Origin of the sequence: Streptomyces sp. NPDC050448 (assembly GCF_040655295.1) — a bacterium.
Taxonomy (GTDB): domain Bacteria; phylum Actinomycetota; class Actinomycetes; order Streptomycetales; family Streptomycetaceae; genus Streptomyces.
The window spans coordinates 226328-282476 of the sequence record NZ_JBFAJR010000004.1 but is presented as its reverse complement, the minus strand read 5'-3'; the positions used below and the strand labels follow the sequence as shown (position 1 = coordinate 282476).

Genomic DNA, 56149 nt, shown 5'->3' with positions numbered 1-56149 from the left:
GCTGGTGAAGCAGGCCGTCGGCGGCGGCTGACGGCCTGCTCCGCCGCTCGGCCGGATTACCGGTCGAGCAGCCGGTCCCGCAGCCGGCCGAGGGTCTCGGGCGTGAGCCCGAGGCCCTCGGCCAGGTACCGCTCGACACCGCCCCAGTGCTCGTCGATGGCGTCGAAGGCCGCCGTCAGGTACTCGGCGCGGGCGTCGAAGAGCGGGGCGAGCAGCTCCATCACCTCGGGGGAGTGGGCCTCGGGGGCGTCGCTGCCGCGGCGCACCCGGTACCGGCGGTGCGGGGCGTTGGACTCCAGGTAGTCCGCCACGATCGCCTCGCGCTCGACACCCAGCGCGAGCAGGGTGACGGCGATCGACAGGCCGGCCCGGTCCTTGCCGGCCGCGCAGTGCATGAGCGCCGGAAGGCTGTCCTCGGCGAGGGCGTGCACGACCCGGCTGTGTTCGGTGGTGCGGTGCCTGACCATCGAGCGGTACGAGTGGGCCATCCGGGCGGCGCCCTTTCCGTCGCCCAGGATTCCGCGGAGCTGCTCGAGGCCGCCGTTGCGGACCATCGTCCAGAATTCCTTGCCGTCGGCCGGATCCGACAGCGGGATGTTGACGTTCCGGACGCCGGGGAGCTCGACGTCGAGTCCCTCCACGGCATGGTCGGCGCCGTTGCGGAAGTCGAAAATCGTGTGGAGGCCGAGCGATGCGAGGAATTCTGCATCGGTTTCGGTGGCATGTGCCAGATGTCCGCTACGGAACAGTCGTCCCGGCTTGACCCTCCGCCCGTCGGTGGCGGGGAGGCCGCCCACGTCGCGGAAGTTGCGCACTCCGGCCAGCTCCGGCTCGGGCATGGGCTCCGTCCGCGGGGGCTGGGGTATCTGCTGGGTCACGGGAACTCCTCCGCATCGTCGTGGGATGTCCGAATTACGCTACTTGAGACCAACTTGCCATCACCGGAGGCGAGATCGGGCGCAGCCCCGTGAGCCAGATCATACGGTGACCGTGAGTGCCTGATCGTCAAAGTCGAATGGCCCGGCCGGGGCGGTTGTTGGCGGCGGGGTATGGACGGAGGGTGACCGGAATTCCGCCGAACTCCCCGCCCTGTGAATCCGTCAGGAAATTCATGGCTTGTTCCGTGCGGCCGGGCTGGATTACCTTCGCGATCGATCCGGATGGACCGCCGAATCCTGCCGCCGTCCGGAAACCGCACCCGACTATTGACGCGCGCGGCAGGAGCGGGGGAACCAGGTAAGCCGCTGTTTTCCGATCTTTGTATCGGCGCAGCTCGGGGTGAAGCCGTACATGGTCCGTTCATGTGCGGCCGGACATCTCCAGTCCGAACCCGACAGCTCACCTCGCAGGCGACGGAGAGGAATTCGCCATGCCTGCAAAGGGTAAGCACCGCCGTCCCAAGTCCCGTTCCATGGCGCGCGGTTTCGCCGTCGCAGGCACCGGTGGTGCGGCCCTCGCGCTGCCTCTGCTGGGTGCCGCCGGCGCCCACGCGGCCGCCGCCCCGACGGCGGCTCCCGCCGCGGCTCCCGTGCGGGCCCCGCAGGCTCCGGCGGCGCTGCGGGCCGTGCCCGCCGCTGCGGCGCAGGGCGCTCCGGCCGTCTACACCGTCGTGCCGGGCGACTACCTCTCCAAGATCGCTCAGGACCGCCACCTCTCCGGCGGCTGGCAGCAGCTGTACGCCGACAACCGCGAGGCCGTCGGCACCAACCCCTCGCTGATCCACCCCGGGCTGAAGCTGACCCTCGGTGCGAAGGGCGAGGCGGCCCCGGCCGCGGAGTCCGCGCCGGCTCCGGCCGCCCCCGCGCCCGCGCCCGCCAAGAAGAGCGCCGCCCAGTCCGCCGCCGGCACGGTCAGCGCCGCCGGCTTCGTCGCCCCCGTCGCCGGCGGCGGCGGGATCTCCACCCAGTACAAGACCCCCGGCGCCATGTGGGCCAGCGGCTACCACACCGGTGTCGACTTCATCGCGAGCTCCGGCACCACCGTCCGGGCCGTCGGTGCGGGCACCGTGGTCTCGGCCGGCTGGGGCGGCGCGTACGGCAACGAGGTCGTCATCCGGCACGCGGACGGCAAGTACTCCCAGTACGGCCACCTGTCCCAGCTCTCCGTCTCGGTCGGCCAGAGCGTCACCGCCGGCCAGACCATCGGCCTCTCCGGCTCCACCGGCAACTCGACCGGCCCGCACCTGCACTTCGAGATCCGCACCGGGCCGTCCTACGGCTCGGACATCGACCCGCTGGCCTACCTCCGCTCCAAGGGCGTGAGCATCTGACGGCTCCCGCCGTCGGAGAGAGGCAACCGGACACGTGAGGCCGGGACCCGAGGGGGGTCCCGGCCTCACGCCTTGTTATTCCGAACCGACCGGGTGGTATAGATCACGGCCCGTCAACCCCTGCCTACGGTGGCGTAGGTCACGTACCGGGGTGAAGTATGGGGTCCCGTGGCAGCGACGACGACACTCAAGACCATCGGCTCGTACGCGGCGATCGGGGACAGCTTCACCGAGGGTGTGGGGGACCCGGGGCCCGGGGACACCTTTCTCGGCTGGGCGGACCGGCTCGCCGTACTCCTGGCCGATCAGCGCGAGGAACACGAATTCCGGTACGCGAACCTGGCCGTGCGGGGGCGCCTCCTCGACCAGATCGTGGCCGAACAGGTCCCCCGGGCCAAGGAACTCGCGCCGGACCTGGTGAGCTTCTGCGCCGGCGGCAACGACATCATCCGGCCCGGCAGCGACCCGGACGACGTGGCGGAGCGGTTCGAGGCGGCCGTCGCCGACCTCACCGGAGCCGTCGGCCACGTCATGATCACCACCGGCTTCGACACCCGTGGCGTACCGGTCCTCAAGCACCTGCGGGGCAAGGTGGCGACGTACAGCGCGCATGTGCGCGCCATCGCCGACCGCTACGACTGCCCGGTGCTCGACCTCTGGTCGCTGAAGTCCGTACAGGACCGGCGCGCTTGGGACGACGACCGGCTCCACCTCTCGCCCGAGGGGCACACGCGGGTCGCGCTGCGCGCCGCCCAGGTGCTGGGACTCGAGGTGCCGGCCGACCCCGACCAGCCGTGGCCGCCGCAACAGCCGCGCGGCTCGGTGGACGTGACCCGGGACAACATCCAGTGGGCGCGGGAGCACCTGGTGCCGTGGATCGGGCGGCGGCTGCGCGGGGAGTCCTCCGGGGACCACGTGGAGGCGAAGCGTCCGGACCTGCTGCCGCTGTAGCCCGGCGCGGGAGGGGTGTGGAAGGAGGGCGGGACGCGGGTAGGAGGACGGGGGCGCGCGGCGGAATCCTTCGGGGCCGGTGCGCGTTGGCATGGTGATGGACCGGAAACCAGTACGGTCTTTCACGCCCGTCCGCCCCATCCGCCCCACCCTCCCAGGAGGCGTTTTGACCGGCTCCCGTCCCCTGCGTCCACGGCTGCGCGCCTTGCGGCCCGAAGCCTTCGGCGCGGATCCGTCCGGCGCACGCCTGGAGCGGATCCGCCGCTCGCCGAACTTCGCCGACGGTGTGTTCCAGAACCCGGTCGGGGCCCGGACCAGGCCCTCCGGCTCCATGGCGGAGTTCGCCAAGATCTACTTCCACAAGGAGCAGCGGACCCGGCGCAAGCCGGGAGCGCCGATCCCCGTGTACCCGACCACGCTCGCGGAGCTGGCGAAGCCGCCGGTCAGCGGCTTGCGCCTGACCTGGATGGGGCACTCCGGCGTGCTCGCGGAGATCGACGGGCGGCGGGTGCTGTTCGATCCGGTATGGGGTGAGCGGTGCTCTCCCTTCCCGTTCGCCGGGCCCAAGCGGCTGCACCCCGTACCCGTACCACTGGCCTCGCTGGGGCCGGTCGACGCCGTGGTGATCTCGCACGACCACTACGACCACCTCGACCTGCCGACCATCAAGGAGCTGGCCGGCACGGACACGGTCTTCGCCGTTCCGCTCGGCGTCGGCGCCCACCTGGAGCACTGGGGGGTGTCGCCGGACCGGCTGCGCGAGCTCGACTGGAACGAGAGCACCAAGATCGCGGGGCTCTCGCTGACGGCCACCCCGGCGCGGCACTTCTGCGGGCGCGGCCTGCGCAACGAGCAGAACACCCTGTGGGCCTCATGGGTCGTCGCGGGCGACGAGCACCGGATCTTCCACAGCGGGGACACCGGCTACTTCCCCGGGTTCGGGGAGATCGGCGCCGAGCACGGACCCTTCGACGCCACGATGATCCAGATCGGGGCCTACTCGGAGTACTGGCCCGAGAACCACACGGACTACACCCCGCTGCCCGGCGGGTGGCCGGACATCCACATGACCCCCCAGGAAGGCGTCCAAGCACACCTTGACCTGCAAGGATCCAAGCCGCATGGCGTGATGCTGCCGATCCACTGGGGCACCTTCAGTCTTGCCCTCCATGCCTGGGCGGAGCCGGGCGAGTGGACGGTCGACGCTGCCGAGGAGGCCGGGCAGCCGGTGGCCGTCCCCCGCCCCGGCGAGCCCTTCGAGCCCGCGGGAGTGCTGCCCGCGGACCCGTGGTGGCGCCCGGTCTCCACTCCCATCGCGCACCCGTGGCGTCGCCCGAAGGCGGTGGATCTCCCGTCGAGCGAGCCCCGGGCCGGGGATCTGGACCTTGCGGGCGAGCGGTGACGCCGGCTGCGGAGCTGGAGCAGGCCGCTCGGTTACGGGTCAGGCTGACCCCCGCCGCGGTGATGCCGGCGTCGGCAACCTGGCGATGGCGTACGGCTGTCTGCGCTTCGGCACCTCGGTGATGGTGGTGACGGTGCTCGTCCTGATCGTGCTCGTGCAGTCGGCGCAACGGCTGGGCAACGTGGTGTCCCGCACGGTGCTCCGAGGCTGACGGGACCGTACGCGCAGGCGCACGGGTGCGCTGCCCTGCCCGAAGAAGAGGCAGCGCACCCGTGCCGGGCCGTAGGCGGCAGACCGTCAGCCGTGCCGTCCTTCGCGGGCGAGGGCGGGCACGAAGCGGGCCGCGTCGAGCGTGCCGACGCCGGTGGCCATGTCGTAGCCGTTCACCGCGGTGTAGCCGGTGACGCCCTGGTAGCTGTTGTTCGTACCGTCGTTGACGTCCACGATGCCGGTGGAACGGTCATAGGCGGAGCGCCCGAACAGGCAGTACAGCGCCTCGTGGATGTTCCCCAGGCGCTTGCCCGCGGCCTGGTCGGCCAGGGCCACGATGCCGGAGAACAGCGGGCTGGACTCACTGGTGCCACCGGAGACGTCCCAGCCGGTGGCCGCCGGGTCGTAGCTGGAGTAGATCCACGCGCCGCCGTCGACCGCGGCGGCCATCGAGATGTCCGGGGTGCCGCGCCGCTCGCCGACGATGTTCTTGACGCCGTCCTGGAAGGCCGGACGGCTGAACACGTGTGACTGGCCGCCGCCGCCCGCGCCGTTGTCGTTGTAGACGCTCTCGGGGGCGGTCCGCTTGCCCGCGTCGTTCAGGTGCAGCTGGGTGCCGCCGACCGAGGTCACCAGCGGGTCCGAGGAGGGCCAGGAGTTGACGGGGTGGTCGTAGTAGGCGCTGCCGTCCGCGTTGTAGTCGGTGGCTCCGCCGTCGCCGGAGGAGGCGAGCACGGTGACGTTCTTGCGGGCGGCGGCCTCGAAGGCGTAGCGCAGGTTCTTGATGCTGGAGAAGTCGCCCTTGTCGAAGCCGGGGAAGGTGTTCTCGGTCGCACCGAAGCTCTGCGTGATCACATCGCCGATGCCGCGGTCGATCAGGGACTTCTCGGCGTCCATCATCTCCGGCAGGCCGGTGGTGCCTTCGGTCTCGGCGACCGCCGTCTCGACCAGGACGATCTTCGCGTCCGGCGCCACCGCGTGCGCCATCTCCACGTCGAGGGTCGTCTCGCCGGCCCAGCCCAGCATGTCGGCGTTCTTCGGGTCCCACGCGGGGACGTTGCCCCACTTGACGACCTGCACCTTGGTGCTGGGTATCCCGAACTGCTTGCTGTAGACGTCCAGGTCGTGCTGGACGGTCGGCGAGCCGAAGGAGTCCACGATGACGATCGTGCGGCCCTTACCGGTGATGCCCGCCTTGTACAGCGGGTTCAGGTTGTACGCCTCGCGGTACTGCAGCGGGGTGTAGCAGGCGATCTTCCACTTGGTCCGGCACTCCTCGATGGTGAGCGGGCTGCCCACCGAGCGGATCAGCTGGTGTCCCGCGACGGCCGGACGGGCCATGGTGCGCGGGATCGCGGAGGTGTGCGCGGAGGCCGTCGCGGTCCCGGTACCGGTCCCGGTCAGGGGGGCGGCCGCCATCGCGGTGAGCGCGAGGCCGGCGGCAGCGGCCGTTGCGGCTGCGGAACGCGGCCACGTACGACGAACTGGATGCATGTGCAGACTCCTTGGGGGGTGGCGCCGCGCAGAGCGGCTTCCGCGATCTCACTCGGCAAGTCATGTGCAGGACAAGAGTGTTTGACGCTTGATGTCGAACGCTTTACCTGAATGCGCAGTACGCCGCCTCCACGGCCGCCTCCACCGCCACGGTTGCGGGCGTGCGCCGGCGGCCCCGTCCCCCGGCCGGCCGACCGGCCCGCCGGAGCAAGTCCAGCCCCGGGTCAGCCCTGTTGGGCACGCCGGGTCGACCGGCCGCCACCCCGGAGTGTCCGCTCAGCGCACGTCGAACATCGATTTTCGGACTCGATTCGGCCAATTCATGACGCGCTCCTGACAAAGATCGCGATCGCTGGCACTCTCTCCCCATCCCCGCACGGAACAGCTCCGCACGCTCTGCCCGGCCGGCGTCACCCAGCCGTCCGGTTCACCCCCCACACGCAGAAGGAGTCCCGCGTGAAGTCCACGCATCGGCGTAACGCCACCGCCACTGGTGCCCTGCTCGCCGCAGCCGCCCTGCTCACCGTAGGTGTCCAGGCAGGCAGCGCCAGCGCGCAGCCCGACGGATCCGCGAACGCCGCCGCCCCCAAGGGCCAGCCGGTACGCAACCCGGGCGCGCTGCCCGCGCAGCTCTCCCCGTCCCAGCGCGCCGAGCTCATATCCAAGGCCCAGAGCACCACGGCCGCCACGGCCAAGGAGCTCAACCTCTCCTCCCAGGAGAAGCTCCTCGTCCACGATGTGGTCAAGGACCAGGACGGTACCACCCACACCCGGTACGAGCGCACCTACGAGGGACTCCCGGTCCTCGGCGGCGACTTGGTCGTCAACCGCACGGCGGCCGACCGGACGCAGAGCGTCAGCAAGGCGTCCAACGCCCAGCTGGCCGGCGTCTCCACCGCCGCCCCGGCCGACGCTCCGGCCGCCGCCTCCACCCAGGCCCTCGACGCCGCGAAGGCGGTCGGCTCCAAGGCCGACAAGGCCGACGCCGCGCCCCGCAAGGTCGTGTGGATGGCCAAGGGCGTCCCGACCCTCGCCTACGAGACCGTCGTCGGCGGGCTCCAGGACGACGGCACCCCCAACCAGCTCCACGTCATCACCGACGCCAAGACCGGCGCGAAGCTCCACCAGTGGCAGGGCATCGAGACCGGTGTCGGCAACACCCACTACAGCGGTCAGGTCACGCTCGGCACCTCGACGTCCGGTACGAGCTTCACGATGAACGACGCGGGCCGCGGCGGCCACAAGACGTACAACCTGAACCACGGTACGTCCGGTACGGGCTCGCTCTTCACTCAGTCCACCGACACCTGGGGTACCGGAGCCAACTCCAGCGCCGCCACCGCGGGCGCCGATGCCGCCTACGGCGCCGGGGTCACCTGGGACTTCTACAAGAACGTCCTCGGCCGCTCCGGCATCCGGGGCGACGGCGTCGCCGCCTACTCCCGGGTCCACTACGGAAACGCGTACGTCAACGCGTTCTGGGACGACGGCTGCTTCTGCATGACGTACGGCGACGGAACGAGCAACAACGACCCGCTGACCTCGCTGGACGTCGCCGGCCACGAGATGACGCACGGCGTCACCGCCGCCACCGCCGGCCTCAACTACAGCGACGAGTCGGGCGGCCTGAACGAGGCGACCTCCGACATCATGGGCACCTCGGTCGAGTTCTACGCCAACAACCCCAGCGCGCCGGGCAACTACGTCATCGGCGAGCAGATCAACATCCGGGGCGACGGCACACCGCTGCGCTACATGGACAAGCCGAGCAAGGACGGCTCGTCCGCGGACGCCTGGTACTCGGGCGTCGGCAACCTTGACGTCCACTACTCCTCGGGCCCGGCGAACCACTGGTTCTACCTGGCCTCCGAGGGCTCCGGCGCCAAGACGGTCAACGGAGTCAACTACGACTCGCCGACCTCGGACGGCCTGCCCGTCACCGGTATCGGCCGGGACAAGGCGCAGCTCATCTGGTACAAGGCGCTGACCACCAAGTTCAACTCCAGCACGGACTACGCGGGTGCCCGTGACGGCACGATCGCCGCGGCCACCGAGCTGTACGGCGCCGGCAGCCCCGAGGTCAACAACATCACCGACGCCTGGGCCGCCATCAACGTGGGCGCCCGTTCGAACGGCGGCACCACCACCCCGGGGAACGTCTTCGAGAGCACGGCCCGCGTGGCCATCCCGGACTCCCCGGGCCCCGCGGTCACCTCGTCGGTCAGCGTCACCGGAGTCACCGGCAACGCGCCGAGCGCCCTCAAGGTCGGCGTGAAGATCACCCACACCTACATCGGTGACCTCCAGATCGACCTCGTGGCGCCCAACGGGACCTCGTACCGCCTGCAGAACTCCTCCTCGGACTCCACGGCGAACCTGGACAAGACCTACACGGTCAACGCCTCGGCCGTGGCGGCCAACGGCACCTGGAAGCTGAAGGTCCAGGACAAGGGCGCCGCGGACACCGGCACGATCACCGACTTCAAGCTCACCTTCTGACCACCCGACGCATGACCTGAAGCGCACAAAGCTGCAAAGGCGCAAAGGTGCCCGGAGCCCCAAGGCTCCGGGCATCGCCGTTTCTCAGGCATCCGTTTCTCAGGCATCCGGACCCGACCCGGCTTCCGCAGCGGCGAGGATCGCGTCCAGCACGCCCACCGGCCGGGGGCTCGCCGAAGTGGCGGTGTCCCGGGCCGCGAAGCACCGCTTCACTGCGGCGCATCGGCCGGGCCGCGTCGGCCGGGCCGCGTCGGTGTCAGGGGACGAGGACCAGTTTGCCCCGGGTGCGGTTGGTCTCGCCGAGGGCGTGTGCCTCGGCGGTGCGCTCCAGCGGGAAGACACGGCTGACCTCGACACGCAGGCCGCCGCCTTCCACCAGTGCCGTGAGGCGATCGAGGTCAGCGCTGGAGGGCGTGAAGCTCATCGGCTCGAAGCGCAGCCCGCGCGCCTTGGCCTTGTTCCGGACGGCGGTGCGGTCGGGGCCACTGCCGCGCACGTCCACCAGGACGCCGGTCGGGGCCAGGACGTCCAGGGAACGGGGGCCGTAGTCCTCGCCGACCGGGTCCACGACGACGTCGAGGTCGCGCAGGACCGAGGTGAAGTCCGTGGTGGTGTAGTCGACCAGCTCGTCCGCGCCCAACCCGGAGAGGAAGGCGTGCTTGTCCTCGCGGGCCGTGCCGACGACATGGGCGCCGCGCGCCTTCGCGATCTGGACCGCGAGATGACCGATGCCGCCCGCCGCCGCGTGGACCAGCACCCGCTGCCCCGGCTGGACGTCCGCGACGTTCACCAGTGCCTGCCAGGCCGTCAGCGCCGTCACCGGCAGTGCGGCGGCATGGACTGCGTCAATGCCCTTGGGCGCCGCGGCGAGCATTCCCTCCCGCGCGATCGTGTATTCGGCGTAACTGCCCCGGGGCGGAAGGGCGCACCCGTACACCCGCTCACCGGCCGTGAATCGGCTGACGCCCGGGCCGACCGCCTCCACCACTCCGGCCAGATCCAGCCCCAGCGTGAACGGCGGCTCACCGAACCTCGTGATCGCACCCGAGCGGATCTTCCAGTCCGCAGGATTGACCGCCGCGGCCTCGACCCGTACCAACACCTCGCCGGGGCCGGGCGAGGGGCGTTCGGCCTCCACGACCTCCAAGACCTCCGGTCCGCCGAACTGGCGCTGGCTCACGGCACGCATACGCGGGGTCATCTGGGGCCTCCTGGCTTCGATCCGGTGATCCCCATGCTCGTCAGAAGGGGTATCCCTTGTGAAGAAGGCACTTTCCCGGTACCTAGGTTCCTCATGGATACCGTGAGCACTGCCGAGCGGCCGGTCTGGTCCGCGACCTACCTGCGAACCTGCCCCTCCCGTACGGTCATGGAGGTCATCTCGGGCAAGTGGCCGCTCTACATCCTCGCCGCGCTACGGCTCCACGACCGGCCGATGCGCTTCAGCGAACTCCGCCGCTTCCTCGACGGCATCACCCAGAAGGTGCTCACCTCCACCCTCCGCTCCCTCGAACGCGACGGCCTGCTCCGCCGCACCGTCTACCCCACCGTTCCGCCCCGCGTCGAGTACGGCCTCACCGACCTCGGCGAAGGCGCCGCCGAACTGACCAGCGCCCTCGCCCAGTGGTCGGTCGCCCACGCCGAGGAGATCCTGGCGGCCCGTCAGTCCTTCGACGTCCAGGCGGCATTGCCGCCCCAGGCGTTGCCGTAGGCCGTAGAAGGACGAGCAAGCCACCCGGGCGACCGGCACCGGCTGTTCAGGAAGGCTTGGTCGGGGAGAAGGCGGTGACGGTCACCTTGTTGTCGCACTCGGCGAAGGCGCCGTCGTCCATGGCGATCTGGTGCGAGCCCGCGCCGGGGACGCCGAGGACGAGCGTGGGGAAGCCGGCGGGCGTGGCGCCGGAGACGCAGTAGCCGTCCGCCTCGCCCTGGACGTTGACGAAGGTGAGCTTCGTCCAGGCCCTGCCACCCGGGGGCAGGGAGACCGTGGCGGCCGAGCCGCTGTGGGTGGCGGCGAGCGGGAGGTTCTTGTCGGGCGCGCCGTCGCCGGCTCCGGCGACCGTGGGGAATCCGAGGAGCGTGCAGGCGTGCGTCGAGGTGTTGGTGACCGAGACGATGGCGGCTCCCGTTCCCGTACCCGACGGCCGGACATCGGCCTGGTGGGCGGCGGAGGCCTTGATCTGGTCGATCGTGCAGGCCTTCGCCCCGGCACCCGTGCCACCCGTGCCGCCCCCGGTGGAGGAAGTACCGGCGGTGGACGTGGGCTTGGGCGTGGCCACCGCCGGCGTGGGCGTCGGCGTCGGCTTCGCCGACTCCGGACCCGCGGGCGGCGTCGACGGCTTGGCGGCCGCACCGTCGCCGCCGCCCGGTGTGCAGCCCGCCGTCAGGGCGGTGACCGCCACGGCCACTACCAGTGCTGCCGCGGCCCGGCCGACACCTGCTGCGTACTGCATGACCACTCCCCGAGGTTCACGACCGGTCCCGCACCGGCACTCGTGGACGGACACACCACCGCGCTCCGCCCGGTTCTCCGGACCGTGGCGCTGTGGCGGTTCCGTGACACGACCATGACGAACGAATGGCCACGACCCACCGCCCACCGCGGCGCTGTGACCAGGGAGGCCCGCAGGGCGTTCTTGTCGGGCTTGCCGGCGGCCGTGCGGGGCAGCCGGGGCACCCGGTGGACCGCGGCCGGGGTCACCGGAGCGGCGATCGCGCTGCCGATCCCGGGCCAGCCGTTCGAGCCGGGCGACGCCGATGCCCCCGAGCGAGCCGTGGTGGCGCCCGTTCGTGGCGTCGGCCCGCCCGTGCCCGCCACGCCGTCCCGCCCGGTCGCGGCCGAGCAGCCGCCGGCCGCGGCGCAAGGGGAACCAGAGGCCGTCGGCTCGTAGGCGCCGGTCCGGGGCGCCCGCCGACGGGCCGGTAGGGCGCTCTTCGACAGGCCGGTCCGGCACACCTCCCGGGCAGGGGGTGTGCGTCGCGTACGGCCGCTGCGACGTGCGCCCCCGGCGGATTCGGGCTCTCGTACGAGCGCTCCATCGGGAGCGGGAAGCACCCCGGTCAAGTTCCCCAACTGGCTGTCAGGGGCGTGATCGTGCGGTCTAGCGTGGGTATCCGGTGATCAACACCGGGCCCCGGAACTCCTGGGGGCCCGGGCCCCACGTAGAGGACGCCGATGTCCGGACTCCGCGCCGCCCGCCACGCCCCGTCGAGACACGCAGCCACCGGTCCCGGCCGGCAGATACGCCCCCAGCTGGTCCGCGCCGCCCTGCTGCCCACGCTCGCCGCCGGGCTCAGCGGCACCGCCGCGGTGATCTTCACGCTGCAGCTCGGCGGGGGTGCGGGGGAGCGGGACGCCCGGCTGTGGCCGGTCCTGGCCGGCTGCGCCCTGCTCGTCGTCAGCGCGCTGGCCGCCGCCCTGCTCGGGGCCCAGCGCTCCGCCAAGGCCGTCCGGGACCGCTGCGAAGCCCTGCGCCGCTCCAGCGTGCGCGGACGCCAGGAACTGCGGACCGCCGCCGAGCGACTGGAGCGGGGCGAGCCGCCGGTCCGCCCGGTCCGCGGCGGTCCGACGGGACCGCCGCCCGGCAGCGACCCGGCCCGGGTGGACGAGTTCTGGCTGCTCTCCCAGGAGCTGCGCGGCGCCCGCGAACAGGCGCACACGACCCTCGTACGGCTGGCCGGACCGGCCGCACCGTCCGACAGCGACCGCAAGATCGAGGTCTTCGTCAACCTCGCGCGCCGGCTCCAGTCCCTCGTGCACCGGGAGATCTCGCTGCTCGACGAGCTCGAGGACACGGTCGAGGACCCCGACCTCCTCAAGGAGCTCTTCCACGTCGACCACCTCGCCACCCGGATCCGCCGCCATGCCGAGAACCTGGCCGTGCTCGGCGGCGCCGCGTCCCGGCGCCAGTGGACCCGGCCCATCGACCTGAGCGAGGTGCTGCGCTCCTCCGTCGCGGAGGTCGAGCAGTACACGCGGGTCAAGGTGGTGCCCCCGGCGGGCGGCACCGTCCGCGGCCACGCCGTCGCCGACGTGGTGCACCTGCTGGCCGAACTGGTCGAGAACGCCACGGTGTTCTCCGCCCCCGACACCGACGTGGTGGTGCGCGCCGAGCGGGTCACCGCGGGCATCGCCGTCGAGGTGGAGGACCGCGGGCTCGGCATGCCGGCCGCGGAGCAGCACCGGATGAACGCACTGCTCGCCGACCCCGACCAGATCAGCGTCCGCAATCTGCTGGCGGACGGGCGGATCGGCCTGTTCGTGGTCTCGGCGCTGGCCCGCCGGCACGGGATCGCCGTCGAGCTCAAGTCCAACATCTACGGCGGCGTGCTCGCGGTGCTCGTCATGCCCCAGGAACTGCTGGGGGCGGAGGCGCCCGGTGCCGCCGACGCGCTCGGGGGCTCCCGGGGCACCTCGTGGGGGACCGGGGAAGGGGCCGGTATGCCCCCGCTGGAGCCCGTACGGGTGCCCCAGCGCCAGCCCCAGCCGATGCGGATGCCGGAGCCTAAGCCGGACCCGATGCCCGTGCCGACGGCCGCCCCGCGGCCGCCGACCGTGCCGACGTGGGCGGCGCCGCACGTACCCCGCCCGGACTCGCCTACGCGGCTGACGGCGGCGCGGGAGGCGGCGCGTCGGACGGCGGACCCCTGGGAGCCGTGGGAGGCGCCGGCCGTCGAGACGACGCTGGACCTGGGCCTGGATCTGGGACTGGACATGGCCGCGGGCGTGACTGCGGGCACCGGGCCGGCGGTGCGCGAGCCGGCACCCCCGGCGCCCGTCCTCGTCCCGGCGACCGCCCCTGCGCCCCTGCGCGTGGCCGCGCCGCCCGGGCCCATGACCGTGTCCGTACCGGCAGCCCGGACGGACCCGGACCGGCCGCCCCTGCCCCGCCGCAGGGCCCAGCACCACCTCGCCCCGGAACTGCGGGACGCCCCCGCCCCGCGGCGGGCCGACGCACCCGAACAACCCGTGCACGACCCCGGTCTGATGGCCGCCTTCCAACGGGGCTTCGGCCTCGCCCACTCGGAGAACCAGCCATGACCCCGACCTCTCACCTCAGCAAGGAGCGCACCACCATGGGCGGCGAAGCGGCGACGAAGACCAGTCGGCTCTCGGATCTCGACTGGCTGCTCAGCGGCCTGGTCCAGCGGGTCCCCCACACGCGCAGCGCGGTACTCCTCACCGCGGACGGCCTCGTCACGTGCGTGCACGGCCTCGACAACGACAGCGCCGACCACCTGGCGGCACTGGCGTCCGGGCTGTACTCGCTCGGACGGAGCGCGGGATCCCGGTTCGGGGACGGCGCGGAGGTCCGGCAGGTGGTGGTCGAGCTCGACACCGCACTCGTGTTCGTGTCGGCCGCCGGGGCGGGCACCTGCCTGGCGGTCCTGGCCGACCGGGAGGCCGATGCGGGCGTGCTCGGCTACGAGATGGCGATGCTGGTCAAGAGCGTCCGACCGTACCTGGCGGCCCCGCCGCGGCGGCCCGTCGGTGACCCGGCGTGATGCGCGCCCGCGCCACGTACGGCATGGGGGCCCCGCGCGACACGCCCTGGCTCGACGACTCGGCGGGGCGGGTGATGCGCCCGTACACGGCCAGCGGCGGGCGGACCCGGTCCGCCGTCGCTCTCGACCTGCTGTCCCTGATGACCGCGACGGGGGTGCGCCCGCGGGGCCCCCTCGGCGCGGAGCACACCCTGGCGCTGCGCCTGTGTGCGGGCTCCGCGGCCGTCACCGTCGCCGAGGTGGCCGGGCAGCTGCGGCTGCCGGCGGTGGTGGTGAAGGTGCTGCTGTCCGACCTGATGGAACACGGGGCCGTCATGGCGCAGGCGCCGCGGTTCCCGGGCGGCGGATACCTCGCCGCCGACGACCAGAACCTGCTGCGGGCGGTGCTCGATGGCCTACGCCGACGACTGTGACACCCGCCCCGCCGCCGTCCTGCCCGCGACGCTGAAGATCCTCGTCGCGGGCGGGTTCGGGGCGGGCAAGACGACCTTCGTGGGCGCGGTGAGCGAGATCGAGCCGCTGTGCACGGAGGAGCTGCTCAGCGGGCTGAGCGAGGGCCCCGACCCGCTCGACGGGGTCGAGGCGAAGACGTCGACGACCGTCGCGCTCGACTTCGGGCGGATCACCCTGGACGAGCGCCACGTCCTGTACCTCTTCGGCACACCGGGGCAGCAGCGCTTCTGGTTCCTGTGGGAGGAGCTGTGCGCGGGCGCGCTCGGCGCGGTGGTGCTCGTCGACACCCGCCGGCTCGCCGACTGCTTCCCGGCCGTGGACTTCTTCGAACGGCGCGGCATCGGCTTCATCGTCGCCGTCAACGAATTCGACGAAGGCCACCGCTACACCGCCGAAGAGGTCCGCGAGGCGGTGGGGCTCGGGCCCGAGGTGCCCGTCGTACGGTGCGACGCGCGGCTGACGAGCTCCGGGAGGGGGGCACTGGCGGCGCTGGTCCACCACCTGCTCTTCACGGCGGCGACGGACAAGTCGGCACGGTCGGCGACTCGGCAGACTCAGCGAACCGAGTGAACTCGGCGAATCAAACGAATCGAACGAAATCTTGGGATGGGGGAACCCGCGATGACGTACTACGAGTCGACCGGACACCTGCTGCTCACACCCGTGGACCGGGAGGCGCCCGCCCGCGCCGTCCGGCTGCGCGAACTGGGCCTGGGGGAACGGGCGGACACGGAGCTCGACGCCTTCGCCCGGCAGATCGCCGAAGTGCTGGCGGCCCCGTACGCGGGGGTCAACTTCATCGGCGAGGAACGGCAGTTCTTCGCCGGTCTGCACCACGCTCCCGACGCCCCGGCGGGCGGGTACCCGGCACGGGTGCTGCCCCGGGACCACGGGTACTGCCCGCATGTGGTGGTGCGTCGCCGGGCGCTGGTACTGGAGGACGTACGGGACTTCGCGCGCTTCGCCGGCAACGCGGTGGTGGACGAGAGCGGGGTGCGGTCGTACCTGGGTGCGCCGCTGACCGACCGGCAGGGGATCGTCCTGGGCACCGTGTGCGCCGTGGACCTGGAACCGCGCCGGTGGGGTACGGCGGGGCTGGCGACGGTCAAATCCCTGGCGGCGGAGCTGCTGGAGATCATCCACGGACGCGAGGACGGCCTGCGGGCGGGCTGAGGGGCCGCTGCCCGGGGACGACTGTCAGTGCCGGGCGCTACGGTCGACGACATCGACCCGACCGGTGGCCGGAGAGGAGTCGCGGGATGGCCGTGACCGCCGAGGACGTCCGTACGACCGCGCTGTCGCTCCCCGACAGCAGCGAGAAGCTCGCCTGGGGCATGCCCACGTTCCGGGTGGGCGGGAAGATATTCGCCGCCCTCGGCGAGGACGACGCCTCGATCGGGGTGAAGTGCCCGAAGGAGGACCGCGCGGAGCTGATCGCGGCCGAGCCGGAGAAGTTCTTCGTCCGGCAGGGCCACGACGACAACTACGCCTGGCTCCGCGTCCGCCTGGCGGCGCTGGAGGGCGCCGCCGAGCTGCGCGCGATCCTGGTCGACTCCTGGCTCCAGGCGGCCCCCAAACGCCTGGCCGCGGCCCATCCGGAAGTGGCCGGGGAGTGACGCGGGGCCGCCCCGGAACCACGGGCCTCATCGGAGGAAGGCGCTGATCCGCTCGCGGAGGGAATGCGGGTCCAGGCCGTGCGCGGCGGTGTGCTCCTCCACCGTGCCGTAGCGGCGGAGCTCGGCGCGGCCGACGCCGAGGCCGAGGACGCGGTGCGGGACCTCCGCCAGGGCCTGGGCCGCGGCCGCGGTGGAGGTGCCGGCCAGGTACGGCTCGACGAGGACGACGTCGGTCGTGGCGCGGCCGACGGCCGCGCGCAGAGCCGCCTCGTCGAAGGGCCGCACGGTGGTGGCGTACAGCACGGTCACGTCCAGCCCCTCCGTCGCGGCGAGGACGTTGTCCAGCAGCGGGCCGACGGCGACGACGACACCGGTGCCGGCGCCTCCCTCCCGTACGGTCCGCAAGCGCAGGCCGTCCACCGGGAGCGGGGCGGCGTTCGACTGCTGCGAGAGCCGGACGTACACCTTGTCGTCCCCGGCGGCGTAGGCGTGGCGCAGCAGCGCCTCGGCCTCGTCCGGGTGTCCCGGCACGTGGACCGTCCAGCCGTCGAGGGTGTCCATCAGGGCCACGTCGCCCGGCGCCATGTGCGTGAACCCGCCGGCCGGCCAGTCGTAGCTGGCGCTCGCGCTGACCAGGACCCCGCCCGTGTCCTGGTGTCCGAAGTCCAGCTTGACCTGCTCGAACGGCCGCTCCACCAGGAAGCTGGCGAAGGTGTGCACGATCGGCCTCAGCCCGGTGAGGGCCAGCCCCCCGCCGACTCCGACGAGCAGCTGCTCCCTGATCCCGACATTGATCACCCGCTCCGGGTGGCGCTGCTGGGCGGGGCGGAACCCGTCCACGGTGATCTCGGCGAGCACGAGTGCCAGCCGAGGGTCCGCGTCGAGCTCACGCGACGTGACCGAGATGAAGCGTTCCCGCATGGTGTCCATGACGGCCTGACCCCTACTTCCTCTTCTGCGACTGCGACTGCGACTGCGACGGCTACTGCTACTGCTACTGCTTCTTCTCGACACGGGCGACGACGACGTGCGGCCGGCCCGGATGCGGTGCGGTGAAGGCGGCGTGCAGCGCCGCGTGGTCCCGGCCGTCCACGGTCACCGCCGACCACCCGGCGGCCTCGAAGCGGGAGGCGATCCCGCCGTGCCAGCCGTGGGTCGCGGAGTCGTTGTCGATCACCACGGTGTGCAGCCGCTCCAGCCCGGCCGAACCGGCGTACGCGAGGGCCTCGTGGTTGCTGCCCTCGTCGAGCTCGGCGTCCCCGATCAGCACCCACACCGCGGGCTCGTCCAGCCCCTGCGCCCGCAGCCCGAGCGCACTGCCGACGGCGAGCGGCAGTCCGTGGCCGAGCGAGCCGCTGCCGATCTCCACTCCGGGGATCAGGGTGCGGTCCGGGTGGTGCCCGAGGGGCGACTCGTACGATCCGAAGCCGCTCAGCCAGCCCACCGGGAAGAACCCCTTCGCGGCGAGTACGGCGTAGTACGCCATCGGCCCGTGTCCCTTGGAAAGCAGGAACCGGTCCCGCCCGGGCTCCTCGGCGGTCGCCGGCCCCACGCGCAGCACCCGGTCGTAGAGCACCCACAGCACGTCGAGCGTGGAGGTGGCGGCGGGCCCGTGCTTCTCGGCCCCGGTCATGAGCGCGATGAGCCGGCTCAGATCCTCGTAGCGGAACCCCGTGTCCGCGGTTGCCTGTGTCATGCACCGATCGTGCAACCTCAAGTTGAGTTGAGGTCAACCACCTCCACGGAACACCCCGCCCCGGGAAAGGTGCGCGCGACCACCCCGCGAAGTGCGGTATCGTTCTCCTGCGCGTTCAACCAGGGGAAACCCCAGGTCAGCGGGCATCGGGACGTGGCGCAGCTTGGTAGCGCACTTGACTGGGGGTCAAGGGGTCGCAGGTTCAAATCCTGTCGTCCCGACCAGCGTTTACGCAGGTCGGAGGCCGTTCTCTCATCCGTGAGAGGACGGCCTTTCGTGCGTCCGGGGCCGTGTTGGTCGCAATGTGGTCGCGTGTGCGGTTTGTGGCCGGTCGGCCGTGGCGCTGAAGCCGGGTACTGCGGGGGAGCGGAGTCGGCGGAGGCTTCGCGGAGCCGGTGGAGGTGGTCGCGTCCTCGGGTCCGCGTTGTACCCGCCGGCCTCGCCCTCCAGGAACCGGCCCAGGGCCTTCTCGGCGCTGTCCTGGGTGGGGAATCCGCTCCGTCGCACCGTGGTGCGGCGGTGGTCCGGGGTGGGGACATCGACGGCGAAGCTCCAGGTGTCGTGCTCGCTGTCGGTGACCAGGTGGGGGCAGTGCGCGCCGAGCTGCCGATGATGGGTGTCCCCGCAGCCGCAGCGGCGGTGGATGCGGCCGCGGCCGACGTTGGTACGCATGGGGATCGCCTCCGGGAGGGCTGCTCCCCGAGCCCGACCGCGATGCGTCCGGCTACCGGCGGTACGGCGCGAACGACGCCATCGACCTGATCAAGATCCGGACGCTCACGGAGGCCGGGGTCCCCCTGGCGCGGATCCGGGACCTGAGAGCGGCGCCCGATGAAGAGTTCCAGCGGGCACTGCGCGAGATCGACGACGAGCTCACCGCCCGCATCCGTGGCCTGCGGGGGACGCAGGGGCGCCTGCGCCGGCTCGCCGCCGGGCAGCTGGCACCTCTGCCCACCGAGATCGGGACCTTTCTCGAGGACCTCGTCCGCTGGGGTTTCACCCCCCGCTGGGTGGATCTGCAACGCGACCTGTGGATCCTCGTCTTCGCCACCCACCCGGACCGAGCGATCACGCTGTTCGAGGACCAGACCGAGAGCTTGGCCGACCCCGCGCAGCGCCGGCTCTTCCTCGACTACGACCACGTGTACGACCTCGACGCCGACGACCCCCGTATCGACGACCTTGCCCGCCGCCTTGCGGAGGCGACCCGAGCGCGCTACGGACCGGGCGAACTGCCCGAGCTGGATGCGGCATCCGAGATCCCCGCCCTCATCCAGGGCACGGTCAACGCCGCGTCCCCGGCATGGCAGCGACTCGACGTGCTCATCCGCGCACAGCTGGACGCATGACTCGACGTCGTCGGTGTCCTGCGCCGCCGCCCGGTGACTTCTGCAGCCGCTTGCGCAGGCGCGCCGGACGACCTGTTCGTAAGTACGGAAGCCGTCAAGGTCCCGCTCCCTGCAGAGGTTGTCAAGAACCCATCAATATTTGCGTCCCTCGGCATATGGGAGACGTCAATATCCGCGCTGAGTCGAACATTTGACCCTGATGCTGATCCGCAACACGAGGCCGTTCCTGCGGCCGGGCGTGAGGGTGGAGGGCACGTGACGATCACCGCCGGTACCGAGCACGGTCAGGGAACGGCGGCTTCCGAATCCGAGGGGGCGAGACCCGGGCCGGCCAGGCGCGGCGGGGGAGCCCCACGGACGCAGCCCCAACCGCAATCGCTGGGAACGGAGCCGCGGCGGCGCCCCGCCCGCAGGGTTGCCCGGTTGGCCCGACTGTTCACCGAACGCCTCTGGGCCACCCTGCCCGGCCGGTTGCGTCTCGCCCGCGCGGCGTGCGGGCTCATCGCCTCCGCCCTGCTGATCCTGCTCGCGGTGGCGGCGACGGGCGCGGCCACCGCGTGGGACGAGACGGCCCGGCATGACGGACCCCGCACCGTCTCGGCGACCCAGCTCAACCTCGCGCTCAACGACATGGACGCGCAGACCGCCAACATCCTGCTCTCCAGTGGCGATTCCGGTACGGGGGCGGGGCGCTTGGAGGAGTCGTACTCGAAGGCCGGGGACTTGTACCGGGATGCTCAGGACACCATCAGCCGCTCCCTGCGCACACTCGCCGCCGCCTCCGAGGGTGACCCGGACACCGAGGCGACCGTCGTGCGGCTCACCGACGAGTTCACCCACTACCAGGAACTGATCGGGCGAGTGCTGGAGAACGACAGTCGCCCCGGCGGTAAGGACGCCGCCCGAGTGGACTACCGGACTGCGACCGACCTCCTCACCGGCCGGCTGCTTCCGGAAGCACGCAAACTCGTGGACGCCAACGACGCCGTGTACGAACGCGGGTACGCGGCAGCCCGCTCCGACCTCGCAGTGCAGCGGACCGCGGAGGCCGTTCTCGGAGTGCTGCTGATCGCCGTGCTCGTCCTGCTCCAGATCCGCCTCGCCCGCCACTTCAACCGCGTCTTCAATCCAGGGCTGATCGCTGCCACGCTGTGCGCCGTGGTGGCGGTCGTCTGCGGTGCGCAGATGCTCGCCACGGAATACGACCGCATGAAGGTGGCCCGCCGCGACTCCTTCGACTCCGTCATCGCACTGTCCCGTTCCAAGGCGGTCGGGTACGACGTGAACGCCGACGAGAGCCGTTACCTCCTGGACCCCGAGCGCCGTCCCGCGTACGAGCGCTCCTTCCTCGACAAGTCGCAGCAGCTGTACGGGATGGAGGGCGCGACCCTCGCCACGTACGACGCCAAGCTCGACGAAACATGGGCCGCGTACCTGAAGAGCCATGAGGACAAACGGTTCACCGGCGAGTTCCGGCGCGAACTCGACAACGTCACCTTCGCCGGGGAGCGGGTGGCCGCCGAGAGGACCGTGGCCGCGTATGCCGTCTACCAGCGCGACGACCGGACGTTCCGCAGGCTGGTGGCGGAGGGGAAGACCAAGGAGGCCACGGTCTTCTCCATCGGCTGGGCTTCGGACACCTCCAACGCCCATTTCGGGGAGTGGATGAAGGCACTGGACGAGGTCACCGCCATCAATCAGAAGCACTTCGACCTCGCGGTCCGGGAAGGCCGGGGGGCGGTGACGACGCAAGCGCCCATGGCCGCCGCGGCGCTGCTGTTGACGGCCGGACTCACGGCGCTCGGGCTTCGGCGCCGACTGGCGGAATTCCGCTGAGGAACGGCCTGCGGTCAAAATCCATCAAGGCCTCGTCAGAGGGTCGTCAGAACGCTTGAGTGCTCATCCGCACGCCGGTTGGATGGATGACGTGAACACCGGCTCGCGCTACGACGACCGGCCGCCGAATCCGGTGGCGCCGGGGAAGCACCCTGTTCACCTGCCGCTGAGCTAGCGCCCGTTGGCCCGGGGGACGGACTTCTCCCAGGCCCAGGCCCCGGAACCAACTTCACCGCATGGCTGTGGCCCGGCTTCCCGGGCCTCGCGCCACCATGCCCACCTTCGGGAACCACTCATGCCTTCCTTCCTGTCCGGCCGGACCGTCATGGTCACCGGCGCCACTTCCGGCATCGGCTACGAGACAGCCCGCCTGCTCGCTGAGTGCGGCGCCACCGTGCTGCTTCACGGCCGCACCCCGCAGGAGGCCCGGGCAGCGGTCTCCCGGCTCCTCGCAACGGCGGACGTCGACGCCGAGCTCCTGCGCCCCTGCGCGGCGGACTTCGCGCACCTCGACGAGGTCGAGCGGCTCGCCAACCGTGTCATCGCCGGGCACCCGCACCTCGACGTCCTGGTCAACAACGCCGCCGTCGTCGCCCCCGAGCGCCACACGGTCACCCACGACGGCAATGAGCTTTCCTTCCAGGTCAACTTCCTCGCCCACTACCTGCTGACGAACCTGCTCGAACCGGCGCTCACCAGCGACCCGGGCGGCCGAGTCGTCAACGTGTCCTCCTCGATGCACCGCTCCGCGTCGATCTCGTGGAACGACCCCAACCGGACCCGCCGGTACTCGCGCCTGAACAAGCTCGCCGACCTGCTCGTCGGCCACTCCTCCTGACCGGCGGGGCCCCAGACCACCACGGCCGCAAGGCCGGCCGGCGCCGACGCTCAGGGCGCCGGTTCCCCGCGGGGGCGACCCACCGTCCAAGGCCGCCCCCGCCCCTCTTCCCCGAACCGAGGCGGCATCCGTCGTGATCGAGCTCCAGCCCTCCAGCCTCCCCGCCCTGGCCCGATGGTTCCCCGGCGGGGCCCCGGGCGTCGCGGCCCTTCCCGAGCACGTCCTCGCCACCGGCAACGGCCGCTGGTGGGCCGACCGTGCCGCCGATCCGCGGGCCGTGGCCGTCTCCAGCGGGGACCACGTCCTGCTCCGCGGGGACCCGGGCGTGCTGTCCCCCGATACCCTCGCTCCTTTCGCAGGCTGCTACATCGAGGCGCCGGCCCGCTTCCTGCCCGTCCTCGGCGGTGCCTTCGCGCGCGTGGACCCGTGAACATGCTGGAGCCCGAGCTCCTCGTAACATCTGCCAGGGATGCCGTTGCCAAGCTCCACCCGCGTGAGCTGGTGAAGAAGCCGGTGCTGTTCGTCGTCGCCGTCGGATCCGTCCTGACCACGGTGTCGGCGCTCATCCACCCGTCGGTTTTCACCTGGGTGATCAGCATCTGGCTCTGGCTGACGGTCCTGTTCGCCAACTTCGCGGAGGCGGTCGCCGAGGGCCGGGGCCGGGCGCAGGCGGAGTCGCTGCGCAAGGCGCGCACGGACACGGTCGCGGTGCGGCTGGGCCACTGGACGTACGGGACGAACCTGCGCCGGGCCGAGACCGAGGTGGTCACCCCGGCCGAGCTCCAGCCCTTCGACTTCGTCCTCATCGAGGCGGGCGAGCTGATCCCGGCCGACGGAGACGTGGTCGACGGCGCCGCCATGGTGGACGAGTCGGCCGTCACCGGTGAATCGGCCCCGGTCCTGCGGGAGTCGGGCGGAGACCGGTCGGGAGTGACCGGCGGTACGACCGTCCTGTCCGACTCGATCGTCGTACGGGTCACCTCGCGCCCCGGCAACAGCTTCATCGACCGCATGATTGCCCTGGTCGAAGGCGCCACCCGGCAGAAGACGCCCAACGAGATCGCGCTGAACATCCTGCTGGCCGCACTGACCGTCATCTTCCTCCTGATCGTGGTCACCATCCAGCCGATGGCCGCGTACGCGGGTGCCGCCCAGTCGACGACCGTCCTGGTCGCCCTGCTCGTCACCCTCATCCCCACCACGATCGGCGCCCTGCTCTCCGCGATCGGCATCGCCGGCATGGACCGCCTCGTCCAACGCAACGTCATCGCGATGAGCGGCCGCGCCGTCGAGGCAGCCGGCGATGTGAACACCCTCCTCCTCGACAAGACCGGCACCATCACCCACGGCAACCGCGAAGCCGCGGCCTTCATCCCGCTGCCCGGTGTCGACCACACCAAGCTGGCGGACGCCGCCCAGCTGTCCTCCCTCGCCGACGAGACCCCCGAAGGCCGCTCGGTCGTCGCCCTGGCGCAGCACTACGGACTTCAGCGGGCCGCCACGGAGGACCTGAGCAACCCCCGTTTCACCGAGTTCAGCGCCCGCACCCGGATGAGCGGCATCAACCTGAGCTGGGACAACGGGGCAGGCTGCGCCATCCGCAAGGGAGCTGTGGCGCAGGTCTGCGACTGGGTCGCGGCGCGCGGGGGAACGGTGCCCGCCGAGGCCGTCGGATGGTCGGTCTCCGTGTCCGAATCCGGAGGCACCCCTCTGCTGGTGGCCGTGCACGACTGGGACGGACCCCGGGTGCTTGGCATCATCCACCTCAGGGACGTCGTCAAGGAGGGGATCCGCGAGCGGTTCGCGGAGCTGCGCGCCATGGGCATCCGCACGGTCATGGTGACCGGCGACAACGAGCTGACGGCCCGTGCCATCGCCGCAGAGGCAGGTGTGGACGAGTACCTTGCCGAGGCCACGCCCGAGGACAAGCTGGCTCTCATCCAGCGAGAGCAGGCCGGCGGCAAACTCGTCGCGATGACCGGCGACGGCACCAACGACGCCCCCGCCCTGGCCCAGGCGGACGTCGGCGTCGCCATGAACACCGGCACCTCGGCCGCCAAGGAGGCCGGGAACATGGTGGACCTCGACTCCAACCCCACCAAGCTCATCGACATCGTCGAGATCGGCAAGCAACTGCTCATCACCCGCGGCGCCCTGACCACCTTCTCGATCACGAACGACGTCGCGAAATACTTCGCGATCATTCCGGCGATGTTCGCGTCCGCCTACCCTGGACTCGGCGCCCTCAACATCATGGGGCTCAGCAGTCCGACCTCCGCCATCACCTCGGCGATCATCTTCAACGCCCTCATCATCGTCGCGCTGATCCCGCTCGCCCTGCGCGGCGTCCGCTACAAGCCGGCTTCCGCGCACGACCTGCTCCGCCGCAACCTCGGCGTCTACGGCCTCGGCGGCCTCATCCTGCCCTTCGTCGGCATCAAGCTCATCGACCTCCTGGTCTCCGCCGTTCCCGGCCTGGGATGAGATCTCCTGTCGGGGCGGAGTCGGTGCCGGCCCCACCTTGGCCATACCTGCTACGCCATAGGTTGCCCCACCATGCGCCGGAGCGCGGTGAGGCAGGGCTTCACCTCGGTGATCTGGGAGCCGATGTGGCAGTGGAGCCCGGTCAGTTCCAGCTGTGGCTGGGCCAGGACGCGGGCCACGGCGTGCAGTGCGGAACCGTCGGTGAGGGACAGCCTGAACTTTTGCCCGTCCGTGCCCGTGCGGATCTTGTCGTGGCCGCCCGCGGAGATGCCGGGCACCACCCGCACCATCACCTTCCGGCGCCCTTCGGGCCCGATGGCGGCGGCGATGCGGGCGATCTCCGACGGGCTGTCGATGACGATCCGCCCGACCCCCAACCGCAGTGCGCTGTCGAATCGAGACCGTGTCCGACGGCCTCTGTCTGGTGCTCAGTGCATCGAGCTGCCGCAAGCGTTACAGCCGATTTCCTTCTGGACCGGGCGACGGATCAACCGGTGTCAGCGCGGGCCGTCCACCGGCGGCGGCTCCCCCGCCCCCTGACGGCTGGGGCCAAGGTCAGTCGCGGCTGTCGCCGAACCGCGGTGCCTGGGTGCTCCCTCCGTGTTCGCGGAGGTCGAAGGCGGCGTCGCGGTCGGCCGACGGGGGGTCAACCGGATAGGTCATCCGTATTCGTGTATGGTCACTCCAAGCGGATGGATTATCCGCATAGTTGCTGGGGGTGGATGTGCCATGAAGAGGACTGCTGTGGTCACGGCCGGGACGGCCGGCATCGGCTTGGAGACGGCGCTGGGACTGGCTGCCGCCGGATTCTCGGTCACGGTGATCGGACGCAACGCAGGCCGGGGCGCCCAGGCGGTCGACCGCATCAACGCGATGAGCCCGGCGCACCCTGCCCGGTTCCTGTCCGCGGACCTCGCCTCGCTCGACGAAGTGCGCGACCTCGCCCAGCGGATCGCCGCCGACCACGCCGCCTCGGGCGAACCGCTGACCGTGCTGGTCAACAACATCGGGGCGATGTTCCCGGACCGCCGGGATCTGGGCGGTGTCGAGGCGTCGTTCGTCGTCAATCACCTCTCGCCGTACCTGCTGACCGAGCTGCTCCTGCCCACGCTGACAGCCGGCGCCCCGAGCAGGATCGTGAACGTGACCTCGGGTGCGGTCGGGGTCGCGAGGCGGGTGTTCGACGCCGTCGAGCCGCCGGGTGGCTACTACGGCTTCCACTGGTACGGCCGCGCCAAGCTGGCCAACCTCGCCTACGCGCTCGATCTGGCCACGCAGCTGGACGGCACGGGCGTGTCGGTGTTCGCCGCCGACCCCGGAGGCGCCGCGACCGACATGACCAACGGCACCATGGGCGACCCGAAGATCGTCTCGCCCGCCCTGCGGCTGCTGTGGCCGCTGGTACGCCGCAAGTTCGAACGCTCGACTTCCGGTCCGGCGTCCGCCGCGGCCATCCCCTCGATAGTCGCCGCCACCGACGACGCTCTGACGGGGCGGACGGGCGTCGTCATCGGTCCCCAGGCGACTCCGGTGCCGCCGCCGCGGGCCGCGACCGACCCCCGCGTCGCCGAGGCCGTACGCCGGCTCAGCGAACGGCACGCGCCGCTGGCGGCCGCCTGACCTGCCAAGTGGTGACGGAACGGGCGGCGGGATCATCCGGATGGGCCATCCGATTAGCATGTCCCCATGACGACGACACCACTGCGCAGGGACGCGGCCCGAAACTGGGACCGGATTGTCGCCGTCGCCCGTGCCCTCATCGATGAGGGCACGCCTTTGCAGCTCAACGACGTCGCCCGCCGCGCCGGACTCGGAGTCGGCACCGTCTACCGACACTTCGCAACGCCCGAGGCGCTGCTGGAGACCGTCGCCACCCCCCGCCTGGAAGCCCTGGCCGCCCACGGCGAGCGAGCACTGGCCGACACCGACCCATGGCGCGCGCTGGAAGCGTTGTTGACCCGCACCGTCGAAGCGCAGGTGACCGACGCCTCGCTGGGCCCGGTCACCGCCGCACCCGCGGATGCCCTGTCGCGCACCACGGAGCTCAAGCAGTCGCTGTGGTCGGTCGGCGACGCCCTACTCGGCCGGGCCCGCGAGGCCGGGGCAGTCCGCCCCGACCTCGCCTCGGCCGACCTGGTCCCGCTCATGTGCGGCATCGCGTACGCCGTGCACGTCCACGGAGGCCGTGACGCCGACCGGGTCGACACCGCTCGCCGCTACCTGGCCACACTGCTCGGGGGCCTGCGCGCCACACCGCCGAAGGCGTGAGACGCGTCCCGCGTCCCGGCGATCGGCATCCGGCCTTCAGGGGGGGGCGGAGTAGGGGTGCCGGAGGCTCCGAACCGGGCGGTGCGAATGTGTTGACCGGACGGGGTGTGTGGAGGGGTTAGGGGGTGTCCGGCGGATCAGGGCCGGTGCTCGCGGCGTTGCTGCGCAACACCAGCAGCATCGCCGTCGTGGGCAACTCCGCCCGCCTGGTCAACCACACCCCGCACCTGCCCGGGTGGACGAGAGCCTGCTGAGGGCGGCGCCCCTGGAGGAGCGGCGGGTCACATGACGGCGGCCGGCTCGCGCTCGTAGCCGGGTACGGACGCGGCGAACGCGCAGGCGGTGTGCACCATGGCTCGGGCCAGTCCGTACCGACCCTCCGGGCACCGGGCAGGTCCTCGGTTCTCGCGTGCCGCACCGTGTACGGGCCGACCCTCTGATCCTGCGTCAGCTCTGTCATCACACTCCGCCTCTCGTGCTCCGGGGGCCGCAGGCTATCGGAAAACCGGCGTATTGGAAATGAAAACGATTTCAGATAACGTCTGCGTCGCACAGAGCCGACGGCAGTCTGGAAGGAAGTCCGGTGGGACATCTGCTGGTGATCGAAAGCTGGGTGGGGTCGATGAGCCGGCTGCTGCCCAGGGCGATCCGCGAAGACGGGCACGAGTTCACCTTCGTCACCCGCGACCTGCACCACTACCTGCGCTCGGCCCCTGCGGGCGACGGGCCGCACCCGCTGCTCACTGCCCGCAACGTCATCACGGCGGACACCAACGACACCGGCGCCCTCCTGGCGCGGGTCGAGCGGCTGCACGCCGTCCTCGGCTTCGACGGGGTGGTCTCCTCGTGCGACTACTACCTGCCGGCCGTCGCGCACACCGCCCGGCGGCTCGGACTGCCCGGGCCCGCCCCGGACGCCGTCGAGGCTGCGTGCCGAAAGGACCTGACGCGCCGTGTGCTAGCCGAGGCCGACGTCCCGGGCCCGCGCTTCGCGCTCTGCGCAGGGGCTGCGGAGGCAGCGGTCGCCGCTCGTGAGATCGGGTACCCGCTCGTCGTGAAGCCGGTGGACCTGTGTGCAGGCATGCTGGTCCGCGCGGTGGGCGACGAGCGCGAGCTGGAGCTTGCCTGCCGGGCCCTCGCCGAGTTCCCGGTCAACGCGCGCGGTCAGGACCGTGCCCCGGTCATCCTGCTCGAGGAGCTGCTGCACGGGCCCGAAGTCAGCGTCGAGACCGTCTCCTTCGACGGCACCACGCACGTCGTGGGGGTCAACGACAAGAGCATCGGCGGGGCGCCCGCCTTCATCGAGACCGGCCACATGTTCCCGGCCGGCATCGAGGAGGCCCTGGCCTCGGAGGCCGCCGAGACGGCGCTGCGGGCGGTCAAGGCGCTGGGCCTGGACCAGGTGGTCTGCCACACCGAGATCAAGCTGACGCCCGACGGGCCCCGGGTGGTCGAGGTCAACCCGCGCCCGGCGGGCAACCGCATCACCGAACTCATCCGGCATGTCACGGGCGTCGACCTGGCTGCCGCCTGCGTGGACGTGGCCCTGGGGCGCACGCCCGACCTGGCGCCGCGACCCACCGGCGTGCGCAGCGCCGCCATCTCCTTCCTGCCCCCTCGACACCGACGGCATCCTCGCCGGCATCGAGGGGGCAGAGGCCGTACGAGCCCGGCCCGAGGTGCTGGAGCTGACCCTCGCCGAACCCGGCCGCACCGTGCGGCCCGCCACCAGCAACAACGAGTACCTCGGCCACGTCATGACCGCCGACACCGAGGGCGGCGGCGCCCGCACCGCCGCCGAGCGGCTGCTCGCCGGCCTGCGTCCCTGTTACGAGCCCACCCCGGCGGTGCCCGCGTGACCCTGCCGGCCCCGCACACACCTGAAACGATCCCGGTGGGCGAGCGCCCGCATGCCGACCCCGCCGCCCGGAGCGTCGACCAGCTCTTCGACGCGGTCCTGGCTGGTGCGTACGGCCCCGACCCCGTCGGCGAGCGGATCTCGCTCGCGTTCACCACCTCCCAGGCCGTGCGGCACGAAGGGCGCGGCAGCGGCTACCGCAACGAGGTGCTCAGCCTGAGGCTCGACGCGGCGGTCGGGTCCTGCGCGGTCGAGCCCGGGACCCTACCGGAAGGCGCCCTCGACGACTGCGTGGGCGCCGCCGTCGCCGACCTCCTGGGGCATCCGCTCCTGCCCGTGCGGATCGCAGCGCTCGACGCCTACCTGGCCCACGTGCGGCCGCACACGCCCGACAACGGCGCCCGCCCGTATCCCCTCCCGGCAGGCAGTTCGCTGAGCCGTTCGCGGGCACGGGCCCGGGCCGTCATCGACCTGCTGCCCGCTGACGACTCCCCATCGCGCCGCCCGGTCCTGGTGGTCGGAGTGGTCAACTCGCTGCTCGAGCAGCTCCGTTCTCGAGGGCTCGACTACGTGCCGTGCGACCTCAAGGGCGGAGCCACCGAGTGGGGCGAGCCCGTCCTCAACGACGCGGCGGCACACCTGGAACGCTGCGGTGCCGTCCTCGCCTCCGGCATGACCCTCGGTAACGGCACCTTTCAGGACCTGCTCGACCACGCCGCCGAGACGGGGAAGCCCCTCGTGATGTTCGCCCAGACCGGCAGCGCCGTCCTGCCCCGATTCCTCGGGTCCGGAGTGAGCGCCGTCTCTGCCGAGCCGTACCCGTTCTTCTGGCTGGACGGCGGCCCCGGGGTCATCCACCGCTACGGAGGCCGTCCGTGACCACCGCTCCACTCATGCACAGGCCCCACACGGCCGCCGCCAACCCCGGTCTCATGCCCCTGCTGGGGCGCACGCCTGTCGCCCGGATCCACACCGACCTGCCGCACCCCCATCCTGGCTTCTGGGCCAAGCTCGAATGCCTCAGCGCCGGCGGGATGAAGGCCCGCGCGGCGATGTCGATGCTCACCGGCGCCCGCAGACGCGGTGAGCTGCGCCCCGGCGCCCCGGTCGTGGAGTCCACCTCCGGCACCATGGGCATCGGTCTGGCCTTCGCCGGGCAGGCCCTCGGCCACCCCGTCATCCTCGTCGGTGACACCGAACTCGAACCTTCCATCCGGCAGTTGCTGCGCACCTACGGCGCCCGCCTGGAGCTCGTCGACCGCCCCGCGCCGCAGGGCGGCTGGCAGGCCGCCCGCATCACCCGGCTGCGCGAGGTCCTGGCCCGCAACGAGGACGCCTACTGGCCCGACCAGTACAACAACCCGGACAACCCCGCGGGATACCTCTCCATGGCCGGGGAACTGATCAGCCAGCTCGACCACCTCGACATCCTGGTGTGCAGCGTGGGCACCGGCGGCCACAGCGCCGGGCTGGTCGGCCCGCTGCGCCGCCGCTGGCCCCGGTTGAAGGTCATCGGTGTCGACTCCGTCGGCTCCGCGATCTTCGGACAGCCCGCGAGGCCACGCCTGATGCGCGGACTCGGCAGCAGCATCCACCCCCGCAACGTCCGCCACGGGGCGTTCGACGAGGTGCACTGGGTGGGCGCCGCCGAGGCCGTCGACGCCTGCCGCCGGCTTGCCCGCGGCAGCTTCGTCAGCGGCGGCTGGAGCACCGGCGCAGTCGCCCTGGTCTCCGCGTGGGCAGCACGGGCCGAGCCCGGCGCCGTCGTGGCCACCGTGTTCCCCGACGGCCCGCACCGCTACCTCGGCACCGTCTACGACGACGACTTCTGCCACGCCCACGGCCTGACCGGCACCGCCCCGGCCACCCGCCCGCTGGAGATCCGGCACCCGTATGCGGCCGAGGCCCTCGGCTGGACCCGCTGCCGGACCGTCGTCGATCCCGTCGCCGCCCCCGGCGGCCAAGCCCGCGCTGCCCGCGTTCCGGCCCCCGGAGGTGCCGTATGAGACTTACCTGGCACACCGCCTCGCTCGAACTGGCGGAGCCGCTGCGGATCTCCCGCTCTGTGATGGCCCGCCGCGACGCGGTGTGGATCAGGCTGGAACACGGAGGGCTGCGCGGCTGGGGGGAGGCCGTCAGCAGCGTGTACCTCGGTCTGCCCACCGAACACATCCTTCGCCACCTGAGCGCCCTCCGGGCGGCGGTCGAGCGTCTGCCGGACCCGGAGACCGCCTGGGCGGAACTCGTCCCCGCGGGGCCTGTGGGCGCAGAGCTGCCCGCAGGAGTCCTCGCCGCCGTCGAGTCAGCCGTACTGGACCTCGTCGGCAAGCGAGCCGGTCAGCCCGTACACCAACTGCTCGGCAGCCCTGTGCCGCCGTCCGCGGCGACGGCACGCACCATCGGCATCGTCCCGCCCGTCGCCGCTGCCGCCCAGGCCAGTCGGCTTGCCGTGGCCGGCTTCAGCGTGCTGAAGGTCAAGGCCGGGTCCCCCGAGCCGGCCGAGGACCTGGCCCGGGTCGAGGCTGTCCGTGCGGGAGCGCCTGCCGTTGACCTGCTGCTCGATCCCAACGGTGCCTGGTCCGAGGACCAGGCCCACGCGCTGCTGCCCCGCTTCGCAGCCCTCGGCGTCACGGCCGTGGAACAGCCGATCGCCGCCGGGCAGCCCGAGGCCTTGTCCCGGGTCGCCGCCGCCTCGCCGGTCCCGGTGATCGCCGATGAGGACGCGGTCTCCTACGAGGACGCCGCGGCCCTCGCCGGGCGGGTCCACGGCGTCAACGTGAAACTCGCCAAGTGCGGGGGCGTACGGGCCGCGCTGCGCATCCAGGCGGCGCTGGACGGCAGCGGCACCGACCTCATGCTCGGCTGCCTCACCGCCAGTTCGCTCGGCATCGCGCCCGCCGTCCACCTGGTCGACCGGGCCCGCTGGATCGACCTCGACGGGCACCTGCTCCTCGCCAACGATCCCTGGTCCGGCATTGGCGGCTCCGACGGGACCGTACGCCCCGCTCCGCGCGGTGGCCTGGGAGTGCTGCCCCGCGTTGGCATACGCGCAGGTGCCGCGCGATGAGAGCCGAGCCGAGCACGTGGCACGGCGATGGCTCAGCGGACCGCGGCAGGGGCTCAGGGCATGGCGGAGTTGGCCGCCGGCCAGCCCCGCCCCGCCTCCGGGCCGCAGTCGGCCCTATCCCGTGCAGTCGTATGGCCTGGCAGGGTTGTCGACGGCCTTGAGCATGTGCGTGCGGGAGGTTGCGGGCTGCTCGCCCGGGCGGGTGCGGCGCCCGCGCACGCCGCGGGCGCGGGCGCCGCCAGGGCCATCAGGGCACGCCGGGCTCGCGGCCGCGGCGGTACGGGACGCCGGTCGGCGGGCGTCCCGAGGGGCGCGGCTCAGGCCGACGCCTCATTGATGGCCGTCATCGGCACGTCCCTTCCGCTCGGCGCCCGGAGGTCTTCGTCGGCCGCCGTTCGATGGTCCGTTCCGTCGGGTGAAGGTCCCGTGACCGACGGGCCGACGGGCCCCTGGGCGGCGGTCATTTCGCGGCGACCGGGCCGCGCATCCGGTCGCTCATCCACTTCAGGTCACCGTTGAACAGGGTGTCCGTGTACTTGTACCCGTCGTGACCGCCCTCGAAGGACGTCACCCGGGTCTCTATCGGGCCCTTGGTGATCTCCTGGCGGAGCTTGTCGAGAGCCGCGACCTCCTGCTTCGGCTCCTTCGTGCCCATGAGGAAGGAGATCGCCACCTTGTGGCCGGTCGTGGGCCCGGTCGAGGGGTCGGGCGAGGGGCTGCTCTTGGGGCTGCTCTTCGAGCCGGCCTTGGCGCTGCTCGACGGGCTGCTCGTGGGGCCGCCCGCGGCGCCGCTCTTCTTGATCAGCTGCTCGGCCAGCCAGGCCGGGCTGTTCTCCTGCTTCTCCTGCGGATGGCCGTTCCACAGTGGCGAATCGGGGGCCGCGTCGGGCCCGCCCGCGATCGCCACGCTGAACCGCTCGGGGTACTGGAGCACCATCTTCATGCCCACGTAACCTCCGGAGGAGGAGCCGAAGAAGCCCCAGCCCTTCGGGTCGGCGTAGGTGCGGAAGTTCTCCCGCACCAGGTCCGGGACGTCGTCCGAGATCCAGGTGCCCATTTTGGGCTGCCCCGGTATGTCGCTGCCGTCGTAGTAGGTGTCCTTGTTGGCGTTCAGCACCGGCATGACCACGATGAAGGGCAGGCTCTCGCCCTTGTCGGCGGCTTCCCCGATCCGTTCCTGGAGGCGGAACTCCTTGGAGAAGAAGTAGTTCGTCGGGTAGCCCACCGCGCCGGGCAGCGCCATCAGCACCGGGAAGGCGCTGTCCTTGTACTCGGGCTTGCCGTACTGCTTCGGCACCCAGGCCCACACCCGGCCGGTGAATCCGGACTTCGGCCCCGTCAGATCGGTGCGCACCACCCGCGTCCCGTCCGGCAGCTCCCGCTGCGTCGTCCACTCGCGCGGGTGGGTCGGCATCCGGACGTCGCTGGCCTTGTTGCTCTCCCCCGGCTTCGCTGTCTCCTTCGGGGCGAAGGAGACGGGATCGCCCTCGCTGGAGCAGCCGGACAGCGCGGCGACGGCGGACAGGACGAGGGCCGCGCAGAGCGTGGCTGAACGGTGTTTCACTCGGACTCCGGTGCAGAGTTACGGATCTCGAACGGGGTCTCGAACGGATCTCGCTGGTATAGATCGGTACGGCGACATATCGGTTCCCATGAACCAGCACGAACGGGGACCGAGCGCGAACATGCCGTCCGGGTCGGGGCGCGAGTCGCTCCCTGGTCACCCGGGTGCGGGATGAAGGCGATGGCGATCTGGCGGCCGGTGGCGTCGTAGGGAGACTCGCGCTCATCGGGCGCACCCGCCATCCCCCCCCCCGCCGACCTGCAGAAGCACGCCGCCCGCCGGTCGCGCCAGGCCTCGCACCTCACGGTGGGGGTGGACGGGGGTGGGGCGGCCCGGTCACGGCCGCCCCGCCCCCGTCCGGCGCTGTCAGTGCTGTTCGGCTTTGCCGCCGTGGTTGGCGGCCTTCTTGCGGCGGGCCTTCTTCTTGCGTGCGCGCTTGGACATGGCGGTACGGGGTCCCTTCAGGCGGTGTGGCCGACGAGCAGGTCGGCGAGCTTGGTCAGGCGCTTGACGGTGCGCTCCTCGGTGGCGGCCGGGGCCGGTTCGACCCGCTCGTCGCGGTCGTAGTACGCGCCGTTGACGATCTCGGTGGCCGGATCGCACAGGCGGACCACGTGGCCGGCGCCCTCGGCCGCGGACTCGCCCTCGTGCCCGTACAGGGGGAGCAGGCCGGTTTCGCACACGCCCGGGTGGACCGAGACGGCGGTCACCCGCGGGTCGGCGGCGAAGACGGTGAGGGCGAGCTGCGACTGCGCGTAGGCGGCGAGGCGGGAGTAGCGGCGCAGGCGCTGCGGGTCGTTCCACTGGATGGCCGCGGTGCGGTGGAGCGAGGAGGAGACGTTGACGACCCGGCCGCCGGGGCCGCTGGTGAGGCCAGGCTCCAGGAGGTTGGTGAGGAGGGTGCGTCGGCGGCCGACTCGGAGCGCCGGGACACCGCATCCTCACCGGCTACTCCAGACCGGAGACCTTGAACACGAGGAGCGCGGCCTCGCCGTTGATGCGCCGGGACAGTCTCTGCCAGTCCGCGGTCCCGGCGGCCACGGCGCCGCGCTCCAGGGAGGCCCGGACACCCTGCTCCAGCAGCTGCCACAGGGCTGGGGTGCCAGTGAGCACCTTCACGTCGAGCTCGATCCGTACGCCGTGGAGGTCCTGGAGCACCAGCCGCTGCCCGCTCCCGGCGGGCCAGCGCACGGCCACCAGGCCGTCGGTCCGCACCCGTCGCTCTCGCAGCAGCCCGCGCGAGGCGAACCAGCCGTCGCCCGCCGTGACCCGGGCCGGCACGAGCACCGCGAACAGCGCCGCCGCGAGCCCTGCCCACAGCGCGGCACGGGCTGGGGTGAGCGCCCCGGAGACCGCGTCGACCAGCAGCAGGAGCGCCAGCAGGATGCCGGCGCACAGGACAGCTGTCCGCAGAGCCCCCGGCCAGGCGTGATCGCGGACGGGCCTCTGCGGCGCCCGAGCGCACGTGTCTGGACCGGGTCTCATACGTCCGAGGCTAGGGACACGGCGGTCGGACGCCGCGGATCTTGATGGGATCCTGACGTGTCGTGAACGGGGTCTTGGCGCCGTTACGCCGAATGCCCGCTCCAGTGCTGATCTTCGGGTGACGGGGCTATGGTCACACCGTGCCGAAGCTGACCGAGATCCTCAAGCGCCTCGTCATCGGGCGGGCCATGCGCAGTGAGGAGCTGGGCGAGACGCTGCTGCCCAAGCGGCTCGCGCTGCCGATCTTCGCCTCGGACCCGCTCTCCTCGGTGGCCTACGCCACGCAGGAGATCCTGCTGGTCCTCACCCTGGGTGGCCTGGCGTACCTGCACTTCACGCCCTGGATCGCGGCCGCCGTCGTGGCGCTGATGACCGTGGTGGTGCTCTCGTACCGCCAGGTGGTCCACGCCTACCCGAGCGGGGGCGGCTCGTACGAGGTCGCCTCGGTCAACCTCGGGCCCTCGGCCGGTCTGGTGGTCGCGGCCTCGCTGCTGGTCGACTACGTGATGACCGTGGCCGTCTCGGTCGCCTCCGGCGTGGACAACGTCATCTCGGCGCTGCCCTCGCTGGCCGAGTACCGGGTCCTGATGGCTCTGGGCTTCGTGGCCCTGCTGACGGCGATGAACCTGCGCGGCGTGCGCGAGTCGGGGCAGGCCTTCGCCGCCCCGACGTACCTGTTCATCGGCGGCGTCCTGGTCATGGTCGGCACCGGTCTGCTGCGCTACCTCCTGGGTGACGCCCCGGTGGCCGAGAGCGCGGCGTACGGCATCACCCCGCAGGAAGGCGACGCGGATCTGGCCGGCCTGGCGCTGGTCATGCTCGTGCTGCGGGCGTTCTCCAGCGGCTGTACGGCCCTGACCGGTGTGGAGGCGATCTCCAACGGCGTCCCGGCCTTCCGCAAGCCCAAGTCGAAGAACGCCGCGACCACCATGGCCGCGATGGGCATCATTGCGATCACCATGTTCGTCGGTGTCACCACCCTCGCGATCGTCGCCAAGGTCCACATCACCGACGACTCCTGCCGGCTCACCGGCCTGGCCGACTGCGAGGCCTACACCCAGCGCACCGTCATCGCCCAGCTGGCCGCAGCCGTCTTCGGCGGCAACGACAGCATCGGCTTCTACTTCCTCCAGGCCGCCACCGCCCTGGTCCTGATCCTCGCCGCGAACACCGCCTTCAACGGCTTCCCGCTGCTCGCCTCGATCCTCGCCCAGCACCGCTACCTGCCGCGCCAGCTGCACAACCGCGGGGACCGGCTCGCCTTCTCCAACGGCATCCTCGCCCTGGCCATCGTCGCCGGCCTGCTGCTGTGGGGCTACAAGGCGAACGTCACCAGCCTCATCCATCTCTACATCCTGGGTGTCTTCACCTCCTTCACCCTGTCCCAGTCAGGCATGGTCCGGCACTGGAACCGCGAGCTGCGTACGGAGACCGACCCGGCCCTGCGCCGCCGCCACCAGCTGGCCCGGACCATCAACGCCACCGGCGCCTGCATCACCGGCCTGGTCCTCGTGATCGTGCTCGCCACCAAGTTCACCCAGGGCGCCTGGCTGGCCGTACTCGCCGCGGTCCTGCTGTGGCTGATGATGCGCGGCATCCGCCGCCACTACGACCACACCGCCGCCGAACTCGCCGTCACCGACCCCCGCGCCGAGGGCAAGATGCCCTCCCGCGTGCTGGCGATCGTCCTCGTCTCCACCGTCCACAAGCCGACCCTGCGCGCCCTGGCCTACGCCCGCGCCTTCCGGCCGGACCAACTGGAGGCCCTCACCGTCGCCGTCGACCGCGAGAGCCTGGACCACCTGCGCAAACAGTGGGAGGACTTCGAGATCGAGGTACCGCTGAAGGTCCTGGAATCCCCCTACCGCGAGATCACCAAACCTGTGGTCGAGTACGTCCGCTCCATGCGGCGTGCCGGGCCCCGCGACGTCGTCGCCGTCTTCATCCCCGAGTACGTCGTCGGCCACTGGTGGGAGAACCTCCTCCACAACCAGTCCGCCCTGTGGCTCAAGAGCCGCCTGCTGTTCACCCCCGGGGTGATGGTGACGAGCGTCCCGTGGCAGCTGACCTCCGCCGCTGTCGCCGACCACGCGGCCGCCCGCGCACCCGGCTCGGTCCGCCGGGGGGAACCCCCCAACCCTCCCGAGCACGCCGCCGCCCGCACGGAACCGAAGGGCGGCGTGCGGGACTGATCCGATGGAGCGCTCCTGCGGGCCGGCTCAGGTGATGGCCGAGGCGGGGAGTTCCGGGGGGACCGGCGGCCGAGCACCCTCCGCCGTGGGCAGGGAGAGGACCATGGTGAGGCCGCCGCCGGGGGTGTCCTCGGCGGTCAGCGTGCCACCGACGGCCTCCGTGAAGCCGCGGGCCACCGCGAGGCCGAGGCCGACTCCCGCGCCCCGCGGGGCATCGCCGTGCCGCTGGAACGGTTCGAAGATGCGGTCCTTGGCCTCGTCGGGGACACCGGGGCCGCGGTCCACGACACGAAGCTCGACCCGGTCCTGCAGGGAACTGGCGGAAACCTGGACGGGATGACCGGTCGGGCTGTACTTGACGGCGTTCTCGACGATGTTGGCGACGGCTCGTTCGAGGAGGCCGCGGTCGACGGCGACCATGGGGAGGGTTTCGGGGATGTCGAGTTCGACGCTGTCGTCGGGTACGCCGCCCAGTGCCATCGGGACGACTTCGTCGAGGTCGGTCTCGCGGATCAGTGGGACGACGGCGCCGGTGTTCAGGCGGGACATGTCCAGGAGGTTCCCGATCAGCGCGGCGAGGCGGTCGGCGCCTTCTTCGATGCCTTCCAGGAGTTCGGCCTTGTCCTCCTCGGACCATTCGATGTCGTCGGAGCGGAGCGAGGTGACAGAGGCCTTGATGCCGGCCAGCGGCGTGCGCAGGTCGTGGCTGACGGCGGCGAGCAGGGCCGTACGGATCTTGTTGGCCTCAGCGAGTTCGCGGGCTTTGCCGGCTTCGTCGACCAGGCGCTGGCGGTCGAGTACGACGGCTGCCTGGGCGGCGAAGGCGCCGAGTACGCGCCGGTCCTCGGCGGGCAGCACCCGCCCCGAGAGGGCCAGGGCCATGTTCTCGCCGATGGGCATGTCCACGTCGGCGTCCTCGGGTCGGGTGACCGGGTGGGCGCCCACAGCTGCGGCGATGGTCCAGGGTTCCACCTCGCTGACGCGTTCCAGTAGTGCGACCGACTGCATTGCGAACGTTTCGCGCAGCCGCTCCAGCAGGGCGTCCAGGGAGTTCTCGCCGCGCAGGATGCTGCCGGCGAGGAAGGAGAGGATTTCGGACTCGGCGCGCAGCCGGGCGGCTTGGTGGGTGCGGCGGGCGGCCAGGTCCACGACGGAGGCCACGGACACGGCCACCCCGAAGAAGATCGAGATGGCGACGATGTTGCGGGGGTCGGAAATGGTGAGCTGGTAGAGCGGTGGCGTGAAGAAGTAGTTGAGCAGCAGGGAGCCGAACGCGGCCGAGGCGAGTGCGGGCAGCAGGCCGCCGAGCAGGGCGGCGGCGACGGTGAAGGTGAGGAAGATCAGCATGTCGTTCGCGAGTCCGAGCTCGGGAACGACTTGGCTGAGCAGCAAGGTGAGCAGGGCGGGGCCGACGACGCCCGTGAGCCAGCCCCAGATGATGCGCGAGCGGCCCAGCCGGGCGCCCGGCGTGACCGGCAGCCCGCGGCCTCGGGCCGCTTCGTCGTGCGTGACGATGTGCACGTCGAGGTCGGGGCCGGACTCGCGGGCCACCGTGGCGCTCACCCCGGGGCCGAAGGCGTACTGCCAGGGCCTGCGGCGGCTCACACCGAGGACGATCTGGGTGGCGTTCACACCGCGGGCGAACTCCAGCAGAGCGTGGGAGACGTCGTCGCCGATGACGTGGTGGAAGGTTCCGCCGAGGTCCTCGACCAGGGTGCGCTGGACGGCCAGCTCCTTGGGAGAGGCGGAGGAGAGGCCGTCGCTGGCCGCGATGTAGACGGCCAGGACCTCGCCGCCCGCGCCCTTCTCGGCGAGGCGCGCGGCGCGGCGGATGAGCGTGCGGCCCTCCGGGCCGCCGGTCAGGCCGACCACGATGCGTTCGCGGGCCTGCCAGGTCGAGCGGATGTTGTGCTCGCCGCGGTACTCCTGGAGGTACTCGTCGACGCGGTCGGCGACCCAGAGCAGCGCGAGCTCGCGCAGGGCGGTCAGATTGCCGGGACGGAAGTAGTTCGACAGGGCCGCGTCGACGCGGTCGGGTTTGTAGATGTTGCCGTGTGCCATGCGGCGGCGCAGCGCTTGCGGGGACATGTCGACCAGCTCGATCTGATCCGCACGCCGGACGACCTCATCGGGCACGGTCTCGCGCTGGCGTACGCCGGTTATCGACTCCACCACGTCGCCCAGCGATTCAAGGTGCTGGATGTTGACCGTGGTGACGACGTCGATGCCCGCCTGGAGCAGCTCCTCGACATCCTGCCAGCGCTTGGGATTGCGCGAGCCCGGGACGTTGGTGTGCGCGAGCTCGTCGACCAGCGCGACCGCGGGGCGGCGCGCCAGTACGGCGTCCACGTCCATCTCCGTGAACGTGCTGTCACGGTACGCGATCTCTCGCCGGGCGATCGTCTCGAGCCCGTGCAGCATCACCTCCGTTCGCGGCCGGCGGTGGTGCTCGACGAAGCCGACGACGCAGTCGGTGCCGCGCTCGATCCGCCGGTGCGCCTCGGACAGCATCGCGTACGTCTTGCCGACGCCCGGTGCCGAGCCGAGGTAGATCCGGAGCTTTCCGCGTCTCATGTGGTGTCGACTTCTCGTTCTGCTCGATGTGCTGTGTCTGCGTATGCGTGATCAGGGTTCGAAGCGGTAACCCATGCCCGGTTCGGTGATCAGATAGCGGGGGTGCGAGGGGTCCGCCTCCAGTTTGCGCCGGAGCTGAGCCATGTAGACCCGAAGATAGTTGGTGTGCTCCGCGTAGGTGGGCCCCCAGACCTCCAGCAGCAGCCTGCGCTGGGAGACGAGGTGACCGGGGCGGGCGATCAGCAGCTCCAGCAGGTGCCACTCGGTCGGGGTCAGCCGGACCGTGCGGTCTCCGCGCACCACCCTCCTGGCCGCGAGATCGACGGTGAACTCGTCGGTCGTGATGCCCGAGGTACCGGCGGGGGAGCCGGTTTCTTCCTGCCGCCGGGTGGCGGCACGGAGGCGGGCCAGCAGTTCGTCCATGCTGAACGGTTTCGTCACGTAGTCGTCCGCGCCGGCGTCCAGGGCCCGGATCTTTTCCTCGGAGGTGTGGCGGGCGGAGAGCACCAGGATCGGCACCCGGCTCCAGTCGCGGACCGCCTTGATCACGTCCACGCCGTCCATGTCGGGCAGGCCGAGGTCCAGGAGGATGACGTCCGGCTTCCGGTCGGCCGCGAGCCGGATCGCCGAGCGGCCGTCGCCGGCCTCGTCGACGTCGAACTTCCGCGCCTGGAGGTTGATCTTGAGCGCGCGCACGAGCTGCGGATCGTCCTCCACCACGAGCACCCGGTTCATGGGGTGTACAGCCTTTCCTTCGTTGCGGACAGATAAAGAGCCGGTGGGGCACGGAGCCTCCGCGCCCCACCGGCTACTGATCCGTTGGAACAGGGCCATCAGCTCTTGGTCAGGGCCTTGAGGGCGATGTTGAGCTCCAGGACGTTGACGCGGGGCTCGCCCATGAAACCGAGTGTGCGGCCCTCGGTGTTGTCCTTGACGAGCTTCTCGACCTGCTTGACGTCGAGCTTGTTCTGCTCGGCGACGCGGTGGACCTGGATGGCCGCGTACTCCGGGGAGATGTTCGGATCCAGGCCGGAGCTGGAGGAGGTGACGGCGTCGGCCGGCACGTCCTGAGGCCGCACCTTGTACGTGGCCGTCGTGTTGTCCGAGACGACCGCGTCCTTGGCGTCCGTGACCAGCTTGACCAGGTCCTCGTTGTCGGCGGCCTTGTTGGTGGCGCCGGAGAGGATGAGGGAGTACTGCTGGTTGACGGTGTTGCTGCCGAGGCCGCCCGAGGGGCGCGGCTGGAACCACTTGAGGTCCGGCTTGGCCGCTTCTTCCGGGTCGTCGGGGTTCTTCTTGGGCAGGTTGTAGGTCTGCCCGATCAGCTCGGAGCCGACGACCTGGCCGCTCCCGTCCTTGATCTCGGAGCCGTTGGCCTGGTCGGTGAACGCGGCCTGGGCGATGCCGGTCACGGCGAGCGGGTAGATCACGCCGCAGATGACGGTCAGGACGAGCAGAGCACGCAGTCCGGCCCCGAGCAGGCGGGCGGTGTTTCCTACGGAGTTGTTCATGGCGGGTATCAGCCGATTCCGGGGATGAGGGTGATGAGCATGTCGATGATCTTGATGCCGATGAACGGGGCGACGAGGCCGCCGAGTCCGTAGATTCCGAGGTTGCGGCGGAGCATCTTGTCGGCGCTGGTCGGCCTGTACTGGACGCCCTTGAGGGCGAGCGGTACGAGGGCGATGATGATCAGCGCGTTGAAGATGACCGCGGAGAGGATCGCCGAGTTCGGCGAGTGCAGGCCCATGATGTTGAGCTTGTCGAGGCCGGGGTAGACCACGGCGAACATGGCCGGAATGATCGCGAAGTACTTCGCGACGTCATTGGCGATCGAGAACGTCGTCAGCGCCCCGCGCGTGATCAGGAGTTGCTTGCCGATCTCCACGATCTCGATCAGCTTGGTGGGGTTGGAGTCCAGGTCCACCATGTTCCCGGCCTCCTTGGCGGCCGAGGTGCCGGTGTTCATCGCGACGCCGACGTCCGCCTGGGCGAGGGCCGGGGCGTCGTTGGTGCCGTCGCCGGTCATCGCGACGAGCTTGCCGCCGGCCTGCTCCCGCTTGATGAGGGCCATCTTGTCCTCGGGGGTGGCCTCGGCGAGGAAGTCGTCGACGCCGGCCTCCTCCGCGATCGCCTTCGCGGTCAGCGGGTTGTCACCCGTGATCATGATGGTCTTGATGCCCATGCGGCGCAGCTCGTCGAACCGCTCGCGCATGCCCTCCTTGACCACGTCCTTGAGGTGGATGACACCCAGGATCCGGGCGCCCTTCTCGTCCTCGACGGCGACGAGCAGCGGCGTACCGCCGGCTTCGGAGATGCGGTTGGCGAGGAGGTCCGCGTCGTCGGCGACCTTGCCGCCCTGCTCCTTGACCCAGGTGATGACCGAACCGGCTGCGCCCTTACGGGTCTTGCGGCCGTCGACGTCCACGCCCGACATGCGGGTCTGGGCGGTGAACTCGATCCAAGTGGCGTGCGCGAGCTCGCCCTGGTGGCGCTCGCGCAGCCCGTACTTCTCCTTCGCCAGGACCACGATGGAACGGCCCTCGGGGGTCTCGTCCGCCAGCGAGGACAGCTGGGCGGCGTCGGCCAGCTCGGCCTCCGTCGTGCCCTTGACCGGGACGAACTCGGCGGCCTGGCGGTTGCCGAGGGTGATGGTTCCCGTCTTGTCGAGCAGCAGCGTCGAGACGTCGCCCGCGGCCTCGACCGCACGCCCGGACATGGCCAGCACATTGCGCTGGACCAGGCGGTCCATGCCCGCGATACCGATCGCCGAGAGCAGCGCGCCGATGGTCGTCGGGATCAGGCAGACGAGCAGGGCGGTGAGCACGATCATCGACTGCTTGGCGTCCGCGTAGATCGCGAACGGCTGGAGCGTGACGACCGCGAGCAGGAAGACGATCGTGAGGGACGCCAGCAGGATGTTGAGGGCGATCTCGTTGGGGGTCTTCTGCCGGGCCGCGCCCTCCACGAGGGCGATCATGCGGTCGATGAAGGTTTCGCCGGGCTTCGTGGTGATCTTGATGACGATCCGGTCCGAGAGGACCTTCGTGCCGCCGGTGACGGCGGAGCGGTCGCCGCCCGACTCGCGGATGACCGGGGCGGACTCGCCCGTGATGGCGGACTCGTCGACGGAGGCGACGCCTTCGACGACGTCGCCGTCACCGGGGATGATGTCGCCGGCCTCGCACACCACCCGGTCGCCGATACGGAGGTCCGTGCCCGGGACCTCCTCCTCGCCGGAGTCGGTCAGGCGGCGGGCGACGGTGTCGGTTTTGGCCTTGCGCAGGGTGTCGGCCTGGGCCTTGCCGCGGCCTTCGGCGACGGCCTCCGCGAGGTTCGCGAAGATCGTGGTCAGCCACAGCCAGGCGGTGATGGCCCAGCCGAACCAGTCCGTGGGGTCCTTGATCGCGAGGAGGGTGGTGACCACCGAGCCGACGAGGACGACGAACATGACCGGCGACTTGATCATGACGCGCGGGTTGAGCTTCTTCACCGCGTCGGGGAACGACTTCAGCAGGGCCTTGGGGTCGAACAGGCCACCGCCCACTCGCCCGGCGTCCGGCTTGTGCCCGGTGGGGATGTCCTCGTGCGGGGCACGGGTTGGGGTGATGGTGCTCATGATGCGAGCCCTTCAGCGAGCGGACCCAGCGCGAGGGCGGGGAAGTAGGTCAGGCCGGTGATGATGACGATGGTGCCGACGAGCAGGCCCGTGTAGAGCGGCTTGTCGGTGCGCAGGGTGCCTGCGGTCTCGGGGACCGGCTTCTGCTCGGCGAGCGAGCCGGCCAGTGCCAGGACGAACACCATGGGCAGGAAGCGGCCCAGCAGCATCGCGATACCGGTGGTGGTGTTGAACCACTGGGTGTCGGCGTTCAGGCCCGCGAAGGCCGAGCCGTTGTTGTTTCCGGCCGAGGTGTAGGCGTAGAGGACCTCGGAGAAGCCGTGCGCCCCGCTGTTGGCCATCGAGTGGGCAGGGGTGGGCAGGGCCATCGCGGCTGCGGTGAAGCAGAGCACCAGCGCCGGGGTGATGAGGATGTAGCAGGCTGCGAACTTGATCTCGCGGGTGCCGATCTTCTTGCCCAGGTACTCGGGGGTGCGGCCGACCATCAGGCCGGCGATGAACACGGCGATGATCGCCATGACGAGCATGCCGTAGAGGCCGGAGCCGACGCCGCCGGGTGCGATTTCGCCGAGCTGCATGCCCAGGAGCTGGATGCCGCCGCCCAGGCCGGTGAAGGAGGAGTGGAAGCCGTCCACCGCGCCGGTCGAGGTCAGGGTCGTGGAGACCGAGAAGATCGAGGTGGCGCCGATGCCGAAGCGGGTCTCCTTGCCTTCCATGGCGCCGCCCGCGGCCTGGAGAGCCGGGCCGTGGTGGGAGAACTCGGTCCACATCATCAGACCGACGAAGACCAGCCAGATCGTCGCCATCGTCGCGAGGATCGCGTAGCCCTGACGGATGCTGCCGACCATGCGGCCGAAGGTGCGCGTCAGAGCGAACGGGATCACCAGGATCAGGAAGATCTCGAAGAGGTTGGTGAACGGGGTGGGGTTCTCGAAGGGGTGGGCCGCGTTGGCGTTGAAGTAACCGCCGCCGTTGGTGCCCAGCTCCTTGATCGCCTCCTGCGAGGCGACTGCGCCGCCGTTCCACTGCTGCGTCCCGCCAAGGAACTGGCCGACCTCGTGGATTTTGGCGAAGTTCTGGATGGCGCCGCAGGCGACCAGGATGATCGCGCCGATCACGGAGATGGGCAGCAGGATGCGGACGGTGCCGCGGACCAGGTCGGCCCAGAAGTTGCCGAGCTCACCGGTGCGGGAGCGTGCGAAGCCCCGTACGAGGGCCACGGCGACGGCCATGCCGACCGCGGCCGAGACGAAGTTCTGCACCGCCAGGCCGCCGGTCTGCACGACGTGGCCCATGGCCTGCTCGCCGTAGTACGACTGCCAGTTGGTGTTCGACACGAAGGACGCGGCGGTGTTGAACGCCTGGTCCGGGTCGATCGACTGGAAGCCGAGCGAGCCCGGCAGGATGCCCTGCACCCTTTGCAGGAGGTAGAGGAAGAGGACGCTCACCGCGGAGAAGGCGAGGACGCCGCGCAGGTACGCGGGCCAGCGCATTTCGGCGGTCGGGTTGGCGCCGATCGCCTTGTAGATCCACTTCTCCGGCCTGTAGTGCTTCTCGGAGGAGTAGACCCGGGCCATGTAGTCACCCAGCGGGCGGTAGGCCAGCGCGAGCGCGGCGATCAGTGCGAGCAGCTGGAGCACACCAGCGGTTACGGGGCTCATATCAGTGCTCAGAACCTCTCCGGGTACACAAGGGCGAGGACGAGGTAACCCAGCAGGGAGACGGCCACGAGGAGGCCGACGATGTTCTCGGCAGTCACAGCTTGGCCACCCCTCGGGCGATGAGAGCCACCAGCGCGAACACCGCGACCGTGGTGACGACGAAGGCCAGATCGGCCACCGTGAGCTCCTGGATGAAGTGATGAAATGGATTCGGCCAGACCGGCCGATGAAGAGCAAAGCGCAAGCTCAGCGGGGCGTTAAGAGTCCTTGACGGGCTTCATACGGGCACGGCGGAACTCTTGATGCCGTCCTTACGCCTACGCCGCTCAGCCCAGGGGTGTCAGGCCCGCGGTGTCCAGGGCGGCGCCGGCGTGTGCGGCGAGGGCCACAGCCACCAGGCGGGCCGTCTGTGACGGCAGGGGGCCCGGGGGTCGGTCACTGGTCCGCCGAGCGCCCCGCCGGCCGGCGGGCCTAGGCGGCCCTCAACGGCTTCGGCGCACTCCTGACCGGCGCCTCGGCGGTGGTTGTCACCGCCACCAAGTTCACCGAGGGTGCCTGGCTGATCGTCGTCGCCCTGCCGCTGCTCGTCCTCGGCTTCGAGAAGATCCACCGCACCTATGCGCGGATCGGCGAGAGGCTGGAGCTCGGCCGGATCCCGCAGCCGCCGATGCGGACCCGCTCGCTGGTCGTCGTACCGGTCTGCGGGCTGTCGAAGCCGACCTGTCAGGCCCTGACCGCCGGCCGTTCGCTGGGTGACGAGGTCCTCGCGGTCACCGTCACCCACCCCACACCGGAGGACCGTGCGGCGACCGAGGCCCTGCGTCGGGACTGGGAGCTCTGGAACCCGGGGGTCGAACTCGTCGAACTCGTCTCACAGACGCGTGCGCTCGGCCGTCCGGTCTCCGGGTACGTACGCGAACTCGCAGACGCACATCCCGACGCTCAGGTCACCGTACTCATCCCGGAGACCGAGCCGGCACGCCTGTGGCAGTGGATGCTCCAGAACCAGCGCGGCTCCGTCGTCGCCCACGCCGTGCGCCGCGACACCGGCGCGGTGATCTGCCGGCTGCGCTTCCGCATGGCCGGCGACGTGCACTGACGCGTCCTTGGCGCGCCTTTGACGGCTCTCCGTACACAGCCGTCAAGGATCCGGCAATTCCCCTGTCCTTCACGGGAATCACTCAGACCCTGGCGGTAAGTTCCTGCCCGTCCCGCCACCGGGGACCAGACCCATCCGCATGACGACGGCCAGAGGGGGCCCATGCCGAGAGGTCCCCGGAGTCGGGCCCCTCGCTCACCCCTCGCGCACACCTGCCGATCCCGTCACAAAGGCCACTTCATGTCTTCCGCTGCCGCGCAGCACATTCCGCCGGGTCTCGGGACTCGACCTCCCTCCCCGGTGACCCGGCCGCCCCGCAAGCGCCCCGGACCCGCGAACATGCTGGAACCCGAACGGCTCGCGGCCTCGGCCCGTGAGGCGGTGCGCAAGCTCCATCCACGTGAACTGGTCCGCAAACCCGTGCTGTTCGTCGTTGCCGTTGGCTCGGTCCTGACCACCCTCTCCGGGTTACTGCACCCGTCGGTCTTCACCTGGGTGATCAGCATCTGGCTCTGGCTGACCGTGCTCTTCGCCAACTTCGCCGAGGCCGTCGCCGAAGGCCGCGGTCGCGCGCAGGCCGAGTCGTTGCGCAAGGCCCGTACGGACACGGTGGCCCTGCGGTTGCAGCACTGGACGTACGGCACCAACCTGCGCCGCGCCGAGACGGAGGCCGTCAGCCCCGCCGAACTCCAGCCCTTCGACTTCGTCCTGGTCGAAGCCGGCGAGATGATTCCGGCCGACGGAGACGTCGTGGACGGCGCCGCCATGATCGACGAGTCCGCCGTCACTGGTGAATCGGCGCCCGTACTACGCGAGTCGGGCGGCGACCGGTCCGGAGTCACGGGCGGGACGACCGTCCTGTCCGACTCCGTCGTCATACGGGTCACCTCGCACCCCGGACGCAGCTTCCTGGACCGCATGATCGCGCTGGTCGAAGGAGCCAGCCGGCAGAAGACCCCGAACGAGATCGCCCTCAACATCCTGCTGGCGGCCCTGACGGTGGTGTTCGTGCTGGTGGTGGTGAGCCTCCAGCCGATGGCCGCCCACGCGCACGCCTCCCCGTCCACGGCCGTGCTGGTGGCGCTGCTCGTCACGCTCATCCCCACCACCATCGGCGCCCTGCTCTCGGCGATCGGCATCGCCGGCATGGACCGCCTCGTCCAGCGCAACGTCCTGGCGATGAGCGGCCGGGCCGTGGAGGCGGCGGGCGACGTGAACACCCTGCTCCTCGACAAGACGGGCACCATCACCACCGGCAACCGCGAGGCCGAGCGCTTCATCCCACTGCCCGGCACCGACCACGGCAAGCTCGCCGACGCCGCCCAGCTGTCCTCACTCGCGGACGACACCCCCGAGGGCCGCTCCGTGGTCGCCCTTGCCGAGGCGTTCGGCCTGACGCCTCCCGCCGAGCACGAGCTGAGCAACCCGCGCTTCGTGGCGTTCAGCGCCAAGACCCGGATGAGCGGCATCAACCTCAGCTGGGACAACGGCGCCGGCTGCGCCATCCGCAAGGGCGCCGTCCAGCAGGTCGCCGACTGGGTGACGATGCGGGGCGGTACCGTGCCGCCCGAGGCCCCCGAGTGGGCCGCCACCGTGTCGCAGTCGGGCGGAACGCCCCTGCTGGTCGCCGTCCACGACTGGGACGGACCCCGGGTCCTCGGGATCATCCACCTCAAGGACGTGGTGAAGGAGGGCATCCGGGACCGCTTCGCGGAGCTGCGGCGGATGGGCATCCGTACCGTCATGGTCACCGGCGACAATCCGCTGACCGCGCGCGCCATCGCCGCCGAGGCCGGCGTCGACGAGTACCTGGCCGAGGCCACCCCCGAGGACAAACTCGCCCTCATCAAGCGGGAGCAGGAAGGCGGCAAGCTGGTCGCGATGACCGGCGACGGCACCAACGACGCCCCCGCCCTCGCCCAGGCCGACGTCGGCGTGGCGATGAACACGGGCACCTCGGCCGCCAAGGAGGCCGGGAACATGGTGGACCTCGACTCCAACCCGACCAAGCTCATCGAGATCGTACGGATCGGCAAGCAGCTCCTCATCACACGCGGCGCCCTGACGACCTTCTCGATCACCAACGACGTGGCGAAGTACTTCGCGATCATCCCGGCGATGTTCACATCGGCGTACCCGGGGCTCGGCGCGCTCAACATCATGGGGCTGCAGAGCCCCACCTCGGCCATCACCTCCGCGATCATCTTCAACGCCCTGATCATCGTGGCCCTGATCCCGCTCGCCCTGCGGGGCGTCCGCTACACCCCGGCCTCCGCACACGACCTGCTCCGCCGCAACCTCGCCGTCTACGGCCTCGGCGGCCTCGTCCTGCCCTTCGTCGGCATCAAGCTCATCGACCTCGTGGTCTCCACCATCCCCGGCCTTGGATGAGGGCCGAGCGGCCCCATGCCATCGCGGCTCCGCGTTAAGGACGCGTCAGGATTGCGCCCCGCGCGTGCAGGCTTTAACGGCTTCCGTACGCTGGCTCAGCCATCGCTTCGATGGCTGGATCCAAGCCGTACGACATGGAGCAACCTACGATGGCGATTGCCACCCCCACGAGCCGCCTGCGATCGTGGCTATTGGAAGGCCTGACTGAGCAGACGAAGCATCAGTCAGGTTCCCAGCCCGAGACCGCGGGGACTGCGGTCCACGGGCGGCCGTGGTGGCGGGTGATGTGCCTGACGGGCCTCGACTACTTCTCGACGCTGGGCTACCAGCCGGGCATCGCGGCGCTGGCCGCCGGTCTGCTGTCGCCGGTCGCGACGATCGTGCTGGTGATACTCACCCTCTTCGGCGCGCTGCCGGTCTACCGGCGCGTCGCCGAGGAGAGCCCGCACGGCGAGGGATCCATAGCCATGCTGGAGCGGCTGCTCTCCTTCTGGAAGGGCAAGCTGTTCGTCCTGACCCTGCTGGGCTTCGCCGCGACCGACTTCCTGATCACCATCACCCTCTCGGCGGCCGACGCCACCGCACACCTGGTGGAGAACCCGCACCTCACCAGCACGCTCAACGGCCACCAGATGATCATCACCCTGATCATGATCGCCCTGCTCGGGGCGGTCTTCCTCAAGGGATTCAGCGAGGCCATCGGCGTGGCCGTGGTCCTGGTGATCTCCTACCTCGCGCTGAACGTCGTCGTCATCGCCGTCGGCCTCTGGAAGGTGATCTCGGAGCCGCACGTCATCGGCGACTGGACCGAGGCGCTGACCGCCGAGCACGGCAACCCGATCATGATGGTCGCCATCGCCCTCCTCGTCTTCCCCAAGCTGGCGCTCGGCATGTCCGGCTTCGAGACCGGTGTCGCGGTCATGCCGCACGTCCAAGGAGACCCGGACGACACCGACGAGAAGCCGGCCGGCCGCATCCGTGACACCAAGAAGCTGCTGACCACCGCCGCCGTGATCATGAGCGTCTTCCTGATCACCAGCAGCTTCGTCACCACCCTGCTGATCCCCGCCGACCAGTTCAAGCCGGGCGGCGAGGCCAACGGCCGCGCCCTGGCCTTCCTCGCCCACGAGAACCTCGGCTCCGCCTTCGGCACGGTCTACGACGTCTCGACCATCCTGATCCTGTGGTTCGCGGGCTCCTCGGCCATGGCCGGCCTGCTCAACCTGATGCCGCGCTACCTGCCCCGCTACGGCATGGCCCCCCACTGGGCCCGCGCCCTGCGCCCGATGGTCATCGTGTTCACCCTGATCGCGTTCCTGGTGACCTGGCTCTTCGACGCCGACGTCGACGCCCAGGGTGGTGCCTACGCCACCGGTGTTCTCGTCCTGTTCACCTCTGCCGCCGTCGCCGTGACCATCGCCGCCCGCCGCGCCGGCCAGCGCGGCTGGGCCATCGCCTTCGCCGCGATCTCGGTCGTCCTGCTCTACACCACCGGCGTCAACGTCATCGAACGCCCCGACGGCGTGAAGATCGGCGCCTGCTTCATCGCCGGCATCATGGCCCTCTCCCTCCTCTCCCGCCTCGCCCGGGTCTTCGAGCTGCGCGTCACCCACGTGGAGCTCGACGACATGGCGCAACGCTTCATTCGCGACACCGCCAACCGCACGATCCGCTTCATCGCCAACGAGCCGGGCAGCCGGGACCTCGACGAGTACCGGCAGAAGAAGCTGCAGATCCGCGCCGACAACGACATCCCGTCCGAGGACGACGTCATGTTCGTCGAGGTCACCGTGCTGGACGCGTCCGAGTTCGAAGCCGGCATGCGGGTGCGCGGCGAGGTCCTGCATGACCGCTACCGCGTCCTGACGCTGGAGAGTTCCTCCATCCCCAACGCGCTGGCCGCCCTCCTCCTGTACGTGCGCGACGAGACCGGGCAGCGCCCCCACATCTACTTCGAGTGGACCGAGGGCAACCCGATGGCGAACTTCCTGCGCTTCTTCCTCTTCGGACAGGGCGAGGTAGCCCCGGTCACACGCGAGGTCATCCGCGAGGCCGAACCCGACCGCAGCCGCCGCCCGCACGTCCACGCCGGCTGACGCCAAGCGTCGGAAGACCGACAGGATCCCGCCGCATCCTCGCCTTGGTGAGGATGCGGCGGGATTCCCGCTGCACGCTCGTCGAGGTCGCAGGTGTTTCCGGTTCCGTACGTCTCCCAGGCGGGGAACTCGTCTTCGTCCGGTACGTATTCGCCCGGAACGAGCAGGCAGGCGTCCAGCGCCGCGAGGAGGGATTCACCGCGCAGGCGGGTGCCGATGAAGACCAGCCCCTGGCCCTGCGCGGTGCCGGGTCCACGCGTGCCGGACGGTTCGAAGGCGGAAACGGTCGTTGGTGCGGCCTTCTAACGGGGCCTGGTTCCGGAAATGGTCCGGATCTTGGTGGGTGTCCTCTCGGGAGGGATGGGCGTCCATCAACTGACGCCATGGCGCCATGACGGCGGACGGAGTCGGACCATCGCTCACTTCCCGGCGCCTGTGCTGCGTGCGGCTCAGCCCGTTCTGAGGAGGTCGTCGACGGCGTTCTTGGACAGTTCGACCCTCACCAGGGCGGCTGCCAACCGTGGCAATGTCTCCGTGTCGACCAGGCGGGCGAGGCGGTCGGGCGAGGACGGGAGGCCGAGCTTGGAGGCGGCCTCCCGCGCGCGGTCGTCGAACGACGGGCGCAGCTCCGGCCATACGGTTTGGGCCTCGCGGCAGAAGATGTCCGCTCCCACCGGACCGATCCGCGGGATCTCCCGCAGCAGTTCGCGGATCCGTTCGGGGTCCCGGCCGGCGGCATCGCGGAGCTGGCGCAGGTCGCCGCGGTACCGGTCGAGGACGAGTTCCGCTCCGGCGCCCAGCGCGGTGGCCGTGCTCTCGTCGTAGCGGCGGTAGTGGGCGCGGCCGAGCGCGTCCACCCGATCCTGCCAGGAGGAGTCCGCCATGGCCCGGGGTGTCCGCATCCCGGCTCCGAACAGCTCGCGGGCGGCGGCTACGGCGATGTCGGCCTTGATGCGTACGGAGAAGAGCACGCAGAGGGTGAGCAGTTGGTAGAGGGGCGCGGGTGTGTTCCGCAGCTTGATGCCGGCTTCCTCGGCATGGGTCCGCCCGTACGCGTCCATCAGCCTTCGTACGGTCGTGTGTCGTCGCTGTGTCATGGCGTCGGGTTCGTTTCGTCACGGGTCAGTGCGGTGAGGAGGCTGCGGGCCTTTCGCAGAGAGCGGGGCCGGGGAGGGTCCCGCCAGGGGTCTTCCTTGAGCAGATCTTCGACGGTGGGCAGGGTCCAGCGGCGGGCGGTGAGGTCGGGGTCGTCGAGATCGCGCAAGGACAGTGGGGCGGCGACGGGGGCGCCGGGGCGGGCGCGGACGGCGTAGGGGGCGACGGCGGTCTGGGCGTAGGCGTTGCGCCCGATGTCGAGGTAGAGGCGGCCGTGGCGGGCCTTCTTCCTGGGCTCGGTGGTGAACCGGCCGGGGTGGCGGCCGGCCAGGACGTCGGCGACACCGCGCGCGAAGGCGCGTACGTCGTCGAACGGCGTGCGGCGGTCGAGGGGGACCACGACGTGGAGACCGCGGGAGCCTGTGGTCATGAGTAGAGACGGCAGTTCCAGCTCGTCCAGGAGCTGGCGGAGCCCGAGCGCGGCGTCCCGCACCGGAGTGAAGTCTTCGCCGGTCGGATCGAGGTCGAACACCAGCCGGTCCGGATGGTCGGGCCGGTCTGCCTTGGAGAGGAAGCGGTGCGGGGTGGTGCACGCCTGGTCGGTGAGGTAGAGCAGGGTGGCGGTGTCGTCGCAGATCACGTAGGTGATGGTGCCGTCCTCTTTGGGCAGCTCGGCACGGTGGATCCAGTCCGGGAAGTGGTCCGGGGCGTCCTTCTGCATGAAGGCCGGGCCGTCGATCCCGTCGGGGTGCCGTTCCAGCATGAGGGGCCGTCCGCGCAGGTGGGGCAGCATGCGCTGGGCGACCGTGCGGTAGTAGTCGGCGAGGTCGGCCTTGGTGATGCCGTCACCGGGGAAGAGGACCTTGTCCGGGCGGCTGATCTCGACGGTGTGGCGGCCGGTTCGTATGTGCTCCGGCGGCGTGGGCTGGTTTCTCGGGGTCATCGGGCCCTCCCGACCGGTTGCTCGCGGACCACCTCGGCCGGCGGCTTGTCGTCGCGCAGTCCCAGGTAACGGGGGTGGCGCAGCAGGCCGGCGGTGGTCCATTCGGTGAAGGCGACCTGCGCGACCAGCGCGGGGCGCACCCAGTGGACGGCCCGCTCCCGGACCTCGCCGGCGGGCAGCGGCGGCTGCTCCTGTTCGAGGCGGTCGAGGCGGCGGCGCAGGCTGCGGAGGGTGGCGGCGTCGTAGCCGGTGCCGACTTTGCCGGCGTAGCGCAGCCGGCCGTTCTGGTGGTAGCCGAGGAGCAGGGCTCCGAAGCCGATGCGCTGGCCGGCCGGCTCGGTGAATCCGCAGATGACGAACTCCTGGCCGCCCGAGCACTTGAGTTTGAGCCAGTCGGTGGACCGGCGGTGGGCGTACGGCGCGTTGGCGCGTTTGGCGATCAGGCCCTCCCACCCCCGGGCGCACGCATCGTCGAGGAGAGCGGGGTCGAACCGGTTCCGGTGCGGGGTGAAGCGCAGCGGCGGGCGGAAGCCGAAGGCGTCGCGCAGCAGCGCCTTCCGGGCGCGCAGGGGCAGCCGCGTGGTGTCGTACCCGTCCAGGAGCAGCAGGTCGAAGAGGTAGTACGTGACGCGCACCGTGCTGGCCTGTACGGCTTCGGGGGCGGTGAGACCCATGCGCTGCTGGAGGAGCGCGAAGTCGGTACGGCCGCGCCGCAGGGCGACCAGTTCGCCGTCCACCGTGAAATCGGGGCAGTCCTGGGCCGTGAGCGCTTCGACGACCTCCGGGTAGGTGGCGTTGAGCGGCTTCCCGCTACGGGAGAGCAGTCGGGGTTCTCCCTGGTGGCGGGAATCGAGTACCCGGACGCCGTCCAGTTTCCGTTCGAAGATCCAGCCTTCGTCGAAGTCACGGCGTGCACTGAGGGTGGCGAGCATGGGAGTGCCCGGCGCGGCGGGTGCCGGGCGCAGCAGACGCCGCTGCTCCTGCGGTAGCCGGTCGAGGGGCGGGGTCAAGGGTGGTCACCCCGCCCGGGGCGTGGCGTCGGCGGCGACCTGGTTCAGGGTCCGGCCGGTACGGACGGACCGTGCCCGCCGGGGGTCGGGCGTACCGGTCGAGGAGGCCCGCTCGTCGGCGTGCTTGACCAGCAGCCAGGCCTCCTTCCCGCCCTCCCCGGTATCGCGGATGCGGGTGAGCGAGTAGCCGCCGTGCAGCTTGCGGCCGTCGAGCTGGAACGAGGCGTGCCCCTGCTCCAGCGCCTCGCTGAGCGGGATCTCGTGGCCGTCGTGGTCGGTGGTGGCGTTGCGGTACGTTCCCTGGTCCCAGACGATCACCGTGCCGCCGCCGTACTGGCCTTCCGCAATCGTGCCCTCGAAGTCGCGGTAGGCCAGCGGATGGTCCTCGGTCGGTGTCGCGAAGCGCTTGTCGTGCGGGTCGTTGGAGGGCCCCTTGGGGACGGCGAAGGATTTCAGTACGCCGTCTGCTTCCAGCCGGAAGTCGAAGTGCATGCTGCGGGCGTCGTGGATCTGCACCACATACGAGGGCTGCTCGTCGGACGGTTCTTCGAGGCTTCCCTCGGGCTCGGCCGTCTTGGGGAAGTCACGTCGCCGGTGGTAATGAGCCAGTGATCTCTTGGCTGTCATCGCAGCCTCCTCACACCGTGGGGCAAGGGGCCCTACCAACGCGGCTACCCGGCATTGCGGCCATCAACCGCAGTGGCCCTCCGCCGCACACCCACGGAGAGCGACGGGCCGGTACTGCCCGTGGGCGCGGGGCGGGCGTTTCCGCGCCCTCGGGATGGGCAGGCGGGCGGGTATGGATCAGTCGAGGACGCCCGTTTTGGATGCGCTGGACGCCTACCACGAGTCCGGTCAGACGCCGTTCACTCCGCCGGGACACAAGCAGGGACGCGGGGCCGACCCCCGGGTGCGCGCCGTGCTGGGCGACGCCGTGTTCCGTTCGGACGTCCTGGCCACCAGTGGCCTGGACGACCGCACCTCTTCCAAGGGGATCGTCGAGGAGGCGCAGGCGCTCATGGCCGAGGCCGTGGGCGCCGAGCACGCCTTCTTCTCCACCTGCGGCAGTTCACTGTCCGTGAAGTCCGCCATGCTCTCGGTGGCCGGGCCGCACGAGGAGCTGGTCGTGGGACGAGACGCCCACAAGTCGGTGGTCTCGGGCCTGGTCCTGTCCGGCATCCGCCCCATCTGGGTCGATCCGCAGTGGGACGTCGAACGCCACCTGGCCCACCCGCCCTCTGCCGAGGCGTTCGAGGAGGCGCTGGCCTCGCACCCCGACGCTCGCGGTGCGCTGGTCACCACCCCCACCCCCTACGGCACTTGCTCGGACCTGGCCGCCATCGCCGAAGTCTGCCACCGCCGCGGCGTACCCCTCATCGTCGACGAGGCGTGGGGCGCCCACCTGCCCTTCCACCCCGACCTGCCGACCTGGGCGATGGACGCCGGCGCCGACGTGTGCGTCACCTCGGTGCACAAAATGGGCTCCGGTCTGGAACAGAGCTCGGTCTTCCACCTCCAAGGCGACCTGGTGGCCCCCGAAGTACTCAAGGGCCGCGAGGACCTGCTGGGCACCACCAGCCCCTCCGTCCTCGTGTACGCGGCCCTCGACGGCTGGCGGCGCCAGATGGTCGAGCACGGCAAAGCCCTCTACGACGACGCGCTCGCCCTCGCCGGCCAGGTCCGCGACCGGATCTCCCGCATCGACGGCCTACACGTCCACGACCGCACTGACTTCTGCGGCCCCGGCAAAGCCACCGACCTGGACCCCCTCCAGATCATCATCGACATCAGTGCCTGCCAGGTCACCGGCTACCGGGCCGCCGACTGGCTGCGCCGGCACCACCACATCAACCTCCACGTCTGCGACCACCGCCGCATCAGCGCCCAGCTCACCCACGCCGACGACGACCACACCGCCGGCATTCTGCTCACCGCACTCACCGACTTCGCCGCCCACGCCCCCCGACTGCGCACCGGACAGCCCGTGCACGTCCCCTCGCCCACCGGACTCCGCCTGGAGCAGGCGCTACTGCCCCGGGACGCATTCTTCGGACGCACCGAACAAGTCCCGTGGGAGCAGGCCGAAGGACGCATCGCCGCAGAAATGCTCACCCCCTACCCGCCCGGCATCCCCGCCGCACTGCCCGGCGAACGCCTGACCGCAGACGTCCTGCGCTACCTCCGCACCGGAGTCGAGGCCGGCATGGTCGTCCCCGATGCCGTCGACACCGATGCGACCAGCGTCAGGGTGCTGCGTGAAGAGGGCTGAACAGGCCAGACCGGAATCGGCCGGGCGGGATGGCGGCAGCAGGGGCGCGGCGTCGTGTTCGTGGTCGCGGGGCGGTTGAGACGGGTGACCTCACCGGCCTGGCCGCGATCGACGAGGCGGTGGGCGTCGATGGCGAGGGCGGGAGCCGCGAGGAGGCAGGCGGCCCAGCTGACCGGAAGGCGGTCAGCAGCCAGCGGGTGCCGGCGGCTACGACAGGTGTGAGATGGGCGGACACGGCGGCTTTGCGTAGCGGCAAGCGACGGGCGGGCGGCATGACGCGTCACCGTCCGTCCGGGGCGGCGGGCCCGGACGCGTATCTGCGGCCCGCCGTCCCGGACCGGAGGTCAGGACTTGCC

The 56149-nt window shown here is 71.0% G+C and carries 48 protein-coding genes, 1 tRNA gene, 7 pseudogenes and 1 riboswitch (2 of these 57 cut by a window edge); of the genes and pseudogenes, 33 read left to right on the top strand and 23 right to left on the bottom strand.

The features are described 5' to 3' along the window. On the top strand, positions 1-31 hold the 3' portion of the coding sequence (locus AB0I68_RS08030; RefSeq protein WP_363176358.1) for an aspartate aminotransferase family protein. It extends 1373 nt beyond the left edge of the window; only the last 31 of its 1404 coding nucleotides appear in the window; its start codon lies off the left edge, out of view; its stop codon occupies positions 29-31. Positions 32-56: 25 nt separating this feature from the next. Here AB0I68_RS08030 and AB0I68_RS08025 read toward each other — a convergent pair whose 3' ends face one another. Next, positions 57-839 carry a tyrosine-protein phosphatase gene (locus tag AB0I68_RS08025; protein ID WP_363176444.1) on the bottom strand — a complete coding sequence of 261 codons (783 nt, stop codon included), beginning with the start codon at positions 837-839 and terminating at the stop codon, positions 57-59. 317 nt (positions 840-1156) lie between these two features. Further along, positions 1157-1365: riboswitch (cyclic di-AMP (ydaO/yuaA leader) on the top strand. Between the two features lie 4 nt (positions 1366-1369). On the opposite strand from AB0I68_RS08025, the gene AB0I68_RS08020 reads away from it, so the two are divergent. The 4 genes from AB0I68_RS08020 (at position 1370) to AB0I68_RS08005 (ending at position 4833) form a co-directional block, all read left to right on the top strand. Then, the gene (locus AB0I68_RS08020; RefSeq protein ID WP_363176357.1) at positions 1370-2269 is read left to right on the top strand and encodes a LysM peptidoglycan-binding domain-containing M23 family metallopeptidase; all 900 of its coding nucleotides are present in this window, start codon (positions 1370-1372) and stop codon (positions 2267-2269) included. A 168-nt stretch (positions 2270-2437) separates the two neighbouring features. After that, positions 2438-3220 carry an SGNH/GDSL hydrolase family protein gene (locus AB0I68_RS08015; protein ID WP_363176356.1) on the top strand — a complete coding sequence of 261 codons (783 nt, stop codon included), beginning with the start codon at positions 2438-2440 and terminating at the stop codon, positions 3218-3220. Positions 3221-3386: 166 nt separating this feature from the next. Next, positions 3387-4622, top strand: a complete 1236-nt coding sequence (locus AB0I68_RS08010) for an MBL fold metallo-hydrolase (protein WP_363176355.1) — start codon at positions 3387-3389, stop codon at positions 4620-4622. 85 nt (positions 4623-4707) lie between these two features. Beyond that, positions 4708-4833, top strand: a complete 126-nt coding sequence (locus tag AB0I68_RS08005) for a hypothetical protein (RefSeq protein ID WP_363176353.1) — start codon at positions 4708-4710, stop codon at positions 4831-4833. An 86-nt stretch (positions 4834-4919) separates the two neighbouring features. Here AB0I68_RS08005 and AB0I68_RS08000 read toward each other — a convergent pair whose 3' ends face one another. Beyond that, entirely contained in the window at positions 4920-6326 is a 1407-nt protein-coding gene (locus AB0I68_RS08000; RefSeq protein WP_363176352.1) for a S53 family peptidase, read from the bottom strand. A 456-nt stretch (positions 6327-6782) separates the two neighbouring features. Here AB0I68_RS08000 and AB0I68_RS07995 point away from each other — a divergent pair, with 456 nt between their 5' ends. Further along, entirely contained in the window at positions 6783-8825 is a 2043-nt protein-coding gene (locus AB0I68_RS07995) for a M4 family metallopeptidase (protein ID WP_363176351.1), read from the top strand. Positions 8826-9081: 256 nt separating this feature from the next. Here AB0I68_RS07995 and AB0I68_RS07990 read toward each other — a convergent pair whose 3' ends face one another. Beyond that, positions 9082-10026, bottom strand: a complete 945-nt coding sequence (locus tag AB0I68_RS07990; RefSeq protein WP_363176350.1) for an NADP-dependent oxidoreductase — start codon at positions 10024-10026, stop codon at positions 9082-9084. A gap of 93 nt (positions 10027-10119) precedes the next feature. Between AB0I68_RS07990 and AB0I68_RS07985 the strand changes: the two genes are divergently transcribed. Then, a complete protein-coding gene (locus tag AB0I68_RS07985) occupies positions 10120-10536 on the top strand; it encodes a helix-turn-helix domain-containing protein (protein WP_363176349.1) in 417 nt (138 codons plus the stop codon). A gap of 46 nt (positions 10537-10582) precedes the next feature. On the opposite strand, the gene AB0I68_RS07980 is transcribed toward AB0I68_RS07985, so the two are convergent. Beyond that, a complete protein-coding gene (locus tag AB0I68_RS07980; protein ID WP_363176348.1) occupies positions 10583-11278 on the bottom strand; it encodes a DUF4232 domain-containing protein in 696 nt (231 codons plus the stop codon). A gap of 204 nt (positions 11279-11482) precedes the next feature. On the opposite strand from AB0I68_RS07980, the gene AB0I68_RS07975 reads away from it, so the two are divergent. The 7 genes from AB0I68_RS07975 (at position 11483) to AB0I68_RS07945 (ending at position 16399) form a co-directional block, all read left to right on the top strand. Continuing rightward, positions 11483-11716, top strand: a complete 234-nt coding sequence (locus tag AB0I68_RS07975) for a hypothetical protein (protein WP_363176347.1) — start codon at positions 11483-11485, stop codon at positions 11714-11716. Between the two features lie 284 nt (positions 11717-12000). Continuing rightward, positions 12001-13866, top strand: a complete 1866-nt coding sequence (locus tag AB0I68_RS07970) for an ATP-binding protein (RefSeq protein ID WP_363176346.1) — start codon at positions 12001-12003, stop codon at positions 13864-13866. A 35-nt stretch (positions 13867-13901) separates the two neighbouring features. After that, positions 13902-14330: a roadblock/LC7 domain-containing protein gene (locus tag AB0I68_RS07965; protein WP_363176443.1), complete on the top strand. Its 429-nt coding sequence runs from the start codon at positions 13902-13904 to the stop codon at positions 14328-14330. A gap of 23 nt (positions 14331-14353) precedes the next feature. Then, positions 14354-14743, top strand: coding sequence for a DUF742 domain-containing protein (locus AB0I68_RS07960; protein WP_363176442.1), 390 nt, complete (start codon positions 14354-14356; stop codon positions 14741-14743). Next, positions 14721-15353, top strand: coding sequence for an ATP/GTP-binding protein (locus AB0I68_RS07955; RefSeq protein ID WP_363176345.1), 633 nt, complete (start codon positions 14721-14723; stop codon positions 15351-15353). The genes AB0I68_RS07960 and AB0I68_RS07955 overlap by 23 nt, the downstream gene beginning before the upstream one ends. A gap of 51 nt (positions 15354-15404) precedes the next feature. Beyond that, positions 15405-15956 carry a GAF domain-containing protein gene (locus tag AB0I68_RS07950; RefSeq protein WP_363176344.1) on the top strand — a complete coding sequence of 184 codons (552 nt, stop codon included), beginning with the start codon at positions 15405-15407 and terminating at the stop codon, positions 15954-15956. An 86-nt stretch (positions 15957-16042) separates the two neighbouring features. Further along, positions 16043-16399: an MmcQ/YjbR family DNA-binding protein gene (locus tag AB0I68_RS07945; protein ID WP_363176343.1), complete on the top strand. Its 357-nt coding sequence runs from the start codon at positions 16043-16045 to the stop codon at positions 16397-16399. 27 nt (positions 16400-16426) lie between these two features. Here AB0I68_RS07945 and AB0I68_RS07940 read toward each other — a convergent pair whose 3' ends face one another. Both AB0I68_RS07940 and AB0I68_RS07935 read right to left on the bottom strand, forming a co-directional pair. Further along, a complete protein-coding gene (locus tag AB0I68_RS07940; protein WP_363176342.1) occupies positions 16427-17329 on the bottom strand; it encodes a transketolase in 903 nt (300 codons plus the stop codon). Between the two features lie 64 nt (positions 17330-17393). Then, on the bottom strand, positions 17394-18095 hold the full coding sequence (locus tag AB0I68_RS07935) for a transketolase (protein ID WP_363176340.1): 702 nt from the start codon (positions 18093-18095) through the stop codon (positions 17394-17396). Between the two features lie 147 nt (positions 18096-18242). Here AB0I68_RS07935 and AB0I68_RS07930 point away from each other — a divergent pair. Then, positions 18243-18319 (top strand) — tRNA-Pro (locus tag AB0I68_RS07930). A 28-nt stretch (positions 18320-18347) separates the two neighbouring features. Here the strand turns inward: AB0I68_RS07930 and AB0I68_RS07925 are convergent. Further along, positions 18348-18767: a hypothetical protein gene (locus tag AB0I68_RS07925; RefSeq protein ID WP_363176339.1), complete on the bottom strand. Its 420-nt coding sequence runs from the start codon at positions 18765-18767 to the stop codon at positions 18348-18350. 20 nt (positions 18768-18787) lie between these two features. Between AB0I68_RS07925 and AB0I68_RS07920 the strand changes: the two are divergent. The 6 genes and pseudogenes from AB0I68_RS07920 to kdpB (AB0I68_RS07895) all read left to right on the top strand — a co-directional run. Further along, positions 18788-18904, top strand: a pseudogene (locus AB0I68_RS07920) (MerR family transcriptional regulator); the annotation flags it as partial. Positions 18905-19105: 201 nt separating this feature from the next. Then, positions 19106-19444 (top strand): MerR family transcriptional regulator, encoded by a 339-nt coding sequence (locus AB0I68_RS07915; RefSeq protein ID WP_363176338.1) that lies wholly within the window; start codon positions 19106-19108, stop codon positions 19442-19444. Between the two features lie 423 nt (positions 19445-19867). Next, a complete protein-coding gene (locus AB0I68_RS07910; protein WP_363176337.1) occupies positions 19868-21280 on the top strand; it encodes a hypothetical protein in 1413 nt (470 codons plus the stop codon). A gap of 295 nt (positions 21281-21575) precedes the next feature. Further along, positions 21576-22079 (top strand): annotated as a pseudogene (locus AB0I68_RS07905) (SDR family NAD(P)-dependent oxidoreductase); the annotation flags it as partial. Between the two features lie 172 nt (positions 22080-22251). Next, positions 22252-22548, top strand: coding sequence for a hypothetical protein (locus tag AB0I68_RS07900; protein ID WP_363176336.1), 297 nt, complete (start codon positions 22252-22254; stop codon positions 22546-22548). A 2-nt stretch (positions 22549-22550) separates the two neighbouring features. Continuing rightward, positions 22551-24602, top strand: a complete 2052-nt coding sequence (gene kdpB / locus AB0I68_RS07895; RefSeq protein ID WP_363176335.1) for a potassium-transporting ATPase subunit KdpB — start codon at positions 22551-22553, stop codon at positions 24600-24602. 65 nt (positions 24603-24667) lie between these two features. Here the strand turns inward: kdpB (AB0I68_RS07895) and AB0I68_RS07890 are convergent. Further along, positions 24668-25000, bottom strand: a pseudogene (locus AB0I68_RS07890) (diaminopimelate decarboxylase); the annotation flags it as partial. 331 nt (positions 25001-25331) lie between these two features. On the opposite strand from AB0I68_RS07890, the gene AB0I68_RS07885 reads away from it, so the two are divergent. The 7 genes and pseudogenes from AB0I68_RS07885 to AB0I68_RS07855 all read left to right on the top strand — a co-directional run bounded on the left by AB0I68_RS07885 (position 25332) and on the right by AB0I68_RS07855 (position 31795). Continuing rightward, positions 25332-26222, top strand: coding sequence for an SDR family NAD(P)-dependent oxidoreductase (locus tag AB0I68_RS07885; protein WP_363176334.1), 891 nt, complete (start codon positions 25332-25334; stop codon positions 26220-26222). 66 nt (positions 26223-26288) lie between these two features. Continuing rightward, positions 26289-26870, top strand: a complete 582-nt coding sequence (locus tag AB0I68_RS07880) for a helix-turn-helix domain-containing protein (protein WP_363176333.1) — start codon at positions 26289-26291, stop codon at positions 26868-26870. Positions 26871-26995: 125 nt separating this feature from the next. Next, entirely contained in the window at positions 26996-27124 is a 129-nt protein-coding gene (locus tag AB0I68_RS07875; protein ID WP_363176332.1) for a hypothetical protein, read from the top strand. A 329-nt stretch (positions 27125-27453) separates the two neighbouring features. Then, positions 27454-28729 (top strand): annotated as a pseudogene (locus AB0I68_RS07870) (ATP-grasp domain-containing protein). A gap of 35 nt (positions 28730-28764) precedes the next feature. Then, positions 28765-29607 carry a DUF364 domain-containing protein gene (locus AB0I68_RS07865; RefSeq protein WP_363176441.1) on the top strand — a complete coding sequence of 281 codons (843 nt, stop codon included), beginning with the start codon at positions 28765-28767 and terminating at the stop codon, positions 29605-29607. A gap of 14 nt (positions 29608-29621) precedes the next feature. After that, positions 29622-30734 (top strand): pyridoxal-phosphate dependent enzyme, encoded by a 1113-nt coding sequence (locus AB0I68_RS07860; protein ID WP_363176440.1) that lies wholly within the window; start codon positions 29622-29624, stop codon positions 30732-30734. Next, positions 30731-31795, top strand: a complete 1065-nt coding sequence (locus AB0I68_RS07855; RefSeq protein ID WP_363176331.1) for a dipeptide epimerase — start codon at positions 30731-30733, stop codon at positions 31793-31795. Before AB0I68_RS07860 ends, AB0I68_RS07855 begins: the two co-directional genes overlap by 4 nt. 460 nt (positions 31796-32255) lie before the next feature. On the opposite strand, the gene AB0I68_RS07850 is transcribed toward AB0I68_RS07855, so the two are convergent. The 3 genes and pseudogenes from AB0I68_RS07850 to AB0I68_RS07840 all read right to left on the bottom strand — a co-directional run bounded on the left by AB0I68_RS07850 (position 32256) and on the right by AB0I68_RS07840 (position 34844). Then, on the bottom strand, positions 32256-33359 hold the full coding sequence (locus AB0I68_RS07850) for an alpha/beta hydrolase-fold protein (protein WP_363176330.1): 1104 nt from the start codon (positions 33357-33359) through the stop codon (positions 32256-32258). Positions 33360-33820: 461 nt separating this feature from the next. Next, a pseudogene (locus AB0I68_RS07845) lies at positions 33821-34258 on the bottom strand (short-chain dehydrogenase); the annotation flags it as partial. Between the two features lie 49 nt (positions 34259-34307). Then, positions 34308-34844 carry a hypothetical protein gene (locus AB0I68_RS07840; protein WP_363176329.1) on the bottom strand — a complete coding sequence of 179 codons (537 nt, stop codon included), beginning with the start codon at positions 34842-34844 and terminating at the stop codon, positions 34308-34310. Between the two features lie 188 nt (positions 34845-35032). Here AB0I68_RS07840 and AB0I68_RS07835 point away from each other — a divergent pair, with 188 nt between their 5' ends. Continuing rightward, on the top strand, positions 35033-37036 hold the full coding sequence (locus AB0I68_RS07835) for an APC family permease (protein WP_363176439.1): 2004 nt from the start codon (positions 35033-35035) through the stop codon (positions 37034-37036). A gap of 27 nt (positions 37037-37063) precedes the next feature. Here the strand turns inward: AB0I68_RS07835 and AB0I68_RS07830 are convergent, their stop codons facing one another. The 7 genes from AB0I68_RS07830 to AB0I68_RS07800 form a co-directional block, all read right to left on the bottom strand. Next, positions 37064-39610, bottom strand: coding sequence for a sensor histidine kinase KdpD (locus AB0I68_RS07830; protein ID WP_363176328.1), 2547 nt, complete (start codon positions 39608-39610; stop codon positions 37064-37066). 51 nt (positions 39611-39661) lie between these two features. Then, positions 39662-40345: a response regulator gene (locus AB0I68_RS07825; RefSeq protein WP_363176327.1), complete on the bottom strand. Its 684-nt coding sequence runs from the start codon at positions 40343-40345 to the stop codon at positions 39662-39664. Positions 40346-40443: 98 nt separating this feature from the next. Next, positions 40444-41121: a potassium-transporting ATPase subunit C gene (locus tag AB0I68_RS07820; RefSeq protein WP_363176326.1), complete on the bottom strand. Its 678-nt coding sequence runs from the start codon at positions 41119-41121 to the stop codon at positions 40444-40446. A gap of 8 nt (positions 41122-41129) precedes the next feature. Next, positions 41130-43229: a potassium-transporting ATPase subunit KdpB gene (gene kdpB / locus AB0I68_RS07815; protein WP_363176325.1), complete on the bottom strand. Its 2100-nt coding sequence runs from the start codon at positions 43227-43229 to the stop codon at positions 41130-41132. Continuing rightward, positions 43226-44890 carry a potassium-transporting ATPase subunit KdpA gene (gene kdpA, locus AB0I68_RS07810; RefSeq protein ID WP_363176324.1) on the bottom strand — a complete coding sequence of 555 codons (1665 nt, stop codon included), beginning with the start codon at positions 44888-44890 and terminating at the stop codon, positions 43226-43228. The genes kdpB (AB0I68_RS07815) and kdpA overlap by 4 nt, the downstream gene beginning before the upstream one ends. A gap of 8 nt (positions 44891-44898) precedes the next feature. Continuing rightward, positions 44899-44988 (bottom strand): K(+)-transporting ATPase subunit F, encoded by a 90-nt coding sequence (gene kdpF / locus AB0I68_RS07805; RefSeq protein WP_037836701.1) that lies wholly within the window; start codon positions 44986-44988, stop codon positions 44899-44901. Beyond that, entirely contained in the window at positions 44985-45134 is a 150-nt protein-coding gene (locus AB0I68_RS07800; RefSeq protein ID WP_363176323.1) for a hypothetical protein, read from the bottom strand. The genes kdpF and AB0I68_RS07800 overlap by 4 nt, the downstream gene beginning before the upstream one ends. Before the next feature lie 207 nt (positions 45135-45341). On the opposite strand from AB0I68_RS07800, the pseudogene AB0I68_RS07795 reads away from it, so the two are divergent. The 3 genes and pseudogenes from AB0I68_RS07795 to AB0I68_RS07785 form a co-directional block, all read left to right on the top strand. Then, positions 45342-45989 (top strand): annotated as a pseudogene (locus tag AB0I68_RS07795) (amino acid permease); the annotation flags it as partial. A gap of 339 nt (positions 45990-46328) precedes the next feature. Next, entirely contained in the window at positions 46329-48380 is a 2052-nt protein-coding gene (kdpB, locus tag AB0I68_RS07790; protein ID WP_363176322.1) for a potassium-transporting ATPase subunit KdpB, read from the top strand. A gap of 134 nt (positions 48381-48514) precedes the next feature. Further along, complete coding sequence (locus tag AB0I68_RS07785; RefSeq protein ID WP_363176438.1) at positions 48515-50476, top strand: amino acid transporter; 1962 nt, start codon at positions 48515-48517, stop codon at positions 50474-50476. A 449-nt stretch (positions 50477-50925) separates the two neighbouring features. Here the strand turns inward: AB0I68_RS07785 and AB0I68_RS07780 are convergent, their stop codons facing one another. The 4 genes from AB0I68_RS07780 to AB0I68_RS07765 are packed head-to-tail and all read right to left on the bottom strand — an operon-like array spanning position 50926 to position 54151. Further along, on the bottom strand, positions 50926-51573 hold the full coding sequence (locus tag AB0I68_RS07780) for an endonuclease (protein ID WP_363176321.1): 648 nt from the start codon (positions 51571-51573) through the stop codon (positions 50926-50928). Beyond that, on the bottom strand, positions 51570-52514 hold the full coding sequence (ligD, locus tag AB0I68_RS07775; protein ID WP_363176320.1) for a non-homologous end-joining DNA ligase: 945 nt from the start codon (positions 52512-52514) through the stop codon (positions 51570-51572). The genes AB0I68_RS07780 and ligD (AB0I68_RS07775) overlap by 4 nt, the downstream gene beginning before the upstream one ends. Beyond that, complete coding sequence (gene ligD, locus AB0I68_RS07770) at positions 52511-53524, bottom strand: non-homologous end-joining DNA ligase (protein ID WP_363176319.1); 1014 nt, start codon at positions 53522-53524, stop codon at positions 52511-52513. Before ligD (AB0I68_RS07770) ends, ligD (AB0I68_RS07775) begins: the two co-directional genes overlap by 4 nt. 6 nt (positions 53525-53530) lie before the next feature. Continuing rightward, on the bottom strand, positions 53531-54151 hold the full coding sequence (locus AB0I68_RS07765) for a DNA polymerase ligase N-terminal domain-containing protein (RefSeq protein ID WP_363176318.1): 621 nt from the start codon (positions 54149-54151) through the stop codon (positions 53531-53533). A 172-nt stretch (positions 54152-54323) separates the two neighbouring features. Here AB0I68_RS07765 and AB0I68_RS07760 point away from each other — a divergent pair, with 172 nt between their 5' ends. Further along, positions 54324-55793: an ornithine decarboxylase gene (locus tag AB0I68_RS07760; RefSeq protein WP_363176317.1), complete on the top strand. Its 1470-nt coding sequence runs from the start codon at positions 54324-54326 to the stop codon at positions 55791-55793. 344 nt (positions 55794-56137) lie between these two features. Here the strand turns inward: AB0I68_RS07760 and AB0I68_RS07755 are convergent. Next, positions 56138-56149: pseudogene (locus AB0I68_RS07755) on the bottom strand (hemerythrin domain-containing protein); its annotated part runs 135 nt beyond the window's last position; the annotation flags it as partial.

What these genes read in the sequence shown, in the direction of transcription:
- AB0I68_RS08025 (WP_363176444.1), bottom strand. Translation starts at nt 839, where the DNA reads ATGCCCGAGCCGGAGCTGGCCGGAGTGCGCAACTTCCGCGACGTGGGC.
- AB0I68_RS08020 (WP_363176357.1), top strand. Translation starts at nt 1,370, where the DNA reads ATGCCTGCAAAGGGTAAGCACCGCCGTCCCAAGTCCCGTTCCATGGCG.
- AB0I68_RS08005 (WP_363176353.1), top strand. Translation starts at nt 4,708, where the DNA reads ATGGCGTACGGCTGTCTGCGCTTCGGCACCTCGGTGATGGTGGTGACG.
- AB0I68_RS08000 (WP_363176352.1), bottom strand. Translation starts at nt 6,326, where the DNA reads ATGCATCCAGTTCGTCGTACGTGGCCGCGTTCCGCAGCCGCAACGGCC.
- AB0I68_RS07990 (WP_363176350.1), bottom strand. Translation starts at nt 10,026, where the DNA reads ATGACCCCGCGTATGCGTGCCGTGAGCCAGCGCCAGTTCGGCGGACCG.
- AB0I68_RS07985 (WP_363176349.1), top strand. Translation starts at nt 10,120, where the DNA reads ATGGATACCGTGAGCACTGCCGAGCGGCCGGTCTGGTCCGCGACCTAC.
- AB0I68_RS07980 (WP_363176348.1), bottom strand. Translation starts at nt 11,278, where the DNA reads ATGCAGTACGCAGCAGGTGTCGGCCGGGCCGCGGCAGCACTGGTAGTG.
- AB0I68_RS07970 (WP_363176346.1), top strand. Translation starts at nt 12,001, where the DNA reads ATGTCCGGACTCCGCGCCGCCCGCCACGCCCCGTCGAGACACGCAGCC.
- AB0I68_RS07965 (WP_363176443.1), top strand. Translation starts at nt 13,902, where the DNA reads ATGGGCGGCGAAGCGGCGACGAAGACCAGTCGGCTCTCGGATCTCGAC.
- AB0I68_RS07960 (WP_363176442.1), top strand. Translation starts at nt 14,354, where the DNA reads ATGGGGGCCCCGCGCGACACGCCCTGGCTCGACGACTCGGCGGGGCGG.
- AB0I68_RS07955 (WP_363176345.1), top strand. Translation starts at nt 14,721, where the DNA reads ATGGCCTACGCCGACGACTGTGACACCCGCCCCGCCGCCGTCCTGCCC.
- AB0I68_RS07950 (WP_363176344.1), top strand. Translation starts at nt 15,405, where the DNA reads ATGACGTACTACGAGTCGACCGGACACCTGCTGCTCACACCCGTGGAC.
- AB0I68_RS07945 (WP_363176343.1), top strand. Translation starts at nt 16,043, where the DNA reads ATGGCCGTGACCGCCGAGGACGTCCGTACGACCGCGCTGTCGCTCCCC.
- AB0I68_RS07940 (WP_363176342.1), bottom strand. Translation starts at nt 17,329, where the DNA reads ATGGACACCATGCGGGAACGCTTCATCTCGGTCACGTCGCGTGAGCTC.
- AB0I68_RS07935 (WP_363176340.1), bottom strand. Translation starts at nt 18,095, where the DNA reads ATGACACAGGCAACCGCGGACACGGGGTTCCGCTACGAGGATCTGAGC.
- AB0I68_RS07925 (WP_363176339.1), bottom strand. Translation starts at nt 18,767, where the DNA reads ATGCGTACCAACGTCGGCCGCGGCCGCATCCACCGCCGCTGCGGCTGC.
- kdpB (WP_363176335.1), top strand. Translation starts at nt 22,551, where the DNA reads ATGCTGGAGCCCGAGCTCCTCGTAACATCTGCCAGGGATGCCGTTGCC.
- AB0I68_RS07885 (WP_363176334.1), top strand. Translation starts at nt 25,332, where the DNA reads ATGAAGAGGACTGCTGTGGTCACGGCCGGGACGGCCGGCATCGGCTTG.
- AB0I68_RS07880 (WP_363176333.1), top strand. Translation starts at nt 26,289, where the DNA reads ATGACGACGACACCACTGCGCAGGGACGCGGCCCGAAACTGGGACCGG.
- AB0I68_RS07860 (WP_363176440.1), top strand. Translation starts at nt 29,622, where the DNA reads ATGCACAGGCCCCACACGGCCGCCGCCAACCCCGGTCTCATGCCCCTG.
- AB0I68_RS07855 (WP_363176331.1), top strand. Translation starts at nt 30,731, where the DNA reads ATGAGACTTACCTGGCACACCGCCTCGCTCGAACTGGCGGAGCCGCTG.
- AB0I68_RS07840 (WP_363176329.1), bottom strand. Translation starts at nt 34,844, where the DNA reads ATGAGACCCGGTCCAGACACGTGCGCTCGGGCGCCGCAGAGGCCCGTC.
- AB0I68_RS07835 (WP_363176439.1), top strand. Translation starts at nt 35,033, where the DNA reads ATGCGCAGTGAGGAGCTGGGCGAGACGCTGCTGCCCAAGCGGCTCGCG.
- AB0I68_RS07830 (WP_363176328.1), bottom strand. Translation starts at nt 39,610, where the DNA reads ATGAGACGCGGAAAGCTCCGGATCTACCTCGGCTCGGCACCGGGCGTC.
- AB0I68_RS07825 (WP_363176327.1), bottom strand. Translation starts at nt 40,345, where the DNA reads ATGAACCGGGTGCTCGTGGTGGAGGACGATCCGCAGCTCGTGCGCGCG.
- AB0I68_RS07820 (WP_363176326.1), bottom strand. Translation starts at nt 41,121, where the DNA reads ATGAACAACTCCGTAGGAAACACCGCCCGCCTGCTCGGGGCCGGACTG.
- kdpB (WP_363176325.1), bottom strand. Translation starts at nt 43,229, where the DNA reads ATGAGCACCATCACCCCAACCCGTGCCCCGCACGAGGACATCCCCACC.
- kdpA (WP_363176324.1), bottom strand. Translation starts at nt 44,890, where the DNA reads ATGAGCCCCGTAACCGCTGGTGTGCTCCAGCTGCTCGCACTGATCGCC.
- kdpB (WP_363176322.1), top strand. Translation starts at nt 46,329, where the DNA reads ATGCTGGAACCCGAACGGCTCGCGGCCTCGGCCCGTGAGGCGGTGCGC.
- AB0I68_RS07785 (WP_363176438.1), top strand. Translation starts at nt 48,515, where the DNA reads ATGGAGCAACCTACGATGGCGATTGCCACCCCCACGAGCCGCCTGCGA.
- AB0I68_RS07780 (WP_363176321.1), bottom strand. Translation starts at nt 51,573, where the DNA reads ATGACACAGCGACGACACACGACCGTACGAAGGCTGATGGACGCGTAC.
- ligD (WP_363176320.1), bottom strand. Translation starts at nt 52,514, where the DNA reads ATGACCCCGAGAAACCAGCCCACGCCGCCGGAGCACATACGAACCGGC.
- AB0I68_RS07765 (WP_363176318.1), bottom strand. Translation starts at nt 54,151, where the DNA reads ATGACAGCCAAGAGATCACTGGCTCATTACCACCGGCGACGTGACTTC.
- AB0I68_RS07760 (WP_363176317.1), top strand. Translation starts at nt 54,324, where the DNA reads ATGGATCAGTCGAGGACGCCCGTTTTGGATGCGCTGGACGCCTACCAC.